Raw genomic sequence first — 57,671 nt, 5'->3', positions numbered from 1 at the left:
ATTCGGTACGTTGGAAGCCGGATCTGCTTTAAAAGCATGAATCATATCAGGGAACTTCATCGCATCACGAATAAAGAAAATCTTTAGATTGTTACCTACAAGATCCCAGTTACCATCTTCCGTATACATTTTCACTGCAAAGCCGCGCGGGTCTCGTGCAGTCTCAGGCGAATCCTTTGCACCTGCCACGGTAGAAAAACGCACCATAAGTGGCGTTTGTTTACCGGCACCAGAAAAGACTTTGGCGCGGGTATATTTTTCTACAGGCTCATCTCCCACCTTACCGTAAGTTTCAAAATAACCGAAAGCACCTGAACCACGTGCATGTACTACACGTTCAGGAACTTCTTCACGGTCGAAGTGTGAAATTTTTTCAATGAAGTGGTAATTTTCTAAAGTTGCTGGTCCACGGTTACCCACTGTACGGATATTCTGGTTGTCTCTTACAGGGTGTCCTTGACGTGTTGTTAGAATTTCACGTTCCCCATCTTCTTTTTTTGCAACATGTTTGTCTTTATTATCTGCCATAATATAACCTCCTAAAAATACTTCACTTATAAACACTAATAAAAAATACTACAACACTATGCTTTATACCCGATTTCCTCCGTATATATTCAAAGAAATGAAAATTATCCAGAGTATAACCTGTACTGTTAATTCATGGGGCACTTTAAAACAGGCTATTGAAGTATTAGGAGGGTTGAAATAGAAGCTAAAAATTTAGAGTTTTTATGATAAACAGAACAGTGAGGGGTTTAGGAGTAAGGGATTCTTGGAAAAAAGTTATGCGTGCATGTTAATGATTTTAAAAATAAAGAAATCCCTTAAAACAAAAGCATAAGCTCTTAATTTAAGGGATTATAAAGTTTTGTTACGCTAAAGGAAGAATTGCCTTAAGTCACTATTCATTTACTTACAATAATTACCTTGGCCCATTTCGATCTAAAATGGCGGATGTGTTATCTTCATGTAGGTTGTTCAAAGTTGTTGTTGTACTATCCCTTGCATATACATGTTCTTTACCTAAAGGAATATCCGTAGTTTGAACTTCTGATGCCTGTACTAACAATGCTTCGCTATCGTTTTGTGACATGCCAAATGCTTCACTTATTAGTTCAGCTCCTGTTTTTCCATGATTCGCCTTCGAAACGTTCTTCCCCATATTCCCACCTCCTATATATAGAATGTGTGTATGTTCATTATATATGTAAAATATCTAGGAGGTTTCATTTGCCAATCAATATAAAGCAGACTTAACTTCAAAATTATTCTGTTTCATTTTTAAAATGAGAGATATCACCAATCATCTTAAAATTAAACTGTTCCCCATCCCATTGAAAAATTGTAAGACTTGTTCCATGTATAAAAGGAGGGTCCCACATTTTATCAGTTGAAATGTCCATAGTAAATGACAAGATGGCCTTTATGACTACTGCATGTGTAACAATTAATATATTTCCGTCACTGTTGCTGGAAATAACTTTACTTAAAACCTCTTCAACTCTCCTTTTAAAAGTAATTAGCCCTTCTCCGTAGTGAGGTTTATGGTTATACATCTGAGGTATATGCCAAAAATTATGATATTCATTTTTATAATTGTCTACAGCTTCAATTTCATCTTTAGTTTTGCCTTCCCAATCGCCAAAATTCATCTCTTTTAAATTTTCGATAGTATAAATAGGAACATCCTTATCTGATTTTATGTAATTGGCAGTTTGAAGAGCTCTCTCCAGTGGGCTTGTATATATTGCGGAAAAATCAATATTTCTTAAACGATTTCCTAACATAATAGCATGTTCAATTCCCTTGTCTGTAAGCTGTGAATTTTTTGAACCCTGTAAACGATTTTCTATATTCCATTGAGTCTCCCCATGACGAGTAAGGTAGATATTTAGCATATGTGTCTCCTTTAATTAATACTTCCATTGACTTTTTATATAAGCATACCCCACACCTTGGATAGATGGTTTAACTTAATAGCTGGACTAGCAGCAAAATTTTGTAACCGAAAGAAAACAGTATGTGAAAATTATTTATTACACTAAAATCAAGCAAGGCACTCTACGAAATTATATCGTTGGGTACCTTAATTTTCAGCTTTAAGAGACCGTTCATTACTAATTTTCACTTATGATGGCTATAATTAGTTTTCAGGGGATTCAACCTCCTAGCCTAAATAGGGCTATTTTAAGCGATTCTCATCTGAAAAAACTTCTTTCGCAATTAATTCATAGGATTGGATTCGATCTTCAGGTAAATATGTGATTGTATTGATCATCACTTCATCTGCTTCGTATCTTGTTTTCAACTCATATAATTTCTGCTTCACTTCCTGAGGATTACCAATAATTATTTTTTGTCTAACTTTTTCCAATGTTTCTTTATCTTTTTCAGTGAGTTTATATTGCTGAGCAACACTTATAGAGGGAACCCCTTGTTGGCTTTCCCCTTTTTCCATTTTTAAAGACCAAATGAGAAAGCTTAATGCAACTTCTTCGGCTTTTTCCGTTGTCTCTGCACAAATAACGTTAACAGTTAGGATGACTTGTGGTTTTTGTCCTTCTTTTCTTGGTTTAAAGCGATTAATATATTCCTTGATAATAGCAGCTCCATCTTCATCGCTCATAAAATAACCGAAAGTATACGGCACACCATTTTCCGCTGCGAGTATAGCACTTTTCTTTCCAGTCCCAAGGAGCCAAGGGATTGGCGGATTTTCAGGTATAGGAGAAGCCGATAACTTTGAATATTCGCTATCAGTTGGAAAATCATCATCTAAAAAATGAAGGAGGTCTCTCAGTAACGAAGGAAAGTTCCCGACATTTTTTATAAAGTTACCGGACAAAGCAGTCATCGCTTCAGCGGATCCACCTGGCGCTCGTCCAATTCCTAAATCAATACGATTTGGAAAAAGTGTCGCTAACGTATTAAAGATTTCAGCAACTTTAAACGGTCGATAATGAGGCAATAAAACAGCGCCAGATCCTATCCGAATTCGATTCGTGTTTGCCCCTATGTAGCCTAACATCACTTCAGGTGCAGGGCATGCCAGTCCAGATAAATCATGATGTTCGGCAATCCAGTATCTTGTATATCCCAGTGCTTCCCCTGCATGCGCTAATTTCATTGACCAATTTAATGCATCCTGAGGAGTTTGATTTGATGGGATTGGTGATTGATCCAATATGCTTAATCTCATGATATTTCAGTCCTTTTCTTCCACTAACGTCAATTTATACTGTCCTACCTGATCTTTTTCATACAAATTTGTAATAGAAGTGGAATAGTTATAAATCGTCCCTCTAAACATTATCTCTCTTTCAGGAATCTTAACGTCAAATGTTCCTTTGTAAAGTAACATTGCGATGTCATGATATTCTTCACTTGTCACGTCAAAAATGACTGAGACTTTATAGAGCTCATTTACTTTTTCTTCTTCATAGCTATTTAATTGAATTACTCTTTCATCTAACATTATTTTACTGACCAAAAAATCACCCCTTATTAAAATATCTATATAACGTATAATCTATTCGTTGCAAAAATCTACAAATTTTTTAGCCTGTATTAAGGACATTCCTGTTTGTTCTCTCACAAACTTCACTGCTTTAACTTCACCGACTGACTTTATTTTCTCTTTTACTAAGGCAATCAGTTCCTCGTTATAGATTTTAGTATAGTCCATTTTTTTCGCTCCCTTATGTATTTTTAGAGTTACTAATTCCATTATACTTAAAAATTTAACATAAATATCTTTTAATTCCGACAATATTCTCTATCGTGACTAGCTACCAAATCAAACATATGCAATAATGTATAAATAGTAAAAATAATTAGAAAAAATAGATTATTCTATTTTCCTTGATGGAGGGATTGTTTTGTCAACAATTAAAACAGCGATGATTGTCGGTGGGGGTATTGGTGGACTCGTTACAGCACTTAAACTTCACCGTACAGGCATATCTGTAAAAGTATTTGAAAGTGTAGAAACAATTAAAGCACTGGGAGTCGGCATTAATCTATTACCCCATTCGGTTCGCGTGCTAACAGACTTAGGTTTAGCAGAGGAACTAGAACAGACAGGCTTACCGACAGCCGAGTTAATGTATGTGAATAAATTTGGGCAAAAAATTTGGCAAGAAGACCGCGGCATCAACGCTGGTTACAAATGGCCACAATATTCGATTCACCGTGGACGCTTACAAATGCTCCTGTTAAAGACCGTAAAGGATCAATTAGGTGAAGAAGCCGTTTTAACAGGTCACCATTTAACATCTTTTGAAAATGAGAAGGATGGCGTCGCTGCTCATTTTGAAAATAAAAAAACAGGTGAATCATTAGGTACATATCGTGCAGATATTATGATTGCAGCAGATGGCATTCATTCCGTTGTACGAAAATTCTTCTATCCAAACGAAGGACTGCCAAAATATAGCGGACGCATCTTATGGCGTGGGATTACAGAAGCAACACCTTATTTAACAGGTCGTTCAATGATTATGGCTGGTTACCAGGACCAAAAATTTGTTGCCTACCCCATTTGTCCAGATACAGCTGCTCAAGGAAGTTCTTTAGTCAATTGGATTGCGGAATTAAATGTCGAGACAATGCCTGATCGCGCAGATTGGAACAAAGAAATTGATAAAGAGAAATTTGCGCCTGCCTTTAAAAACTGGGACTTTGGCTGGCTGAATGTACCAAAAATTATTGAAGAAGCAGAAGCTGTTTATGAATTCCCGATGGTTGACCGTGATCCACTTCCACAATGGACATTTGGACGTATCACCTTACTGGGCGATGCGGCACATCCAATGTATCCAATCGGTTCAAATGGTGCATCTCAAGCCATTTTAGATGCGGATGCCCTTGGACAAGTGATTGCGGAACAACAAGATCAAGATGCGGTGACTACATTAAAAGTATATGAAGCACTGCGACGAGAAGCAACAGCGAATATTGTTTTAACGAATCGCCAAAACGGTCCAGAAGTGGTGATGCAGATTGTAGAAGACCGTGCACCAAACGGCTTTGCTAACTTAGATGATATAATTTCAGACACAGAACTTGAAGAAATTGCAGTTCGCTATAAGAAGATTGCTGGTTTTGACCGCGAAACATTAAATGCCAAATAGAAGAACTAAATTTTTTTGCGCGTCACACTTTAGCGCACAAACGCGTTGAAGCGTTTGTGCACTAAAGTACTTTCTAAAAAAGAGGTGTTAATCAATGAGTGCTTTACATATAAACGAAGTGATTGATAGGAGTCGCTTTAGCGCCTTCCATCTCTCCATTATCTTTTGGTGCTTTTTTATTATTCTTATGGATGGATACGATGTAGTCATCTATGGATCGGTTATCCCATCTTTAATAGAAGAATGGGGGATTTCAACTGTTACTGCGGGGGCCATTGGGAGTTATTCAGCCGCTGGGACAGCAGTAGGAGCAATTATTTTTGGACTTTTAGCCGATAAAATCGGCAGAAAAAAAGTAATTATCATTTGTACCGTAATGTTTAGTCTCTTCACAGCAATATCTCCTTTTGCAGGAGGTCCTGTCCTATTTGCAATCCTTCGCGTTATTGCGGGTCTTGGACTAGGAGGCGTTATGCCGAACGTCATTGCGCTATCTACGGAGTATGCTCCTAAAAAAATTAGAGGGGCCATTGTTTCATTTATTTTCTGTGGTTATTCGATCGGGGCGATTGCAGCAGCTTTATTCAGTAAGTCTCTATTACCGACAGTGGGCTGGAAACCAATTTTCTGGATTGCCGCTCTTCCACTTTTAGCATTGCCATTTTTAGCAAAACAGCTTCCAGAATCGGCAAACTTCCTTTTAGCGAAAGGAAAAGAAGCAGAAGTAAAGAAAATCCTTGGGAAACTCAACCCTGAAATGTCATTTTCTCAAGGCGTAGTACTAGCAAAACCAGCAGCAAAAGCACCAGGCTCTCCACTTGTGAAGCTTTTTGAAAATAAATTAGCACTTAGTACGGTCATGTTTTGGATATCTTGTTTTTCTTGTTTCGTCCTTATCTACGCGATGAACGTATGGCTGCCAAAACTAATGGTTGAAGCTGGCTATAGTTTAAGTAATAGTCTTTTATTTGTTGTTGCTTTAAATATGGGAGCTATTGTAGGTACGATTGCGTTCGGGCGTTTAACGGATAAATTTGGCTTTAAAAAAGTAATGGTACCACTCTATTTCGGAGGGGCACTTGCACTAGCTGCGGTTGGATTAACAAACAACACAGTACTTGCGTATGTATTAATTGGGATTATTGGCGCAGCATCAATTGGTGTGCAAAATATTAGCAATGCCTTTGTATCACAGTTCTATCGACCAGAAATTCGTTCAACCGGTGTGGGAGCGGCCATGGCATTTGGACGAGTTGGCGGTATTTTCGCACCAACATTTGTAGGCATTCTCTTAACAATGAACCTGTCTGCTCAAATGAACTTTACACTTCTTGGCACAGCCGCTCTTTTAGGAGGAATCGCTATTTTATTTGTTCAGGAAAAACATGCTTTTTATCGCCCAGGTGGGGCTATGGAAGCAGAAAGTTCTTCTCAATCATCAACGGCTGAAATTACCCATTCCGTTTAATTTCAGATAAATTCACATGCACCAATGGCTATCTGATTTTTTCAGATGGCTTTTTGCAGTCTTTATTCAATGACGGTTTGCAGTTCTAATTTCTCTTATTTCATCGTACACTTGCCATGATGCATATCTTTAATAGGAGGTAAAGATTTGTCTGAACCATTTGAATTCAAGGTATCTGCAGACAAAATTCCTCAACCGATACGTGAAGACGGAGCAGGTGCTACTGATACTGGGCCACGTGATATTTTACGCGCATTAGAAAACCCAAATATGCTTGTACCGCCGGAAACGGATGCGGGAACGGTGCCAAATCTACGCTTTTCTTTTTCTGATACAAATATGACCTTAAAATTTGGTGGCTGGTCGAGACAAATATCGATGCGTGAGCTGCCGGTGGCTACGACGATCGCTGGTGTTAATATGCGTTTAACTCCCGGTGGCGTAAGAGAGCTACATTGGCATAAAGAGCTAGAATTTTGTTTTATGACTGTAGGTAGAGCAAGAATTACAGCGGTCGATCAAAACGGAAAAACTTTATTGCCGATGTAGGAGTGGGTGATTTATGGTACTTCCCTCCAGGTATTCCCCATTCCATTCAAGGACTTGAAGAGGGCTGTGAATTTTTATTAATGTTTGATAATGGAATGTTTTCAGATTTAGATACGTTCACAATTTCCGACTGGTTTGCCCATACCCCAAAAGATGTTCTATCTTCTAACTTTGGGGTACCAGAGAGCGCCTTTCGAAATATTCCAAAGCAGGAAAAATACATTTATCAAGGTGAGGTTCCTGGTCCTATTGAGGAAGTGGCAATTCCAGATCCATTCGGCACAAGAAATTTCACACATAGTTTGCTTGGTCAAGAGCCAATTCTTTCACCGGGAGGATCAGTTCGTATTGCAGATTCAACAAATTTCCCAGTGGCACAGGAAATTTCAGTGGCGCTCGTTGAAATTCTACCAGGGGCAATGAGGGAACTACACTGGCATCCAAATAATGATGAATTCCAGTATTTCTTATCTGGTCAAGGTCGTATGACAGCATACGCCGCTAACGGAGTAGCACGGACTTTCGATGTGAGGTCAGGAGATGTAGGCTATATCCCTTTTTGCTATGGACATTATATTCAAAACACAGGCAATGAATCCCTTTGGTATTTAGAAGTATTTAAAAGTCCTAACTATGCGGATATTTCATTAACACAATGGATGGCGCTAGTTCCTAAACAAATCGTAAGTAGCAATTTAAATGTAGGACCAGAATTAATGGACTCGTTACGTAAAGAGAAATGGGCTGTTGTTAAATTCCCTGGGTATACTTATCAAGATTTTAAGTAGTTCATACACAAAGACGGTTTAGAAATATCTCTAAACCGTCTTTTTCTAGTTACATCTATTTTATTTCAATCGCCAAACGCAAATTCGAGATAACTCCAATAAGCAATACTAACGAACAAACCATTTTTTCAAAAGGCGTTCCAAACAATTGTTGTATAAATCCAAAGGACCAAAGTACAACAAAAAACCAACATATAAAGGTTATTCCTCTTTTGTATTTATTTAATTTAATTCTCCCGACAATCAATGTAAAAACTACTCCAATAATAGAAATAACGATATTTATAACAGTTATTGGTAGCTGTTCAGCGAATGATTCAGACCTTCCGCCATTAACCCATGTGAATGGAATAATTTTGCTTAAAATAAGAAGGTGGATTAAAATCGTCAAAGAGTAAAAAATAATCCCCATAAATACAGCAGTTTTCATATTAATTTTCCTGAGTTTTTCTAAAATAAATTCACCTCAATTTCTTCCTGCTTTCATTTTATTAATCCAGTAATATACTATGCCTATAAATAATTATTTTATTTTTTAGTAAGACATTAAACGAATCGGTTCATTTAGTGCCTTTTGAGTAAACATAGCGTCAATTTGGAGCGAATCTTATTAATGCTACAACAGATAAAGCAGAAAATATAAAAAAAGAGTAATACAGACCAGCTGTTTACTCTCTAAATGAAGAAATTAATATTATTTTTAAACATTCACAAGCTTCATCTCGAATTTAACTCAATTGCTCATAAGCCTCTTCAAATTCACGGTTAAACATATCTTTAAATTCCAATGATTTGAAAAACGGAACATCCAATCGAGAGTTTACTATGAGTAAAATTACTTTTAATGAACATCAACGCATAGGAAAATTGAAACAAATTCAAATGATTGCTTTGATATTGAAAGTGCCTCCTATTATTAAGCCTTTTTCTTAAGTAATCCAATCGAAACAGCTGCTACTGCTGAACCTATCAAAATAGCTGCTAAGTAAAGTGCTGCTTTCCCAAGACCACCGTCTACAAGACCCATTACGAAAATACCACCATGCGGCGCGCGTAATGCGATGTCAAACATGATTGTTAATGCCCCCGCGATTGCAGAACCAAGTACAAATGAAGGAATCACACGAACAGGGTCTGCTGCCGCAAATGGAATGGCACCCTCGGATATAAAGCATGCTCCAAGAACATAAGCCGTTTTCCCTGCCTCACGCTCTTGCTTCGTGAAACGGTTTTTAAAGAATGTTGTTGCTAAACCTACTGCTAATGGAGGGACCATACCGCCTGCCATTACTGCAGCCATAATGTTATAGTTACCGCTTGCCAGCATCGCAATTCCAAATGTATATGCGGCTTTATTGAGTGGACCACCCATATCAACTGCCATCATCCCACCTAATAATAAACCGAGAAGAATTGTATTCGTACCACTTAACCCTTCTAGGAAACTAGTAAGCCCCGTGTATAACTTTGTAAGCTGAGGGTTTACTAGCATCATCGCAATACCTGTTAATCCAATACCAAACACCGGCAGAAATAAAACTGGTTTTAATCCTTCAAGCTGTGAAGGTAATTTTTCGAATACCTTTTTAAGACCCAATACAATATAACCTGCTAAGAAACCAGCAAGTAAACCACCTATAAAGCCCGAGTTAGCCCCTGCATCATTTGTCACGGTAATGGCCAACAAACCCCCAACCATACCAGGTGCAAAACCTGGACGATCGGCAATACTCATTGCGATAAATCCGGCTAATACTGGCACCATTAAGAAGAATGCGTTACCGCCACCGATTGTGTTAAGCATTGCTGCAAATTCATTGTACGAAGGGTCGTTCGGATTTGATGAGTTAATGCCCCAGAAGAATGAAAGTGCAATTAAAATACCGCCACCTACTACAAATGGAAGCATGTTCGATACGCCATTCATCAAGTGTTTATAAAATTCGAAACCGCCCTTTCCCTCTGATTGCTCATCTGAAACGTCTCTGCCACCTTCATGCGTATATACCGGCACATCGCCAGAAATTGCACGGTCGATTAATGCATCTACCTCGTAAATGGCTTTACCTACTTTTGTTTGGATGACTTTTTTACCATTAAAACGTGCCATTTCAACTTTTGTGTCGGCTGCTACGATAATTACGTCTGCATCTGCAATTTCTTCTGCTGTTAGACGATTTTTTACACCGCCCGAACCATTTGTTTCCACCTTCATTGCAACATTTTTTTGTGCTGCTGTTGTTTGAAGCTTTTCTGCCGCCATAAATGTATGTGCGATACCTGTCGGGCATGCTGTTACAGCTAAAATACGCTTGCCTATTGTAGTTTCTATTGGCGTCGTTGCTTCTACTGGAGCATCTTCTGCCACCTCGACACCTTCTTTACCTTCAATTGCTGCCAAAATTTCTTCTTTTGACGAAGCTGTCATCATTTTTTCGTTGAATTGTGGGTCCATTAAAAATGTTGCAAGTTTTGATAACGTTTCTAAATGATCATTATTTGCACCTTCATTTGCCGCAATCATGAAAAACAATTTTGCTGGCTGACCATCCAGTGAATCATAATCAACCCCTGCTAATTGGCGCCCAAATGCAATCGCTGGTGCAGAAACTGCTTCTGACTTTGCATGTGGAATGGCTATGCCTTCCCCAATACCTGTTGAACTCTGTGCTTCTCGCGCTTGTAAATCCGCAACATATACTGCTTTGTCGCTAACTTTGCCGGCATCTACTAGTACTTGTGCTAATTCTTCAATGATTTGATCCTTTGTCGCTGCTTGTATGTTTAATTTAATCGTGCTTGCGGTTAATAAGTTTGTAATTCGCATAAAACTATCCCCCTAAAGTTTTTTAACAATCACCTGTTTTACTAGAGCTAAGACATCTTGCTGCTTGCATAAATCTAGTTGAAAGGCTGTTGCACTCCCCGCTGCAACGCCATGCCTGAACGCCTGCTGCCAGTCCCCCGTTTTACAATACATCGCGATTGTAGCCGCTACGACTGAATCACCCGCACCTACAGTATTTACAACCTTGCCCCTTGGTGCAGCTGCATAATACACATCCTCGGCACTAACTAATAAAGCTCCATCGCCCCCAAGTGATACGATGACATGGTGTACACCTAATTCAATGAGCTGCTTCGCATAAGGAATCGCTTCGTCTACCGTTAATAAAGTAGTATTAAAAAGGTCGCCAAGCTCTTCTAAATTTGGCTTCACCAATACAGGTCGATACGGGACGATTTCATGCAACACCTGACCTGCAATATCTGCAACAAGCTGGATACCTTTGCTGGAAAGTACATTAAGTAACGCCGTTAAATCAAAGCCAGCTGGCACTGTGCCTGATAGGACAAACCAGTCATTTTCTTCTAATAACTCTACCTTCTTCAATAATTGCGCGTACATGTCACTAGTAATTGTTGGTGAAGGACCATTAAGCTCGGTCTCTACATCCGATTTAATTTTCACATTGATACGCGTAATTTCATTTGTCTCTATGAAATCGGTCCTAATGTTCTGCTCCTGCAAAATTTGCTTTAAGTAAGCACCTGTAAAACCTCCAACAAAGCCCAATGCCGTTGCTTCACTTTGAAGTCTACTTAATACACGTGCAACATTAATGCCCTTGCCGCCCGGTAAAAAATTCACTTCAGTTGTTCGATTTAATTTCCCTGTTTCGAATTGATCGACATAAGGTGTGTAATCAATAGCTGGTGCAAACGTACAAGTATAAATCATGCGCGTAACACCTCCGTTTTTCTATCGATGTAATCGTATTCTTCATCTGTTAATCCTGCTGTAATTAAAATCGCTTCCTGTAAATCTCCAAATTTCGCAAATTGGCTCAGTCCAAATTTCGAGCGATCGGCAACAACATACGCCTGCTTTGACTGCTTAATCGCGAGTTGCTTTAATGTCGCTTCCTCTAAGTCTGCTGTTGTATAGCCTTGCACCTCTGAAAATCCATTAGCTCCAATAAAGGCCCGGTCAAAATAATATTCTTGAAGCTGAGAAATTGCCTTAGATCCAATGATAGCTTGCGTTTTCGCCTTCACCTGACCGCCAATGATAACGGTTTCAATATTTTGTTCGATTAAAAGTGGCACATGCATTAAACCATTAGTCACAACTTTAACCTGTTTATTCGCGATATGAGGTATAAGATGTAATATCGTAGAACCTGCATCTAAATAAATACATTCACCGTAACGAATATGCTGTGCTGCAAGCTGCATAATTTGCTGTTTTTCAGCTAGCGATTCAACAGACTTCTCAAGTAAGCTTTTTTCACCAAGCATCGGGTTTCGCAAAGTAGCTCCCCCGTGAAAACGATCAATGAATTGCTTCTTATCAAGCTCAGTTAAGTCACGACGTATTGATGATTCCGATGAATGAGTAAAATCAACAAGTTGTTGTAAGGTAGCTGTACCATATTGCCGCAAATACGCTAAAATTTGCTGTTGACGTTCTGTAAAAATAATCGTATTCACCTTCTCACTAAACACCATAAATATGTAAAATATGGAGTTTTTATTGGTTTTAAGTTGATTTTAAACGAAAAATTCTGTAAAATCAATCACATATCATTCACAAACATTCAAATTGTTAATGTTATACCAACAAAACAATCAAATTCATTCAAATATGGAGGTTTTTATTATGTCACAAAAAACATTTACAATCAAAAGCAACGAAGGTTTACACGCACGTCCAGCTAGTGCATTGGTAAAGGTTGCATCCGGTTTCTCTTCTGAAATTTACTTACAATACGGTGAGAAAAACGTGAACTTAAAATCAATTTTAGGCGTTATGTCACTTGGCGTACCAGCAGGCGGAAATATTACAATTACAGCAACTGGTTCTGATGAAGAAGTAGCTCTACAACAATTAGACGCAATTTTAACAGAGCAAGGACTGATTTAATGAAAATCCAAGGAATTGCCGCTGCAAGTGGAATTTCGATTGCAAAAATCGTAAAATTTGAGTCTGTTGCATTACTTGACCAAACAGAAATTGGCACAACTGTTCAGGAGTTAGCTAAGCTAACGCAAGCAATAGACGATTCAAAAATCGATTTACAGCAGCTTGAAGCCCAAACAGCTGAACGTTTAGGAGCATCTGAGGCAGAAGTTTTCGGTGCACATTTACTTGTATTACAGGACCCTGAATATATTGGTGCGATTGAAGCACTTATTCAAGAGGGAAGCGGTGCTACACAGGCGATTGAAGCGGTTCAAAATCAATTTATGGCGCTTTTCTTAGCACTTGATGATGAGTATATGAAGGAACGTGCAGCGGATGTAAACGACGTTTCTCAACGATTAATGCGTAAAGTTACAGGTACAAATGAAAGCGTTTCCGATTATATAGAACCCACTATATTAGTGGCCCATGATCTAACACCTTCAGATACAGCAAAATTGAATGCAGAATTCACACGTGGATTTATCACGGAAAAGGGTGGTAAAACTTCGCACTCTGCCATTTTCGCACGCTCATTGCAAATTCCGGCTATCGTCGGTGCTACTGGCATCATATCTGAAGTGCAAAATGGTGATATCGCGATTATGAATGGTGAGACAGGGGAAATTTTCATTAACCCAACGGCCGAGCAACTTGAACATTATGAGGCGCTTAGCAAAGCACAACTTGAAAAACGCCAAGGTTTACAGGCTTTATTGCACGAAAATACAGTAACGAAAGATGGGCATCATGTCGAACTTGCTGCAAATATTGGGAGCTTAGACGATGCTAAGAAAGCACTTGAGCAAGGTGCAGAAGGCGTTGGCTTATTTCGAACAGAATTTCTGTATTTAGAGCGAGACACTGCGCCTACTGAACAAGAACAGTTCGAAATTTATCGTGATGTTTTAACTGTTATGGGTGAACGCCCAGTCGTGGTACGCACACTTGATATCGGTGGCGACAAAGCGATCCCTTATTTAAATATGCCAAAAGAGGACAATCCATTTTTAGGCTTACGTGCAATTCGTTTATGCTTCGCAAACGAAGAACTATTCCGTACACAGCTTCGAGCATTACTACGTGCGAGTAGCTTTGGTAACTTAAAAATTATGTTTCCGATGATTTCGTCGATCGATGAATTCCGACAAGCTAGGCAGTGGCTGGATGAGGAAAAAGAAGCATTAATTGAACAGGATGTAGAAGTAAGTGACTTCGAAATCGGCATCATGGTTGAAATTCCGAGTGCAGCAATTTTATCACCTGTTTTTGCTAAAGAAGTTGACTTCTTCTCAATCGGCACAAATGACTTAATCCAATACACATTGGCAGCTGATCGAATGAATGAAACCATTTCACATTTATATGAACCATTCCACCCTGCAATTGTATCGCTTGTGAAACTTGTAATTGATAGCGCCCATGCACAGGGGAAATGGGTTGGCATGTGCGGTGAAATGGCCGGAGACTTTGCCGCGATTCCTTTACTTGTAGCACTTGGTCTCGATGAATTTTCAATGAGTGCCCCATCGGTTTTAGCTGCGCGCAAGCAAATTAACAGTTTATCGAAGGATGCGCTACAAGAAAAATTACAGCAAACATACCAGCAATCTACCGCAGAAGGCATACGCGCTATTTGGCATTAAACAAATCAAACCCATCTCGGTACATTTGTGTACCTGGATGGGTTTTCAATTTCATGAACAATTAGTGTGGTTTTCGAATGAAAATACTGGACCCCTACTCAGGATATTTCGAGCTTATGATTTCTTGACGAATCATATCATTAAGGTTTTTAGCTTGGGGACTTTACTTTCTATCTGCCGGTGTCAGGTACTTCATTCCTAATATACGTTTCATCTCTTCGCTCACCCAGTTGCGTAAAGCAATGTTTCCATAACTTCTTGTTTCATCGTATCCCCTAAACAATATAAAATAGTAGGTCATATAATCATCAGATTTTTGCTTTTCAATTTTACATCCTTTCTTATATAAAAAGTCCCTTAACTTTTTAAATTCATGAAAGGTTTCATTTATTTTGGAATCGTACCACTCTTCCAGTACGTCCCTCATTTTTAATTCGGAAATGCAATCTCTATCACGCTCGAGTGTTTTTAAAAATAGTTCCAGTACAATGTACCGGTGAATGTCATCGCTAAGTTTCATGAATTCTTTATGCATATAGACCACTCGCTTTACTGATTGATGGATATACCGCTATTTCTATCCTATACAAGAACACTTGTTTGTATGCGTTAATTATTGAATTTATCCATCTGGAGGAAAAACTTTCAATCGAATAATTGAGTATTTTTCATCGCTGTTTAAGCCATTCTAACTTTTGTTAAGGAGGTGAACAGCTATGGAAAATAATAAACTTAATATTAAACGTCAGCGAAATAACAACAACAACAACAACAACAACAACAACAATAATAATGAATTTGAATTCGGTGAAGATTTCAACTTCGAAAATTTAAATTATCAAAATCAAAATAATCGCAACAATAATAACAACAATAACTTCAATAAGAATAACAAAAATAATAACAAGAATAAGTAATAATACGGACTCCCTTTAGTGGAGATTGTATTATTATAACGATCCCCCAACATATATATATTAACTAAGCAGCCCTTTACCTCCCCACTGGTAAAGGGCTGCTTAATTATTGAAATAAAAATCATTTTTATAGTTGTACGAGTCCCTCTATCTGAATAAGATGCACAGACATCATTTTAAGGAGGACGATTATTGAACTCAATAGCTGCTTACATTTTTTTAGGTGTATCTTTAGCTGCGCCTATCGGTCCTGTCGACGCAGCGCAGCTTGATACAGGGATTAATAGCCTTCCACAAATAAATGGTTTTATGTGCTGTTGAGATGATGAAAGCACTTCTAATAAGGGAATAAGTTGGTCATTCCTAAAACCCCATTTTTGTATAAATAGAACGAGTATGGAGAAGAATGAATTATACTTAATGTTTTGGAGGGGTTTAAAGCATATACGGTTTAACAAGTTCCGTTTGGGGAGAAGAACATGCTATAAAAGTGGCTCGTCGCATTGAAGCAGGTACAACGATGATTAACACTGCCGCAATACAAGGGTTAGATGTTCGTTTCCCATTTGGCGGAGTGAAACAATCAGGCATAGGTCGCGAATACGGATTAGATGGCATCAAATCTTACACAGAAACTCATGTCATCAACCTGCCAAATTACTTAGAATTACCTTATATTCCTGAATAAAAGTATTTCAAAAGAAAAGAGCATTAATCCCCAATTGGTTAATGCTCTTATTTTTGTCTATTCACTTATCTGTGCCCTGTGCTTTCAGGATCTGATATGGGACATTTAATTTTAAGCACCCTGGCTTAACCCATTACCGCTACCCTTCACTTCTTCGCCTGCTTCTTTGACTTTCCCTACAGACTTAGCTTCATCACCAATTTCTTCTGCAATTTTGCGTATGCAGGGTATGGAACATCAACGAAATATGGGGTTGATTTTATTAATGGTGATGGATGAGGATGTGATAAGCCTGCACAGCCATTTTCAGAGAGGTATTAGCGAATTTTCCATTTTTGCTGGAAATCCAAAAGGTTATTTCCATTTTTATCAATTTATTACGAATATCTACAAATCTCTATCCAAAATTATTTGATTTTTATTATATTTTTATATAACAGTTTTCACTACATAATGTTTGTTTATCTATATTTTATTTGCATATTTACACTTTTAATCGATACTTATACTGAATTTTCTAAATATTGTGTTTACAAACGTAGTCTTCCATTACTATAATTTGAGTTATCAGAAATATTGGAGGAAGATATATGTATACACTTCTTGGTTCGATTACTCTATTAATTGTAGGGTATATCATATATGGAAAGTTTATTGAAAAGGTGTTTATTGTTAATGATGCAACGCCGACCCCAGCTTATACAAAAGCTGATAATTTAGATTATATGCCCATGCCTGCCTGGAAGGGCTGGATGATTCAATTATTAAATATCGCAGGGCTTGGACCTATTTACGGTGCCATTGCAGGTGCACTGTATGGACCCGTTGCCATGATTTGGATCGTATTTGGTTGTATTTTTGCCGGTGCCGTTCATGACTATTTTGCAGGGATGTTATCATTACGTCATGGAGGCGCACAATTCCCAGCACTTGTTCAACGTTATTTAGGTAAAGTAATGCGTGTCTTCACTGATATCGTTTCAGTAGTATTAATGGTTTTAGTAGCAGCTGCCTTTACTGCAGGACCTGCTGCTGTTCTTTCGTCAAAATTAGGAATTACATTTATGACAGCACTTATTGCGATTTTCATCTACTTCTTATTAGCAGCAATTTTACCGATCAATCAAATTATCGGTCGTATTTATCCAATATTTGGTGCAGTTTTAATCATTATGGCTGGTGCGGTATTAGTATCACTAGTCACTTCAGGTATTGCGATTCCTGAAGTATCTTTAACTAATATGCATCCGAATGATTTACCGGTTTGGCCATTATTAATGATCACGATTTCTTGTGGCGCAATCTCTGGCTTCCACTCTACACAAAGCCCGATAATTTCAAGAACAATCAAGAAAGAATCGGAAGGTCGTAAAGTCTTCTACGGTGCCATGATTGGTGAAGGTGTCATTGCATTAATTTGGTGTGCGGCTGGTATGAGTTTCTATGGCGGTACAGAAGGATTATTACCAAAAATCTCCGAAATTGGTGCAGGTGGTGTAGTAGACGAAATTTCAATTGCATTACTTGGTACATTTGGTAGTATTTTAGCAATATTGGGGATTGTAATTTTACCAATTACAACAGGTGATACTTCACTACGTTCAGCACGCATGATTGTGTTAGACTTTTTAGGCTCTCGTTTTTCAAAAAATAGTACAACACCAATTTTAGCAACAGTTGCAGTTGCAGCACCCGCATTTTTCCTATCAACAATTGATTATCAATTCTTATGGCGTTATGTAGGGATGACGAATCAAATGGTTGCAACAGTTATGCTTTGGGTTGCAACATCGTATTTATTGAAATCAGGCAAGTTCCACTGGATTGCAGGTTTACCAGCCCTATTCATGACCTCTGTAGTATTTGTATACTTAATGGTAGCGCCAGAAGGATTTGCGCTTGCTTATGAAACAGGTGTCGTCATTGGTTTAAGCTTTACAGTCCTAGTTTCTTTCATTTATATTTATCAAATCTTTAAGCATAAAGCTTTTACAAATCCGGTATTTTTAACAGAGAAATAAGTGATTCAGACTTTTGCTAACTATAAAATCTCGCATTTTTATAATTCCTAAAAATGCGAGATTTTTGTTTTGAGTATGCTTTCGATTTTATACTAAATGAATTCAAAATCTAAATTAATTTTACGTTAATCATTTAAAATTTCACGGAAGCTAACCACCTTGGCTTTACCCATTACTGCCACCCTTCACTTCTTCGCCGGCTTCTTTCACTTTCCCACCGATGTCTTTTAAATCCGTTGTAGCTTCTTTGGCATGTGAAAGAATTTCACTAGACTCGTCCTTTACCATAGTAACTGGGAGAATAATATTCTCGTTTACTTTTTCATAAAGATTTTGAGCATCGCTTATAGCGTCCTTCAAAACGGAAGAAGCGGATTTCAGTCGCTCTTGCAAGTCATCCTTTACTTCTGAAGGATTGTTTTTAACTTGGCTGTACATATCCATTGTCGAATCCTTCATATTTTTGGTTGTCTCAGTTACTTTATTTCTTGTATTTGAGTCAAGCATTGAAAGCGCACCACCAATAACTGCCCCGATTACCATTCCTCTTAAAAGCTTACCATTATTATCATTTTCTGTTGTTGTCGATAAATTGTTATACGAAGTTTGTGTCATAATGAATGCTCCTTTTTGTTTGAATTTGTTAACTTATACGTTAGTTGCCCGATATTTTTCCTATTCAAACAATTAAAGCTCATTCTTTTTTCAGCTATTTAAACAATCCTTAACAAATTAGAAGCTCCTTTTTCATTCTTCAACATTCTTTTATTCACTAAATCTACTTCTTAGATGGCATTAATAAAACCTGTATCTTCCTCTACTACTGCATCTGAAAAGTTTGCATATGTAAACGCCTGTGGGGGATTGAAAATTAAGCTGTTAGCGTCAGATCCAACACACATCACATTGATCATTTGTAGGTAACGCTTGCTTTTCTTTCATTCGGGCGTTCATGATTACGTAGGGCTCTTTAGTAATTCTCATTCGAGTCATCATTTTAGAGAGAGTCAACGGCCGGCTCTGTTGTATTTGATTTTTTTAACGACCAAATATAAGTTAGTGCAAAACAACTTAATAAAATGAACGTTCCAAAGATATACGGGGCTTCCATTTTCCAATCATATAAAATACCTGCACATATTGGACCAATCATATTTCCTAAACTCATATAAGCATTATTTACCCCTGCAGCAAATCCTTGTCCATCCCCTGCCATTTTACTTATTATGGTGTTCACAGCTGGACGAATCAACGTAGCAGCAATAGCATTTAAACTGGCAACAGTTAAAATGATGAAATATCCACTTACATAAATCAACAAATATAACGTCACTGCAGCTAACATTAAATTAACCATAATAATTTTAACTTCACCAAAACGTGCAAAAAGCTTATTGATAATAAACAACTGAATAATTACACCAGCGACCCCACTAACGACTAGAATCGTTGAAATTAAAAACGGTGAATAATTAAATTTATCATTCAAGAAAAGGGACATTGTCGCTTGAATGTTAGCAATTCCAAAACTAAATGTGAACACAACAACCAAAAACACAAAATACGGTAGTTTTACTGAAAGTATCATTTGTTTAAATATATTATCTCGTGGGCTTTGCGTTAGAGATGAAACCCTTTCCTTTTGCTGTGGCAGCATGTAGAATGTTAAAATCGCTGTAATAAATGCAATCATCCCTGCGAAATAAAACGGTAAGTCTAAGTTAATTTCTGCTAAGCCACCGCCAATACCCGGGCCAATTGTAAAGCCTAAACTAATTGCAGCACCAACCAAGCTCATCCCTTTTCCCCGATCTTCTAGAGGAGTTATATCCCCCACATATGCTAAAATCGTTGGCATGATGAAAGCCGCACCGATACCGCTCATAAACCGTGAAACAAATAAAACCCAGAGCTCGTCCGTATAACCAAATAATACTTGTGCTATGCCGTAAATAATGAGCCCTGTAATAATAATATTTTTGCGACTATAGCGATCTGAATAATTCCCAATAATAGGAGAAAAAATAAACTGTGATAAAGAAAATGTGGCTATTAAAAAACCATAAATCTGACCCCGTGCGCCAAATACTTCTAAATAAGCAGGCATTACAGGAACAATCATGCCGATGCCACCCATTGTAATAAACATATTAAACATTAGTAAATAGAGGATCGGTTTATAATTACTATTCGTCATAGCATCATTCCTTATTGACGTATTAGAAAAATAGATAAGTTGTAAACATACTCAGAAAGCTCATTGAGTATATCTACAACTTACTTCGTAGCGTATTTTTTATCGACTTCATGGAAATGATTGATGCTTTTACGCTATCCCAATACTTTTGTTGGATAATCAAATAAATGTTTTCCATATACATCAATAGCATCTTCATATAGCGATGTAACATGTGTCCCAATTGCAATTAAGTCACGTGTAATCATTTCAACCGGATGTCCTTTAATTAGAGCAAAGGCACCTAAAGTTAAGGTACATTTAATGGAGATATCAATACAAATTTGAATAATTTCTGCACGAATCGCTTTAAATTCACTTGGATGCACATATCTGTCCGATTCAAGCATCTCAATGTACGTTTTCATTAAGCTTTTCGCTGAATGCAGCTTAATCATTAGAGTCGCTAAAACTCGTTGGCTTCGTGGACTGGCTCCTTCATTTTCCCCTGACATTCTGACACGACCTTGTGTAGCTTTTTTAAATTCATCTAAAGCACGTTCTGCGGCACCAATAGACATTGCAGGGAACCCAACGAAGAATGCCGGATGGAACGGTGCGTTATAATATAAATAATCTTCATCATAATCTTCAAAATCCGGTTCGCGTTTATGACCCATCTCTTGTAAATCAATAACTAAATCATCTGGTACAAAAACCTTGTCGACAATAATCGTATGACTACCGGAACCTCTTAACCCCATTGAATCCCAGTTTTCAATAATTTGGATATCCTTAGTATTTACTACAAAGCCGGCCATTGTTTTTTCAGTCGAGCCTTCTTTTTGTAATAAAGCTCCAACGCCAACCCAACCCGCATATTTAATGCCACTTACGAAATTATATTTCCCGCTAACGAGATATCCACCTTTCACTTTTTCGATTTGACCGATTGGGGCAAATATATCCGCAAGTAGACCTCCAGACTGTACAATTTCTTTTTGACGATGTTCAGGTAAATAAGCTACCCATGCATTGTGTAACGAAAAGAAATAAGTAATCCATGCAGCCGATAAATTATAGTATCCCACTTCCTTCACCATATCTGCAAAAGTTGTGAAATCAATTTGAGGACCGCCATGACGTTTTGGTAAAATTAATTTGGAAATTTCCTCTTCACGAATTAGATTAATAATAGTTTCTGAAATAGTTGCGTTACAATCAGCTTGCAGTGCCTCAGCTTCAGCCGCTTCCCCTATTCTTTTAGCACTTTCAATTAAAGTTTGACGAATATCCTTACTTTGAATTTCTACATTCATATTCATTACTCCTTTGCTCAATTTTAGTTGAAACCCTTATCCTTCTCACTAAATTTACTTTTCAAATTACAAGAGGGAGTTGTCCGAATTCCAACTTGATATACCTGCCAGGATTATTGATGATTAAAAATAGTATAGGAGTAGTTACTTATTCCACACTTGTTAATAAACGACCAGCTGTCAATGTAGATTCGTCATCTTTCGGATTTGATAAGCCCGACTGTTCGCCCCAGTATGTGAAGCCAACTGCCATTTCATCAAATGACCATTTAACCGGCTCCCAATCCGGCTCGAAAATCAGATAGCCATTAGAGAATATTTCCAGACGTACACCGCTCCCCGGATCTTTTACATAAATATACATTGCTTGGGAAATACCGTGTTTGCCAGGTCCAACAAATTTAATTTCATGCTCACACAATATATCTGCCGCACGTAAAACATCTTGCGAATTATCTAACCAATATGACAAGTGATGCAGTTCATGGGGTGTTTTTGCTCCAGGTGTTGACATAACAGCAACGTCATGCACTAAAGGTGTTACACTCATCCAGCCTGAAATTTGCTTATCATCAGGTGATACCAGATACTCGCGCATTTTAAATCCAAGCTTTTCTGCCAAGAAATCAGTTACAATTTTTGAGTCCATGGACGTAGCTAAATTCACATGATCGATACGACGTGGAGAAATACCTCGTGCCCAAGCTTTGTATGTTTGATTTTTCAACACGGCTTTTCGATGTAACTCTGGTTCCGGCTTCTCCATCTCAAAGTAAATTTCGAAATTGTGACCACTTGGAAGTTGAAAACGGATTGCATCACCTTGACCTGTTTCAGTTCCTGCTGCTACTTCTTCTACTTCGACCCCTGCCTCTCTTAAAAGAATGGCGAAGTTGTTTACATCTTCTTTTCTTTTTGCCTTCCAGCCGATATGATCTATACAAGATTCCTCACCAGCTGTAATAGATAATGTATGGTGTTCGAAATCACCCCAAGCTCTTAAATAATGAACACCATCCACTTCAATAGTTTCTTCTAAACCTACAATATCTTTAAAAAACCATAACGATTTTTCTAAATCTGTGGACACTAGTGCTACATGACCTAGCTTTGCAATTTCTGGTGCATAGTTGAATTTCATCGAATTCCTCCCGTTAATTTATATTTCTATATATTTACTGATAGCGCTTTCATAAATTCCTATACTTCCTCTAAAACCGTGTTCTGCTGTACATTTAACTCAGGTACTTCAACCGACATTGGTTTTAATTTCAATAAACCAAGACTAATTAATGCAATGACAATAAATAATGCAAGGTTAATAATGCCTAATGTTTGAATACCGGCAGCTACACTTTCCATGTTCGCTGTTGACAGCAGCTCAGTGAATTGAACATTTGCCTGCGCTAAAATAGTATCCAATGCCATTGGAATTTCACCTGTAGTTTTTGCTTCGATTAACTGTACCGTTTGCTCGGCATTCAATCCCAATTCCGTTGCAGATGCCGTAATAGCACTATCAAATCCGCGGGAAGTTGATAACCCGTAGATTGTTAATCCTAACGTTGAACCAATTGGTAATCCCAGATCTTTAAATAGTGTGAATGTACCTGTACTGACACCTTTCTTATCTTCTGGTGTATAGTTGATAACGATTTTCATTAACGAAGCATTTAACAGGCTTGAACATATACCAACAAAAGCCATTACTGTTAAAATTGTCATTAATGAAGAGGTCATATCGACACGTAAATAAAGAACAATACCAATAAACCCAGAGATAATTGATAGATATACAAGGTATATTGGATTAAAGCGATCCAATAAGTAACCTATGAGAGGGGATATTACCATAGCTGTTGTAAATAATACAGTTGTAATCATCCCTACCTGCAGTGCAGAAACATTCGGGTTATCTGCTGCCAAGAATGTTAACGACATTAATATGCTTAACATCATAAAATTTTGTACTGCAATCAAAATTGAAGGAATATAGACGCCCTTCATTTTGAGTAATTTTAAATCGACCGTAGGATTTTTTTCTTTCTTTTGCATTTGCAGGAATACCAAAAGCACAATTACAAATGTGACGGCTCCTCCAATTAGCCAACTCACGCCAAAATTTGTATAAATCAAAGGAAGGCCAACAAGCAGTGTAATAGCCGTCATAAAGATAGTTACACCTTTATAATCAAGCTCAGATTTTTTACCTCTTTCACTCTTTGGTACAAATAAACTTATGAGAAGTAAACCGATCAATGATAAGAATGCGCTTACAGCATATACCGATCGCCAGCCCCATGTTTCGATTAGAGCCCCTGAAATTGCGCCTCCTGTGCCGGTTGCAATATATGAGAAGAGCATAAATAGACCAATGGCCTTACCTCTTTTTTCTGTTGGAAACAACTCAGGTATATAGGCAAAAACATTCGGGAAAATTAATGCATAACCAACACCTTGAAATAAAGCCCCTACTAGATAAAATGATACGTGCGGTGTAAAAACTTTAAGAGTTTGTGCGAGGACAAAAATGATTAGACCCGCAACAATTACTTTCTTCCTCCCTATTTGATCGCCCAAACGACCAAATAATGGTGACAAAGCAATTGCAGCAGCACTAGCCAATAAAGTTAAAACACCACTATTTGCAACACTAATTCCAAAATCGGCACTAATATAAGGTATCGCTGGTGTACTAAAAGCGTTTGCTTCCAGAGCAACAAATATCCCGAGCAACAGGACTATATAGATAAACCATGAATTTTTCCTCATCAATTCACCTCTTATTTAGTTAATTGTACTTCTGAAGCTTGACTAAAGAATTGATTAACTAACTGGATGAAACGGTCGAACTTTTCAATTTGTACCCAATGACCACATTCTTTTAATAACACAAGTTCTGCATTTGGAAGATGTTCAAGTACCGATAGGCTAGAGCTGTGTGGTACAAAACGATCTTCGTAACCATGAATTAATAGCACTTGTTGCTTGATGCGGCGCAGTGCACTTGGTGGAATCGTTAACTCATGTGGTAATGTTGCGAATAATGTAGGATATAGTTCACGAGTTTCCGGTTGCATAATATTTTCATAACGCATTTTCACAATTTCCTCTAATTGGTCGCCAACAACGGACTCATCATACATAAACCAAGTAATTAAATTTCTAAATGCCTGAATTGTTGGATCTCTAAAGAATTGTGTCATACGAACAATTTCTGGTGTTGGTCCACTATTCGGTGCTCCACCACCGCTTCCCATTAAAACGACTTTATCAAATCGGCTTTCATCATACATCAACGCATTTAACGACACTACTCCCCCCATTGAATTCCCTACTAAGTGAGCCTTTTCAATATTGTTATAATCCATAATTTCAAGTACCTGTCTTACGCGAGCAGTAGTCCATTCCCAAAATGTGATCTTTGTGTCTTCCGGTAAATCTGTTTTACCGAACCCAATCATGTCGGGTGCAATTACATGATACGTTTCACTTAATTTATTCAGGACGCGACTCCAGTTTGACTCGGAATTTGCGCCTGGACCTGAGCCATGTAAGAATATAATAGTCTCACTATTTCCGACACCACCTTCACAGTAAAAACTATTAAAACTACCCGTATTCACTTTTTTCGTTTCATAACTACCCATCTTTTAAAACCCCCTAAATTTTTTTAACGCCGTCACGTTATTAACTTTAGATTAACTATTTTTTTTTACTAATTTAAGAGTATTTTTCATTTTTATTTTTAAATTTTCTGATAATTTTCATTGTACTATTTCAAGCATCCATTAAAATATAACTAACGACGTTTTGTAATTAAGAGGGGGAGCATGATATTGGTCATTAACACATCAAATATATCAACTGATTTAATTATTACATCACAAGGTTTTGGAGTATTAAGGAAGGCTTTAATCGAAAATATAGGAGTAAAAAGAGCAAATTCCTTTTTATTTCATTTCGGAAGAGATTTGGGTGTTTCTAAAGCGGAAGAATTAATGCGCAACTATTCATCTGTCGACGATTTAATAACACTTGCTTCTGAAGTCCACCGAAATCTTGGTCATATATCCGGTATTGAAGCACTTGGTAAAATTACGAAGTTAACTGATGGCACACTGGAGTTTGAAGAAGTATTTGGAAAATGGTTCGATTCATTTGAAGCAAAATTGCATCTCGAGCATTTTGGGTTATCTTCACAATGTGCTTGTTTTACGCTTAGTGGATTTGCTAGCGGCTACTTATCAACGATTTACAATGAAGAGGTTTATGCAATCGAAACAAAATGTCAATCGATGGGTTATCCTGATTGCAGCTTCGAAATCAATTCGAAACGATATTGGATGGAAAAAGAGCCTGACAATGAAATTCTCAAACAAAATCCTACAATTTTCGAGGAGCTCTCTTTAACTTATGATAATTTACTTCATCAAAAAAGAACGTTAAATAAAGTATTAACTTATCACAGTCAATTAACAGATTGTGTTGTGAAAGAAGATAGCTTAAATCATGTATTGTCAACAGCATATGACTTGCTCAACATCCCCATCATTATCAAAAATATTCACAACAAACTCGTAGCGGTAAGAGGCATCACAGAAGAAGAATATGCGAGAATAAATACGTCTCCCAAAAATAAAACAACACTTAACAGGCATAATGAAACAATTTATAAAAAAATTGGACCCTTTTATGAAATGACGACCCCGATTAACTTAGACCAAAAAAAATTTGCAACTTGTTCTTTTATTTATAAAGAAAATCAGGCAGTCGATGATAACGATTATTTATTTTTAGAACGGCTAGCTTCTGTAGCGACTCTTTGCTTCATGAAAGAAAAAATTAGTTTCGAAACGACTGAACGGCTGAAAATATCCGTCTTAGATCAATTAATTAATCAGCAACACGCTTCCCTAAATGAATTCGCTTCGCATCTTAATTATATTTCGAACAATATTGAAGGACCATATTATATCCTTAAAATAAAATTTGTTGACCCTAAAAATCAGTATTTACTAATTGATTCGTATGATCAATTGTTACAGTTCTCCCAAGCATTCAAATTCTTTTATATTGATGCGTTACTTACGCTTATACAAAACGATATTGTAGTGCTGATTTACAATGGAAAACCAATTGATTTATTAACTAACGAGTTAATAAAGGTTCTTAACCAAATTCAAAAAAATAACCCTACCCTACAATATAAAATAGGTATTAGCATACAATCTTTATCTTTAACGAACCTCCCACATTATGTGAAACAAGCAAACCATGCTGTTAATTTGCCGCGTAAGAAAACTATCATTACGTATGAAGAACTTGGTATATTGGGTAACTTTTTAAGTAATACAGATCTCGATACAATTAAACAAATAGCTATGGAGGAACTGAAGGACTTATTAAAAGAAGGCAATGACGAACTTCTCTATACCCTCTATAGATATTTAATCAATGGGAAACACCTTGAAAAAACAATGCAGGATCTATCACTATCAATGGGTGGACTTCAGTACCGAATCAGGAAAATAGAAGATATAACAGCTAAAAATTTAAAAGAATTTTCAACAGCTTCGTATTTATTATTATTAATTGAATCCTTAATTACACTTGGAGAATTAAAATGGTGAGCAGTAAGTTGGGTCTGGATGGTCGTGCAAATCTTGTTTTTTCAAAATCATATATCCAATAACACGTTTATCTACAAAAGCACAATTCTTTTTTCAAGAATTGTGCTGCTTAGTATGTAATTATTTCAAAGCTCGTTTATGTAATTTAAACTTATGTATTATCGAACAGTACCTCGCCATTTTTGTAAATGTCCTTCTACCGCATAAGTGTTATTAACAAGATCCAATACTTCTGAACTCATTGTTACCTCTTTTGCTGCCACTACTATTTGATCGGTTACAGGTACTTCTACTTTTTGATTGTTTTTCTTTTCTGCAATAGTATTACCTATCATTGCTTTGATTGTGTGTGCTTCTAAACTGTTTACATTCATGTGACGTTAGTTCCTCTCGATTACTATCTTTTTCATAATATTCCTATTTTTAAATTATAGTCTACTATAAGACTTTTCTCTCAGTTATTTCTGTGTATATTTTCTCACTTATGTATACTTTTCAAATAATCCATTAATCGTTTAGGTTATATATACTATCTCGCGAAATTTATATTACCAATTTTACTTAATATTTTAATCCAAAAGAAATGATATACAGCAGTATCTTAGACGGGGCCTGATCCGCTCTTAAAATTTAGCCAATTAATATAATGTATAAAACTCGTATTGTTCACTAACTTTATATACTTCCTCATATACCCTCCCCTTTCATTCCAGTTATATAAACAGTATAAAAATAATCACTTTGGTAAATGCTTATCTAAAGTTGGAGTGATTAAGAGGAATGTAGACAAGGAGAGCTTGCTATTCGAGCAATGAGTGACTATGAAAAACTTGTTCAATATCAAACGTATGTTGTTGGTTATTTTATTATTAAATCTAATTGATGGCATTTGTACGGCTTGGGGACTCAGTAATGAATGGATTGAAGAAGCGAACCCGTTGATGAGTTCGTTTTCGCCCTTAACAATCCTTGGAATAAAAGTCGCCTTATCTGGTGCCATGTTGTTACTGTGGAAATCAAATTTCCCTACAAGATTAACGAATGTTTGGCGAGTAGTTCTTACTTTCGTCATGTTCTTATATACTGGGATATTTGTTATGCACATGACATGGATTTCATTGTTGTAGTAAAATTCAGAATTAGTTGAGTACTTAAAATGAAATCGTCTTCTAATAAAAAAAAGTGCTGCAAACCCTTAATACTAAGGAATTTGCAGCACTTTTTATTCATTGTTCTTTCTTTAAACTTTCTTGTGCCATTTTAATAAGCTCCTTAACCATGCTACCACCAATTTTCCCGCCTACTTTACCAGCTTCAAAAGAAGTAAGTTTGCCGTTATATCCTTCTTTTAGAGGGATACCTAATTCCTTAGCTACCTCTAGCGCTGTCACTTCAGGGTTGCTAGAACCGGTTACTTTCGCTTTTAATAAATCCAGCTCTTGTTTAGCTTCGGGTACAAGAATTTTATTTCGATTCTTCTTTGCCATAAGATTGCTCCTTTTAAGCTAGCATAGGCATATAAAAGCAAAAAATACTGGCAGATAATGTTAAGGATTACTTCACTTTATAAAGGAATTCTCAAATTCTTCAATCGGACATGGTTTGCCAAAGTAAAAGCCTTGAATATATCGGCAATTTTCTCCTAGAAGGAAATCCAATTCTTCTTTTGTTTCAACACCTTCAGCGATCACTTCTAACTTTAATAGTTGCGCCATTTTTATCATGGCTGATGTAATAGTGGCGTTTTCTGGATTGTGGGAAATATCTCGAATAAACGATTGATCTATCTTAACCCCATCTATTTTAAATATCTTCAAATAGTTGAATGATGAATAACCCGTTCCAAAGTCATCGATATAAATTTTAACGCCCATTTCTTTTAAATCCAACAGTGTTTTCTGAACATTTTCTTCATTGAGCATGATCGAGTTTTCGGTAATTTCGATTTCTAACCACTTGCCTTCTAACTCGTATTGTTCTAATAATTCACTGATTTCTTCAGCAAACCCTTGCTGTAAAAATCGCTTAGAACTAATATTTACACTTATCGGAACAAGCGGCAACCCGGCATTTCTCCATGCAACTAATTGTTCACTGACTCTTTTCTTCATCCATTTTCCGATTGCTATTATTAATCCTGTTTCTTCAGCAATCGGAATGAATAGTCCTGGCGAAATTAAACCATGTTCCGGATGATTCCATCGTACAAGCGCTTCTGCACTCACTATTTTCCCTGTTAATGCGTCTACTCTCGGTTGGAGATAGGCAACAAATTCTTCGTTCATAATTGCTTTCCTTAAATCTCGCTCCATCACGAATGACTGATAATTCGCCTGGTTCATCGATGAATCATAAATTTGATACATATTTCGACCAAACTCTTTCGCCTTGTAAAGTGCAACATCCACCCTTTTCATCAATTCAGTTACATTGGCATCATTGGAAGGATAAAAGTCAATTCCAATACTCGCGGTTAAAAGTAATTCAGATCCTTGCACATAAAAAGGATATTTTAAGCTTTCTAATATGTTTTGGGCGATTTCAATTACTTCATCTCTCGTTTCAAAGTTCGGGCAGAGAAGCATTAATTCATCGCCACCCATTCGGGCTACATGATACTTATCTTTATAAGGATTGGTGTTCAATCTTACTGCGATTTGCTGTAATAATTCATCACCTACAGCATGCCCTAACGTATCATTAATCGATTTAAATCGGTCCAAATCTAAAGATAATATCGCCATTTTCTTTTTATTTTCTTCTGCCTGTTTTAAAGAATCCTGAATTTTTTTTTCCATCCATCGACGATTTGGTAAACCTGTTAATTCATCATGATGGGCTAAAAATGCATTGCGTTCTTGCACAAGTTTTTCTTCTGTAATATCTTTCCCGATTGAATAGATCACGTCTATTTCATTATCCATAACCATTGGTACTAATGTTACATTTAAAAATCTTCGTTGCCCGTTATTCTTAACTTCAAACTCAAAAAATTGAACTTCTCCTTGTAATGCCTTTGCTAAGTAGGCTGCAATAACTGGGCGTTCTTCTTCAACAGTAACATCGATAATACTCATTTTTCCAAACACGGTTTCCTCTATTCCGAGTAGTTCCAATGTTTTCGCATTCATATGTACAATGGTACCTTCTTTATCCAGCATTGTAATATATTCATGACTGTAATTGATTAAAGACTGGTATCGTTCTTCATTTACTTTTAATTGCTTTTGAACTTCTCTAAATTGCGAAAAATCGTGAACCGTTCCAACGATTTCTGTTACTTCCCCGTTATGTCGGATGGGTTCGATATCGACGAAAATAAGTTTGCCGCCTAACTCTATCTCATACTGTACTTTCTTACCTTTGAGCGCTTTTGTATACATTTTTTCTTTTATTTTTGCAATGTCTTGGTCAAATACATCAAAAGGTGATTTGGATAAAATCAGCTCTGCACCCGCGCCAATTTCAGCCATCAGTTTTCCTTCTGACAGGATATATTTCAACGTACCATCCTGTTCTTTTCTTACTTTAAAAATACCATTTTGAAGGTTTTGAAATGTCCGAATAAAATTCAGTTTAAACTGTGATTCCATCTGTTTATTTTCTGTGACATCCGTTTGAAAACTAACGAAATAATACGGCTGCCCTTCCTCATCAAGGATTGGCACAATGATTTCAAATACCCAGAAAACAGTGCCATCCTTTGCTCTATGTTGAATTTCACCGCGCCAAGTATAACCGCTCCTAATCGTTTCCCATAGTTGAATGAAAAACTCTTCAGAATGAAATCCAGAATTGACTATTCGATGGTTTTGTCCTATGATTTCTTCCTTTTCAAATTTTGAAAGTCGGCAAAAATTACTATTCACATAAAGTATTGTGCCGTCATAATCTGTAATCGTTATATTTGTTGATTCATTCATAGCATTTAAAATATCATCCAGCATTTTGTGTACAATGTTTGATTCCTTGTTTTTGGAATCAAAAGAGGAAATGAAAAAATCGCTAATTTCCTCCCTAATATTTGATATTTTTTTTGTATTAACACTCATATCATCACCTATTTTTTCGCAATATTTCTAATTTAAAATATTATTCTTTATTATTTTACTTAATTTAACCTATTAATGCATTAAACAATTTAGTAATTTATCATATTAAACATTACAAAAAAAAAACTGTACCTCAATTGTCAAATGTTCCTAACAATTGGGGTACAATCCATATGCACTCTATATTATGGCACTGTTAATTGATTATTTTTTCTTTCCAGTTTTCTCGTAATTGATATTTTAATATTTTCCCTGATACATTTCGAGGTAAAGATTCTACATATATAAAATGACGCGGCAGCTTATAACCCGCTAAATGACTGCGGCAATAGGCTATAATATCTTCTTCATCGATCTCAATCTCTTCCTTTTTAACAATCACAGCTGTTACTACCTCTCCCCATTTCGGGTCAGGTAAACCGATAATTGCACATTCTACAATTCCAGGGTAACCGTTTAAGATTTGTTCCACTTCAACCGAATAAACATTTTCACCGCCTGAGATAATCATGTCCTTCTTTCGGTCTACAAGTGTAATATACCCTTCGTCATCTATCGTCGCCAAATCACCCGTTAAAAGCCAACCATCTCGAAATGTTTGCGCTGTTTCCTCCGGTTTTTTATAGTATTCTTTCATAACTGATTCTCCGCGCATAATGAATTCTCCCACTTCACCAGGCAATACATCTTCCATATAACCATTTACTACACGAACGTCCAGAAAAGTCATCGCTTTTCCACTCGCACCAAGCTTTGTCTTATGTTCTTCAGGCGTTAAATAAACCCCTCCTGGTCCACCTTCCGTTAAACCACAGGCATTATAGAACTGGTCTGAACCTAAATACTCTACAGCTTTTTCAATCATACTTGGTGACATCGGTGCCGCTCCGTACACATAACCCCGAACTGTTGATAAATCATACGAACCTTTTGGAACCATGAAAAAGGCGTTGTACATAGCAGGTACACCGAAGAATAGCGTTACTTTATGCTGTTCTATCATCTTTAGCGATTCTACAGGATGGAAGTCGCGCATCATGACAACTGTTGCACCGGCAAAGAAGCAAGATGTAAGAACCATATTCAATCCTGCCGAATGGAATGCTGGCGCAACTAATAAATAAACGTCATCATGGTTTAATTTCATCATGACCGTTTGCGCACTATTTAAATTTGTGACGTTACCATGTGTAAGCAGTGCCCCTTTTGGCTTGCCTGTTGTACCTGATGTATACAAAATTTGTGCAGCATCTTCAGCAGTAATTGGCACATCCGGATTTTCGGTCTGTGAAGTATAGATATCTTTTATAGAGACAATTCCTGCTTCAGCATCCCCAACACTGTATATGACCGGTGTTGCAGTAATATCGGCAATGGCGTTCTTAACTAATTCTGTTTGATCCACATCTGTAATAATAGCGATTGAATCAGATTGCTCCACAATATAATTAAGTTCTTTAGCCGTTAAACGAAAGTTAATTGGAACAATGACACCGCCTGCTTTCATAACGGCATACGCGCAAATGACAAACCAATGGGAATTTTTCAAAAACAGACTGACTTTATCACCTTTTTTTAAACCTTGATTAATGAACCCGTTACTATATCGATTAATTTCATCGTTTAATTCTTTATAGGTGTACGTGTAATCCCCAAATACTAATGCTTTTTGATTTGGCATTCTACTTGCGTGCGATAAAATCGGTTTGATTAAATCCAAATACTCATCCTCCTAATACTTTCTTTGGAATAATATATTCTCCCGATTTTTATTTATAACTTATATTCTATAATATTTTTCGAAGGTACTTTCATCTCAATGTTCTAGTATAATTCGCTGCATTTGATGCTAATATAATCTCGCAAAAATAGGAAAACGAGCGCTGACTCTTTTTACAAAAGTCGCGCTCGTTTTTGGATTACTTTTCAATAGAAGATAATCAATATTTCTATGGTTTTAAATAGTTTTATTTCTTAATAAACATTTGTGTCCAGTAGTTACCATCTTCAACGTAGCCTAAACCAATATGCGTAAATTTCGCATCCATAATGTTTGCTCGGTGGCCTGAACTATTCATCCATGCATCCATTACTTGCGCAGCCGATTTTTGACCTTTTGCAATGTTTTCACCTGCTGCTGTATAGCTGATACCGAATTTTTTCATCATATCAAATGGTGAGCCGTATGTAGGGCTTGTATGGCTGAAGTAATTTTTGTCGTGCATATCTTGTGATTTATATTTCGCAACACGCGCTAGCTCCCAATCCATTTTAAGTGGCGCTAACCCTTGCTGTGCGCGTTCTTTGTTTACTAGACTTACTACTTGCTCTTCTACTGCTTGTTGTTCATTTTCTGAAATAGTAATTTTATCTCCGACATAGATCATATCCGGATTTTTTAATGTAGGGTTTAAAGCAATTAATTCGCTTAGTCCGATTTGATTTTTAGAGGCAATCTTCCAAAGCGTGTCCCCACTTTTTACTGTATAAGTAGCTGCAGATGCAGTAGCTGGTAGCGCAAATAGCATCATACTAAAGAACAACACGATACTTTTTTTCAACATTATTAAATCAATCCTTTCTAGATGTCTGTTACAAGCTTACTAGAGAATTGTGGTGATTTCATTAGGGAATGAATGGCGCTTCTTTTGCAATTCCATAACAAACATTACAAATGTGACAATTCCACTGTAATTAACCTCTGTTAAATAAAAAAACGACATGCTGCGCATGCCGGTTTTTCAATGGATTACTAATGTTCCGGTTCCATTGACTTGTAAATACTTACATTCACAATGGAGCCGATTCGCTCAACCTTTACATAAATACCTAGCCAGACAATTATATAACAGTCTGTACCATCACAAGATTTTTCCGTTATTTTATGCTCGAAATCAATATCGACGATCCCTTCCTTCTGTCCGGACGCAGTGGCACGGAACACATTAGTTCCTGGATCTCTAGTAACTGTCACCATTTGCTCAGCATTTTTTGTTCTGGTTGTATGTTTGCCTATATTGTATTTGGCCCCCATATCAATTAAATCAGAAAGTTGTTCTTTAACAACTTTGATATCATAATTGAAGCTGGTCTGGTTCGGTTTAGCTTCGATTCCATACCTCACTTCTTCTCCATCTTTAAAATAAACGGTTGCAATAAACTGACCTTGCTGTTTAATATCAAAACAAACCGAATAGCCATATTGGCAATCTTCGAACTTTAGACTTGAAGACACATGTTTACCATCCATTGTATAAAGAGTTATTTTTTCGACATCTTGACTTGACCGATTTCGTGATTCATCAAAAACTGATAACTCTACTGGAGTAGCATGGGAGGTATCTTTTTCCTCCAACGTCGGTTTCAATTCGCCGTTCTCTTTTTTTATATGAACATAATATTTTTTATTGACAGTTTTGTTTGCCTTTAATCCCCGGACAATTAGCGTACCCGTACCTTCTTTCAATGGTACTATCTGAATTTTATCTTCAGTTTTGCCCGAAGTTAGTACTTTACCTTTCACCAGTATCCCGTGAAATACGGCAGAATCAATTTTTTCATCTTCTATCCATTCTATCTCTTCCAAATCGATTTCAGCTGGCCCTATTGTCACCATTGGCGGTTTCAAATCTTCCGTAGCTTTCAGCATTTTTGCAGCTTGTCCCCTTGTGATAAAAGCATTTGGACTGAATTTGTCAGGGGACGTCCCTCCAACAATGCCGAATTTATAAAGGATTAAAATATTATCGGCATGCGATCGTAAATAGTAATACGGTATAACATCTTTGAATGGGTTGACCATATCATGCCCCGATATATTATAGCGTGGCAGATCGAACGCTTTGACAAGTATTGAAGCCATCTGTCCCCGTTTGATAGGATCGTTCGGCCCATATCGTCCATCGCCGTAGCCGCTGATTATCCCATGTTCAGCCATTGCTGCAATCGACTTATAGTAACCGTTTGAAGTTGTGACATCTTCAAAACCCGGATTCTTTACGTTGGAAGTGTCCAAGTTGATCATCTTCGTAATGATAGCGGCTGCCTGTCCTCTTGTAATCGTGTTGCCGGGTTTAAACGTACCATCGGGATACCCTCCAATAATGTTTCGTTCTGCCAATTCATAAACAGCTTCGGCGTAATATTTTGATGACGGTACATCTGAAAATTGCTTAGTTGATGCGGCAAATGTGCTGGCTAAAACGAGGTTACACGCTATAAATAGTACCGTGAATATGGTCGTTAATCGTTTCTTCATTCTCTCGCTTCCTTTCGTTTCGTAAATTTTATTATCCATTTCCCTGATTTATAGGGTTTCACTCGCTTCTACTGGTAACCTGACTGTTTTTTGCGTAATTTTGGCAGCGAGCAATTTCATCTTATTTTTTTACAGAGTCTTCCCCCAATCAGTAATATGCTGTACTGACGAAAAAAATGGAAATTAGTTTCACTTTTTCAAATTTTTAAATTGCAGGAAAATCATATCCAATTAGATTGTATGGAAAAAAGCGCTGATTCCTTTTACAAAAACCGCGCTCGCTTAATTTGGTATTTGCTATACCCCATAGCATCATTATTTTCATCAAAATAAAGGATAAATGCCTACTAGTTATTTATAGAACAAAAGCGCTAAAGCGCCCGTTCAACTCCGACAGTCATTGGGTGGCCGGACGCAAAAGTAAAGGCTTCACCACTTTTGCACGAAAGGGACCTAATGATGCGAGGAGTTGGCGCTTTAGCCTAGACGTAGACAGTCGTTTCGTTCAAAGTGTTCCACCATGCCCAAATCTAAAATTTCCTTAACAACAAAAAACTGTATGAGCAGCTAATTCGCTACCCATACAGTTTTATGCTGACTATTCATTTGAAGAGCTCATGTTGCAAGAGTACCATGCAATATCCAAACGAATACCTACCCACCCGACTATTTAAAAGCCTGAGCTGCCTTAACCGCTTTGCCCCAGCCTGTGTATAAAGCTTCGCGCTCTTCTTCGGCCATCTCAGGCTCAAATTTGTGGTCTAAATTCCAGTAGTTCGAGATGTCATCTAATGTTTCCCAATAGCCTACAGCTAAACCTGCCAAGTATGCTGCGCCTAAAGCCGTTGTTTCGTTGACAACCGGGCGATCCACCGGCGCATTTAATAGGTCTGACTGGAACTGCATTAAAAAGTTATTTTTCACTGCGCCGCCGTCTACACGTAGCGTACTTAACGGAATTCCTGAATCCGCTTCCATTGCACTTAATACGTCGCGTGTTTGATATGCAAGCGACTCAAGTGTAGCACGTACGAAATGCTCTTTTTCTGTACCGCGCGTTAAACCGAATACTGCACCTCGCACATCCGAATCCCAGTAAGGAGTACCTAATCCAACGAATGCCGGCACAACATACACACCTTCTGAAGATGTTACACGAGCTGCATATGCTTCACTTTCCTCAGCTTTACGGAACATACGCAAGCCGTCGCGCAGCCATTGGATAGCAGAGCCCGCTACGAAAATACTTCCCTCGAGGGCATACGTTACTTTGCCGTCTAGTCCCCATGCAATTGTCGTTAATAAACCATGATCAGATTTTACTGCCTTTTCACCTGTGTTCATTAACATAAAGCAACCAGTGCCATATGTATTTTTCACCATTCCTTGCTCAAAGCAAGCTTGCCCGAATAATGCTGCTTGTTGGTCGCCCGCGATACCTGCGATTGGAATTTCCTGACCGAAAAGATTATCCGCATCTGTATGACCGTAAACTTCTGAAGATGATCGCACTTCTGGAAGCATCGAAGCTGGAACTGTTAAAATATCAAGAAGCTCTTCATCCCACTTCAAATCGTAAATATTGAACATTAATGTTCGGGATGCGTTTGAATAATCCGTTACGTGCACTTTACCGTTCGTTAATTTCCAAATGATCCAAGTATCGATTGTACCGAATAAAAGATCCCCATTTTCCGCTTTTTCGCGAGCGCCTTCTACATTATCTAAAATCCATTTCACTTTTGTCCCTGAGAAGTACGCATCAATAAGCAAGCCTGTTTTATCTCGGAACATATCATTTAAACCTCGCGCTTTTAAATCTTCACAAATTTCAGCTGTTTGTCGCGATTGCCAGACAATTGCATTGTAAATCGGATGACCTGTATGTTTATCCCATACAACCGTCGTTTCGCGCTGGTTTGTAATACCAATCCCTGCAATTTGACTTGCGAGTATATTTTTCTCCGATAACACAGCCGCGATACATGAAAGCACGGAAGACCAAATTTGTTCCGGGTTATGCTCTACCCAACCTGATTCCGGGAAATATTGCGGGAACTCTTGCTGTGCTGTATGAAATACCGTACCATTTTTATCAAATAAAATTGCACGAGAACTTGTTGTACCTTGGTCTAGCGCCATCATATATTTTTCTGTCATCCTCAAATCCTCCTACTCTTCTACTCTTCTACTCTTCTACAGTCGATACTGTCATTTGTGCAGCTACGAACACCGCCGCTACTACTACACTGAAAATCCAGAATAATGTTGCATCTGCTCCATTCCAGATGAAGCTGAAAAATACTGCTCCGTAAACACCGCCGATAATCGGGGCAACTACAGGTACCCATGCATACCACCAAGCTGAATCTCCTTTACCTGGAATCGGTAAAAGCGCGTGTGCAATACGTGGACCTAAGTCACGGGCCGGGTTAATTGCATAACCAGTTGGACCACCCAATGCCATACCAATTACAACAATTAAAATACCGACTAAAAATGGATTTAATCCTGAAGTAATTTCGTTTGTCCCTAACGCTAAAATCCCTAATACTAATGCGAATGTGCCGACCATCTCAGCAATCATGTTCGATGGAATATGCTTTACTGCTGGAGTTGTTGCGAATACGCCAAGTTTTGCCCCTTTGTCTTTTGTACCTTTCCAATGCGGTAAATAAACAAAGTATACTAACACAGCACCTAAAAACGCTCCAATTAGTTGAGCAACGATAAACATTGGCACATCTGCCCATGCAAAGTTGCCAATTGTTGCAAGAGCAATTGTTAATGCCGGGTTTAAGTGTGCCCCGCTAATACCTCCTACTGCATAAGCTGCCATCGCTACGGCAAAGCCCCATGCAAAAGTGATTACGACCCAACCGCCACCTTGACCTTTTGATTTGTGCAATGAAACACCTGCTACAACGCCGCCACCGAATAATATTAGCAGCATCGTGCCGACTAACTCGGCTGTAAATGTTGACATTCCATAACCTCCTTAGCTCATGTATATTCCGTTAATAAAATACTTAGAAGAAAAAAAGTCCGCAAGTAACAATTGTTTCACGTATTTACGTAAAACAATGATACATGCGGACTCCTTTACTCAACCACGTATTTATTGACTTAGTAATCATAATAGTTTGAAATTATTCATTAGTCAACAACTTTTTGGAAACGTTTCCACAATTCTTTATTGGAGGTAGTAATGGCAATTGCCCCTGCATCAAATGCCTGCTTAATTTGCTCATCCGTTCGAATTAAGCCCCCTGTAATAACAGGAATACCTGTTTGCGTAGATACTTCCTCAATCATTTCCGGGATAACACCTGGAAGTAATTCAATAAAGTCCGGAGCCGTTTGTTCAAGGAGCGAATAACTTTTTTCAAGCGCAATTGTATCAATTAAAAAGACACGTTGAATCGCCAATATACCACGGGATTTCGCTTTTAAAATCATATTGGAGCGTGTAGAAATAATGCCTGCCGGGCGAATATCGTTACATAAATAATCCGCGGCAAAATTATCAGTCTTCAGGCCGTGTATTAAATCCGCATGAATAATTAATTTTTTTCCATGACGATCGGCCTCTTGTTTTAGCGAGCGTAGATGGCTTAAATGCACTTCAAGCAATACGATATATTCGAATTCACTTTTTACTACTTTATCAAACTGTTTAATTGTTCGGGCAGCAGGAATAATTTTCTGATCATTAAACGGCATAACATCCTCCTAAATTTAGAAATCTGTTTATATTAATATGGCTCATCGGGTGCGTTAATTCAAATCTCCCACGCATTCGATGAGCCAAAATTATATCACAATATTATTTTACATTATTTTGCGGTTGTTGCACGCTTAATTTCAATGTTTAACAGTTCTGTAAACTCCGCTAATTGGGCATCTGTCCAATTTAACTCCCGAGCCATATGTGTAATGACTGTATCCTTATGTGCCAATACCGATGCGATATTAAAGAACATATTACCAGTACGGCGCACAAAGAAATCGACAGGTGTCGTTACAAGCTCATGCTCGATGCCATATTGGAGTTGTGCAAATAAAGCTTTAGGCATTGTGTCGTTTGCTTTCGCCACGTAGCTAAATACTTTTTCAACATTCGAGCCGTAATGCTGAGCCAAATACGCCGCTTCTTCTTTTGTTAGGCCCGCTTTCACACCTAACTCTGTCTTTTTTGAAATAAACGTTTGGATATGTTTTGAGCCGCCTACTTCACCACCAGAAATCGCGATGTTTTTTGTAATACAAGGTTTGCTCTCTACACCAAATTCTGCTTTTAGGCTCGCTGAAATTTTATTTACAACTGCTTCCGCCATTTTACGATAGCCTGTTAATTTACCGCCCGCAATTGTAACTAAGCCTGAAGCCGATTCCCAAACTTCATCATGACGGGAAATTTCTGATGGTCCTTTTCCTTCTTCATGAATTAACGGACGTACACCAGCCCAGCTTGATTCAATATCCGCATCCGTCACTTTTACATTTGGGAACATATAGTGAATGGCGTTCATAATGTAATCGCGATCGGATTGTTCGATATCCATATTACGCGGATCACCTTCATAAAACGTATCAGTCGTACCAACATACGTTTTACCGTTACGCGGAATCGCAAAAACCATACGGCCATCCGGTGTATCAAAATAAACCGCCTGCTTTAGCGGGAACTTCGATTCATCAAATACGATGTGCACACCTTTTGATAAGATTAAGTGTTTTCCGCTTGTTTTACCTTCAATGCTACGTACATCATCGACCCATGGGCCCGCTGCATTCACAACTTTTTTCGCCTGTATCTGAATTATTTCGTCAGATAGTAGATCTGTCGCTTCAATGCCGATAATTTTTTTCGCATCATTATATAAAAAGCCTGAAGCTTTCGTGTAGTTCGCTAAAACGGCACCTTTTTCAATCGCGACTTTTGCAACTTCAATTGTTAATCGTGCATCATCAGTCCGGTATTCAACATAAACACCGCCGCCTAATAAATCGGCTTGCTTAACTAACGGTTCTTTTTCCAATGTTTGCGCACTATTTAACATGTAACGGCGTTCTGACTTTTTTACCCCCGCCAGGAAATCGTACACACGTAAACCAACAGATGTAGAGAATTTACCAAATGTACCACCTTTATGGAACGGTAATAACATCCATACCGGTGTCGTTACATGCGGTCCATTTTCATAAACGATTGCCCGTTCTTTTCCCAATTCGGCTACTTCTTTAATTTCAAATTGTTTTAAATAGCGTAAACCGCCATGCACTAATTTTGTTGAGCGACTTGACGTACCTGCCGCAAAATCCTGCATTTCAACTAATGCCACGGATAAACCGCGTGTAATGGCATCAAGTGCGATTCCCACACCTGTAATACCGCCTCCGATAACTAAAACGTCATATTCTTTGCTCTGTAAATCATTAATGATAACTGATCGTTGTAAAGCTGATGCTGTTGACATAATAATTCCTCCTTAATGTAGACAAAAAAGAGAGACCTTAAAGCATCACACAAATATCGCTTTGTGCGTTCTTTAAGGTCTCTCTTTAACTCAAACCGGTCTATTAACTTGACCTTATCTTAACGCCACACAAGAAAAAATGCAAGACATTTACATCATTAGTTCTGTTTTCGCTCATTTAGAATTCGGTAAGTCTAATAATAAAACTACATTTATTTTTATTAACCAAAAAACAGGTCAAAAATATTTGAGGCTGAAGATGATTTTTTATTATAGAACTCTGAATATCCACAGTTATTGCAGTAAACGACTATAAACTGATTGTGCTGAACATCAAACATTTTGGATAACCCTGTACCAGTCATCGCCACTTCTTTCTTGCTCGCATCCTTACTTCCACATTTTATACAGCCTTTTTCAGACATATATTTTCCCCTCTCCAACTAAACGATTTGTTATACTTTCATACGGAATCGAGTTGAAAAAAGTTTCAGTAATTACGATTCAACACAATAAATGGAATCCACGCTATCCTTAAAAACGCCTTTCTAATCGTTGTCATGATAAATATCGAATTCAAATCTCCCATTTACTTGATTGGCAAATTCAATTGCCTTTTTATTCATAACAAGCTCACGAGTCTGCTGACAATTAAAACAAATAACCGTAACTAATTTACATTTCAAATTGTAATTATCTTTATACTTTTTAATAATATCTATTGAGTTATATAGTGTATTTATAATGGTATGAATTTGTTCCTCTGGATGGTTTGTCATTTTATAATCTAGCCCATACTCCCATGCAGTTTCAAATCTTATATGTTTTGTTTTACCTCGAATACATTCCTCACCTTTTCTGTAAGCTTCTGTTGGAATGATTCCTATTTCTCTAGTGAATTCCTCCAAAGGAAAGTCCTCTCCAAATAAAGTGAAGTATGCCCTCGTTTCTGAACAATAATCTTCTATTATAAAACACCTCAATTTTATACTCTTATAAATTTCAAAGGACATTTTTTATTGACTTACTTTTAAAAGCTTCTCCAACTGATAATCCTCAATCAATTCAATATTTCTTCTATTATCAATATAGTTCTTTATTTGCTGTATTATATTAGGCAGCAGCAAGATTGAATCCAATTTTTCTATAGGAATCCATTTCACCGCCGTTTGATTAGGATCTGGATATTCGGGTAATTTGGGGATCGAACCATTCTTTAAAGTACATTCAAAAATAAGGTGTAGTCCATGTTTGGCATTCTCATCATAATCACCGGATTGCTTATGTGGGGGAAACTCATAAATTAATGCTAATGGTCCAACTTCAACTTCTGCAGTAGTTTCTTCAAACACTTCTCTTGCGACACCCTCTATTATTGTCTCCCCGGGTTCAAGTCCCCCACCCGGTAAATTGTAATGTATCCCATTATCATCATACTCCACTAAAAGTACCGAATTATTTTCGATGATCAATGCTGTACATCGTATTCTTACATGTGACATTTCCCCACCTCATTTTCTTCTATATATTTAGATAGTCACTTGTTTTTCCATAAGGTACATTTTAGCCATTGTGTAGGCATGCGCTGTGAACAGTTGTGTGTTAATCTGTTTTGACCTAATTAAACTGGTCATTTCATTAAAATCCATTATTTTAATAGTAAGAATTTCAGTATCGTCTAAATCTTGTTCAAATTCCTTAAAAGCATCTAGCAAGAGAAAAGTAATTACCTTGTTATTTTGCGTTGCCGGGTTAACCATGAATTCCCCCAAAAGAATAGGCTTGCTTTCTGAAATAAAACCGGTCTCTTCCCTTACTTCCCGGATTATTGCTTCCTCGTATGTTTCATTTTCTTCTATTTTCCCAGCAGGGACTTCAAGGTAAAATTCATTGCCAGCATAACGGTACTGTTCAACAAGGACCATCTCGTTTTCCTTAGTTATAACGACGGCGTTTACCCAATCAGAATATTCGTTTACATAATAATCATCTATCACAATACCATTTGGAAGCTCGCATTCGTCTTTTCGAATATTGCCGAAAGGACTTTTATGTACATACTCTGATTTTAAAGTTTTCCATTTATTCATAATTACCTCCAACCTTTCCGCCATATTTTAATCAACAATTAAAGATTAACATAATTATCCAAATGTTACTTGTTTATAAGAAAAGCTTTCTTTTTCCAAAGAGTAAAAAGACATAGGTTAGCCTGAACTAACCCATGTCTTTTCTGATTAATTTAATTTAACTATTTATAGTAAATGAAGCTCATTTATACGATAAAAGCAAAGTATAAAAGGAATAACAGGCAAAGCACATACATAATCGGATGCACTTCTTTAGCACGCTTTTGTGCGATTAGGCAAATTGGATAAAGTACAAAGCCTAACCCAATCCCAATAACTACACTAGAAGTTAGTGGCATCATAATAATTATTAAAAATGCCGGAATAACGATTTCTAACTTTGTCCAGTTAATTCGACGGATTTCCATAGCCATCAATGCACCGACAATAATTAATGCCGCGGATGTTACTTCCACAGAAATAACGCTAACAAGTGGTGAGAAGAATAATGCAATGACGAAACATGCTGCAATAACTACTGACGTAAAGCCGGTTTTTCCTCCAACAGCAATACCAGCAGAAGACTCAACGCTTGTTGCAGGTGTTGATGTACCTAATACAGCTCCAATTACACCGGCAGCTGAATCGGCAAGTAACCCTTTTCCGATATTCGGAATTTTATTGTCTTTCATCATGCCTGCTTGGCTTGTTAGTCCAATTAATGCACCTGCTGTGTCAAAGAAAGCGACAATAAGGAACGTGAAAATAACTGTCAGGATTTCCGCTGTAAAAATTTCATCTAAATGACCAAACACAACACCAAATGTTGGTTCAAGGCTAGGAATACTACCAACGATTGAAGATGGTACTTCAATTTTACCAAACAGCATACCTACAATTGTTGTAATGACCATAGCGTAGAAAATACCGCCGTTAATACCTTTTACTAACATAATGATTGTAAGGAAAATACCTAGAATTGCTAATAACGTCATCGGTGAAGTTAAATCGCCAATCGCCACAAATGTATCTGGATTACCAACAATAATGCCACCGTTTTTTAATCCGACAAACGTGATGAAAAATCCAATCCCTGAAGCAATCGCGAACTTTAAATCACTTGGAATAATGTTAATAATTTTTTCGCGAATTTTAAATAAACTTAAAATCAAAAAGATGATGCCGGCAACAAAAACACCTGTTAAAGTAACTTGCCAATCAATCCCCATTCCAATACAAACTGTAAAAGTAAAGAATGAGTTTAATCCCATACTCGGTGCAATTGCGATCGGGAAGTTCGCAAGTATGCCCATTAGCAATGTACCGATAATTGCAGTAAGTGCAGTTGCAGTAAATACAGCTCCATGATCCATGCCAGATTGACTAAGGATAATGGGATTGACGATCAAAATGTAAGCAATTGATAAGAAGGTCGTAATCCCAGCAAGTGTTTCCGTTTTATACGAAGTACCCCGTTCTGCAAATTTGAAAAAGTTTTTCATGTTGTAATCTCCTAGTTGCTGTAATGTTAGCAATTAATTTATTATCCTAGAATAAAAAAAACTTTGACCACGAATGGCCAAAGCTTCTCTACAAAATGGAATAAAAATAGAATTTAATTCCCATTCCTTGTAGTCAGCTATTATCGGTAGCTGGTAGAAACTTTCAAGCCATCTTCTTGAATTTATACAAGGCATATTAGATTTTCTAAAAACAATAGTAGAATAATATCAAGTTAAATTTAAATCGTCAATAGAATCAATAACAATATTTTTTTGTTTTAATAATATATAAATATTCGAAAAAGAGCAAAAAATCAGTACTCATATTAAACTTCTCAGTAAGACGATTATTTTATTCGTAATACCATGATTATGCATGAACTTAAATAAGTGAAGAATTTAAGTCGATTAAATCATTCAATTTAAAAGACTCGATTCCAATCGGGAAAATCAAGCCTCTCATAATTATTTGAAGGTAGTTAACTCTTTTGAAACTTCATTTAAAAACTGATCATCAAACCTGTAAATGTGTTTGCCTTCTGTATTACTAATTGTGATTGCATCATCGATCATTCCGCCGCTTAAGGATATTTGTTTGAAAGCTCTAATATCCTTATCTAACAACTGTATATCGCTTAGTGAATTTACTAATGATTCTTTTAACTTATTTGATGAAGTTTCATTTTTCGCTTTATCTACTACTGCTTCCATCAGCTTTAACAGATTCCCTTCATCTAGATTGTTCGGCTCTGTTGCAGCCATCATTAATGCTACGATCCCTTCTCCATTTAAATGATTCATGCCTTTTTTAAATTCCATTGTCCCTTGAGTTATCCCTCTTACAGTAATTTCATCCTGCAAACGATACTCTACCCCACCAATCGAATCAATGAGCGAAGAAAAACTTCTCAATTCAATTACTGTATGATAGTCAATCGGTATATCAAAAAGATTGGAGACAAATGTTCTCACTTTTTTAGCGCCCCCAAAATTATACGCAAATAACAGTTTTTCGTTTAAAGTAGTCCCCTCATCATTAAGAGCGACGATGGGGACATATGTATCATAAGGAATCGATACTACTTTCACCATTTTTTTGTCTGTACTGTATGAAAGTAAAAGGTTGAGGTAAATTCGGTCATCCATTTTTTCAGACTTAACCGTAATTAAAGTTGTTAACACTTTTGCCTCTTCTGTTCCTGTGGTGCCTGCAACTGTTGGATTCGTTTCTTCATTTAAGCTAATGCTGTTTATTTCTTCATTTATAGTTCCTGGAAGCATTGATGGAAGGAATAAAAATAAACAGAGACCAACAATTAATAAAGCCGTTGTAACTGGAATCATTTTGCTTGGCAGAAGCAATGATTTTTTTTGTATTTTACTTTTCTGTAAGCTATGGATTTTTTCGAATACTTCATTCCGGTCCTCTTTCGTAAAATTCAATTCCTGATCTGAAATATCATTGAATTTCCCTCTGAATCGTCTATCTTCCATTTAGTTCCGCCTCCTTTATCATCGGCTCTAACCGTTGTTTCGCTCTTCTTAGTCGAGTTTTCACAGTATTCACAGAGATATCCAAAACACCGGCAATTTCTTCTGTGTTCAATGAATTGTAGTAATAAAGATAAACAACTTCCCGATAGATTTTCGGAAGTGAAAGAATGATATCTTTTATTTCTTCATCCTTATATTTATCAATAACTGTTTTTTCTATTGAGGGTAATACAGCCTTTGTTGTTTCATTAATAAAACTTTTAACCTGTACCATTTTGTAATGCCAGCTTTTTAAATAATCCTTGCATTCATTGATCGTTATACGATAGAGCCATGTTTTGATTTGCGCTTCAAATCGATAGGAATCCAGATTGTTATAGCATTTAATAAACGTATTTTGAACAAGGTCCTTCGCCGTTTCTTTATCTCTCACATAGGAAAATGCAAGCCGCACCAGTTCAGTCCCATATTCAATCATTATTTTCTCTAATAAATAATCCCTTTCTTCACTGTCCAATGTACTGCCCCCCTTACAATTAAATTTCAATTCTGCTATTAGACGATTGTCAATTTAATACAGGTTCAAATTCCCAAAAATATTTTATTTATGTACAATTATAATTGAAATTAAAAAGGCCTGTATCTTTGATGATCGAGTAATCATAGATACAGGCCATATAATATTCTATTTCCTACTGTAATGGTAAAGAGATCATAATGCCTGAAGTTCTTCCACTGTGACAAAGCGATATCCTTCATTCGTAAGTTCTTTTAAAATCATTTCGACTACTTGCAAAGTCCCGCCGGTTTGATCATACATTGGATGCAGCAAAATAATCGAGCCAGGTTTAATGTTTTCCATTACATAACTGATTTTTTCATCTACACTTGTATAATACGTTTCCGGATCCAACGACCACATAATGGTTTCCCTATTATGCTTATTTAAATAATACGGTAAGCCTATGAATTTCTTCCCGTAAGGCGGGCGAAAGTCAATTTTCCCTTCATACCCGATACTTCGAATGAGCTCATCCGTTTTTTCTATTTCCTCTTCAATAAAAGATGGCGATTTTAATACCATTCTTTTATGTGAATACGTATGATTTCCAATTTGATGCCCTGCTTCAACTAATTTTACTGCTTCCTCAGGATGTTTCTCAATTTCATTTCCGATAAGGAAAAACGTAGCTTTCGCCTTGTATTCATCCAACAAAGGCAAAAGCTGATCCACATTCTTTGTCGGACCGTCATCAAAGGTTAAAGCAATAACCTTCTCACCTGTTTCCGCCTGGTAGGTTAACCCTCCAAATAACTGAAATGTTCTTAGTTTCGTAACCTGGAACAGCCCTGCACATATAAGAGCGATTAAAATAACAGCTATTATTAACTTCTTCTTTTTCATCAGTGGTTCCTTTCCTTAATAAGCTTCAAGCGGAAAATACGTTACTTTTGTATAACAAGCACTTACTACCATGCCAGCAAGCCAAAAAAGTCTGTCGAAAACATTGCGAGTAAAAACATCGAGATGACCACTAATTGTACAGCCGTAAAAATGTAATCATTTTTGTTTTTTGAATATCTCTTCTCCATAACGATTCTGACAAGTTCAGTTACCACAATAAAACCAAACATTAGAATATGCGTTTGTAAAAACCAAATGTGCTTTGAAGGATCGCGGTTAACATTAATGAAAAAACCGAATAACACAAAAACAATAAAAGTAATTCTGATGGCCCAATCAATTTTTTTATGTTGTTCATTTACATGGTTATAGGAGAAGAATTCTTTCTTTTCAACGTTAAACCATTTTCTTAAAAACTTATTAATAAAAAATAGTACAAGTCCAAAAATTGACGATATTAAAATCAAATTTGTTAAAACATTTTCCACGATTTTTCACCACCTAATTTTCACTTCACAACTGCGCAATGTTTTCGAATTCTTCTTTTAATAACCCATAGTAGGTCAAATCATAAAACTGTCCGAAGCGTGAAACAAGCTGCTTTAATATGCCTTCATAATAGTAATCTTTCAGTTTCCAATTTGTGCATAAACATCCCTACCTTCTCTTTGTGTATTACAAGATGTTATATTATTATCCCTTACCTCGAATTTATATAGTAAATAATGTGATCTGTCCATTCGTCAAATTCGTAAATAAATCCTTTTCTTATACATTCAAATTGCAGACCAACACTTTCTGCTAACTTAATAGAAGGAAAGTTATCCAAATTTATGTGTGCTTCGATCCGATGATAATTCAGTTTATCAAAAGCTAGTGTAATCGCAGCTTTTACAGCTTCCTTTCCATATCCTTGTAACCAAAATTGATTGTGGATGGTGTAACCAAATCTTGCCCATTGAAATTCATCCCTTAACATTGTGGAAAAATCAACTGAACCAATATGCGCAAGATCCTCTTTTCGGAAAACCCCAAATACATAAACTTTATCTTCTGAAGCAAGCCTTTGATGACGATCTACCAAATCTCCAAACCAATCTTTTGTACAAATGCTCATATCGATTTTACCTTCATCGTATTGATGCTGTGATGGCAATCTATTTTCAAATGCGGATAACCACGATGTGTAATCTTCTTTTTCAAGGGGTCTTATTACTAGTCTGTCCGTTTCTATGTAGTCATTGAATTTCCTCAAAAAAACACCTCAACTTCTAAATCATAATTTCGCTCTACTTATATGATTCTAATTTAATTTATATTTTGGGTTGTTTATTATTTCATTGATCACATCTGAGATATCATCAAGCGAAGTATTGCTTTTATCAAAAATGTGTTTTTCATTTAATCCTGTTTCTATGAACTCATCTACTAAAATCACACATCGTTCACCCATTCTGGCGCTTGGTAACCTCATATTATCCCTAGTCAATAAAGTCTTCTTATCAGTCCATAAAACTACGTAAATTACTTCCACATTTAAACTTTTAAGATTCTCGCTAATCCATTCTGCTTCTTTAGGGAAGGTTACATAATCAACGATGACGTCATTGCCATACTTAATAAAATTCTTTGTGAGACTTAATATGTTATCCCAAATCAACGACATTTCTTCCGAGCTTTCCCACGGCTTTTTTCTCCCGTTAATGTGCATATGGCTAATATAATCACCAGAAATATAAGCACTGTTCTTAAATGTTTTAGCCAGTTCTTTTGAAGTTGTTGATTTCCCTACCCCGGCCGGTCCTGAAATGATGTAGACCTTATGTGCTGCTATTTTACTCATTCGTTCAACTCCTTAAATTAGAAGTAATACTCAATAATGTTTCCCAATAAATCCATTTAAGTTATAATTTTCTTACTATTCTACTAGAATGAGGTGCAAAATGTTATCTTTATTTAAATACAATTGGCAAGTACGTGAAGATTGGTTCACTTGGTGTGAATCATTACCGGAAGAAGAATTTCATAAAGTGCGGGTTGGCGGTATGAAAAGTATACGAGAAACACTTACCCACATAATAGATTGTGAGTTGCTCTGGTTGAATTCATTAGTTGATGAAAAGGTAGTTTTTGAAAGGCGACAACTACTTACACAATTGAATGAGATCAAAGAATATTCGACTTTTGTCCAATTGTTTACTGAACAGTTCATTGAACAACTTCCTTCAGACTATGAAAATATTATTATAGAAGTACAGCGACGAGACGGTTCAATATTAGAATTTACGCAAAAAAAGATTTTCGCTCATATGATAACGCATGAGATACATCACATTGGGCAGCTATCCGTTTGGGCTAGAGAAATACAGCGAAAGCCGATTTCTTCGGATTTAATCATTAGAATTTTTGAGTAATCCATTAAGCATTGTCCCTTTGCCCTTAAATAAATGGAAAATTTATGTTAAAATTTTTACAGGATGTACTTTAGCGTATATAACAGTCATGTCAGTTCGTGGAAAACATAACAGGGGGTAATTAAGTGGATGCTTTGATGTTAGACGGATGGACTCCTTTATTATTGTTAGGATTATTCTTTGCATTTATGATGTTTTTTATTGCCCGTAAAGTTTCAAAAAATGTTTTACTTTTAACTTCTACTATAATGAGCCTACTTTGTATCGGATTAATACTTTTCAGCATATTTGTTGTTGGTGGTTGGGAAGGCATGGGTCTAGGCTTCTTTGCTTTTACTATTTTTATAGGCGTTTGGATAGGTACTATTTTTGGTATTATTTATCAAAACACGAAGTAAGGGCTTTAGTTGAATAAGCATATTAAACGCTCAGGGATATTTAAAAACTGAGCGTTATTTATATTCTCTACTGCCATATTACAGCTGACTTATATATGAATTTACATTACCAAATCTATAATTTCTTTTACCCACTCGATGTTCTCGTCAACTCCGTATTGCTCACATAATTTCTTGTGAATTTGAATAAATTCCGGAATGATATTTTTCATTACATTAAAAATTTCTTCTTGTTCTCTATTGCATTGCCACTGAATTAACAGTGATAATTGTCGTTCATTTAGTTTGCTTCTATCCCCTTCTAATTTTGCCCAATCCCCAAAGGCATTCGGTTGTATGCCTGCTTCCATATACCAACCAGTTATCATGGATAACCTTAAATTATCTATATTGTGAAGTGCATAATAGATTTCATTTCTCATTACTCTTCTGTACGCTTCATGCAGATAAGCAAAAAATTTTGTTCTCCAATGTTCTATTTCTTGAACAGATGGTCTATACGTTAAATCCGCTGATTCTGTTACTACATCATGGATCAAACCTGTTGGATCATGGACAATTTTTAATTTCTGAGTCCATATAGATGGCTTCATATCCACCTTTTTATAATAAAAACTGTCCACTTTTATAAATGACCTATAATGTGCCGTACTGTAATTTGCCCAATGAAAGTCTTCAAAGTAAAGAACATTTCCCCAATTACTGGCCCGTTGCTTTTTGTTCAACCTATACTCTTCATATACTTCTTCTTTCACAACTATACGGAGATCGATATCAGAATATAGATCCGTTTCCTCATTTCCGATGGACCCTCCGTAAAAAACGGCCAAAACATTCTCATCATTGATTAAATCAAGTTCAATTGCTTCCAGTAATTCCTGACGATGCTTCGGAAGACCAACATCTCGTTTTCTTATCTTAGTTTCTAATCCCACACATTCTAAAACAGCTCCTTCGTTTCTACGTCCTTTTATTAAAATTCGAAAATGGAATTCATTAATCCTCTTTTTATATATTGTAGTTTTTAAAGCAATCGAGGCATTAGCCACCATGCTACAATATAAATGCTCAATACTCCCCACGCTGCAGTTGCTATTATCCACCTAAGGATTATTGGAGTAGCGGAACTATCGTGAATTTTATCTTTCAAGCTCCTCATTTTAATTGCACATACAACCATTCCGGTGACGATGAGTACAATTGCGAGAATTGATAATGCATCCATAAATTTACCTCCAATCTCCCTTTGTTAAAGATTTGAAATTAGCTTTCATAAAAAATATCAGAGCCAGTCCTTCACGTATGCAACTACACCTAAAACTGCCCCTATAGCCCCACCAATAAAAACAGGAATAATGTAGTTGTAGCTGGATTTTTTCTTTCCCTCGTTTTGTAACTTATTATTTAGAGTCATATAAATTCCTCCTTTATGTATCTATACGAATATATATGGTAAATGTTTCAACTTTTTGTATTCATAAGCAATGTCAACGTTCAAAGTATGACGTCCTCCTGTCGAATTAAAGGATTTCATTGAATAATCTAGAAATAAAAGTTTAGATGTATTAAAAAAGTTAGGTGGTAATTGTGATGATAGAGAATTTAAAAGAGCATTTACAGCAGTTAGAGGAAAGTCATACTGGTTTAGAAGTTAGAAGGAGTAAAGAAAAGCTTGATGCAATTTTAGCAGATGACTTCTTTGAGATTGGCAGCTCCGGTTATATTTACGATAAAAAAGAGTGTCTTGAAACTGGTGTTGTTTTGACAGAAATGAAGCTGCACAACTACGAAATCTACCCGCTCGCTCATGACATTGTCTTAGCTACTTATTTTTTAGTCGATACAACGAGAGAAAGAAATACACTGCGTAGTTCGATATGGAAATTGATTGACGGGCATTGGCAGCTCTATTTCCACCAAGGTACGATCACGCCACTTCAATTAACTAGTTTTACTAGCAGTTCATCAACAGAGAATTTGAATGTATCCAAATAATGAGAAGATGGCTATGGGTAATCTCTATCGGTGTCATTGTTTTGGGCTGGTCTATTTTTGATATGTGGCAAGAGTCTAGCAGAGATGCCATAATAGGAACAGCTTTGAGTAGTAATATTGATACTATTTCAGTAAGAGATACCAAAACAAATGAAGAAATTTTAGTATTTACGGATTCGGATTCTGCTTTTACTCCAATGGTTGAAATCTACAGGTTCCCCTATGTACAGTTGGAACGGCCAGATAATAAGATATTTAAAGAAGAGCCACTGCTCGAAATCGAATACTTACAAGAAAACGAAGTCAAGTATGTAGTGAGGGTCCATCATTGGAAGACAGGTACATGTATTCTTTAGAAGATAACGATAAAGTTTATCTTTTTGGAGTGAAAGGCAATGATCAGCTAGTAAAAGTGAATGACGGCTTAAAAACGCTAATGGATATCATTACTTCTAAGTAAAAAACAGCGACAATCTCGTATAATTATTATTGTCGCTGTTTGTATTTTGTATAGTATCATTAATTATAATTGATGTTTTTTTATGCCTTTACTTTAGATTCAACAAATTGGCTGAAGAATGAAAGGATTTTTTGGTAAACCGCAATTTCATTTTCTTTTTTAGAGAATCCATGACCCTCATCTTCAAGAAGCATATATTCGACTTCACGGCCTTTATCTTTTAACGCCTGCACAATTTGATCCGATTCTTCCTTCACAACTCTTGGGTCATTTGCTCCTTGAATAACGAGCATTGGTTTTGTCATCGTCTCTAAATACGTAATCGGAGAATATTCGATAAACTTTTCTTTGTCTCTTTCAGGATTTCCTACCCACTGATCCATCATCGGTTTCCAGTCTTCCGGAACCGAATTAACAAAAGAAAACAAATCAGACGGCCCAAAGATATCGACTACAGCTTTGAAATAATCCGCATGTCGTCCGTGAAGCAACAATGCCATATAGCCACCATAGCTTCCACCCATCAATAAAATATTCCCTTTCTCTGCATAACCGTTGTCAATAAGCCAATCGAGACCTGCGACATTATCAAGACGCGGACCGTATCCCCAATCTCCGTCCACCATTTTCATGAAAGCTAATCCATAACCCGTTGACCCACGGAAATTTGGTGCAAAAATACTATAGCCATTATTTAAAAAGAATTGGAATGAAGCTCTAAAGAATTTTCGCTCTGCAGCTTGCGGACCACCGTGTGGCCAAAAGATGATTTCCCCATTATCATTTTCCTTATTAGCTTTGAAAAATAAAGATTCAATTTCTAGCCCATCAAAAGAAGCATACGAAATGACATCCGGCTCCACTAATTCGCTATGGTCGACACCCGGAACTGTATATTGTGTAAGAGAAGTCCATTCATTATTTGTAAATCGGTAAATATTATCCGGTTTAGTAGCAGTTCCGCCTAACATATATAAATTCCCTGACTTTGTCACAACTAACTTATCGATAGTACTACATGGCGTTTGTATTTTCACCCATTCATCTGAGCCCAAATCATACATGTATACAGTATCTTCTACACCCTTTTCACTAACTATATATAGGTGCTGCTTGTGTTGGTCATATTTCAGGGTAGTGAAGCTTTCATTCTCAATATCTTTCACTTTAGTAAATTCATTTGTCTCTAAATTATACGAGGCCAAGTATGTAAAATCTGCGTCGTAGTCCGTTAAAAAATAAATTAGATCATTTGTTGCGAAACAAGCGTCACTAACTGTGTGCTGACAATCGGTAGACGGTGTTAACAAAGTATTTTCGTTCCCCCGTTTTGCATACAACAGCGAATGCGTATTTGAATACCCCATCATATAAAGAAGGGTTTCTTCATTCGGGCTTAAACCAATTGATAATGTAGGAGTAGTTTTTCCTTCTAAAATCAATTCTTCCGCCCCTGTCTCCAGGTCATATTTATACGTATTCAAAAAAGAGGGATTTCCTTTTGATGAAGTGTAATAAAGCTTTTTCCCGTCTTCCGAAAGAATCATTCCTGTATTGCGCGTTCCTTCTTCATTAATAATCGGTTTTAATGTACCCCCATGAAGAGGTAAACCATAAAATTGTGTATTTTCATTGCCATCTTCATCAAAACCTGCCAAGATGAATCGTCCTTGTTTATCATACAGAAGCCCATGACAGCTCTGATTATTGAATGTCAGCTGTGTCGGGAATGTACTTGGCAGATTCATTGCCCATAAATTATACTTTCCGCTTAAATTTGTACTGAAAACAAGTTGATTTTCATCCGGACTCACAGCAAAATCTCTAATTGAAAATGTCCTTAAAAACTGCTCTGCCCCTGGTTTAGGAAATGAAACCATATTGAATACTCCTCCTTAATGTTTAAATTGTAAAAACTGTATTATTACTAAATTACCATAAATATACTTTTAATTGAAATAAAATAATTGAATATACGAAAAATTGTATACAATTATTAAACCATTCGTAAAATAGTATTACAAATTAACTGAATTCACATATATTCATTTATAGATTATAAAAAACAAAAAAAGAGTAATACAGAACACCACCTGTTTACTCTTTTGCTCATATAAATCTTTACAAAGGTATATTTGAAACCTTCAACCGCACATATACCATTATTTTTATTCATAACTACCATTTAGCCTGTAAAATGATTTTCTATAATTTTTTCATTAATGAGTGCAGTTTTCCCCTCTTTTTTTATTCCATTTAATATTATATCCATGTAGGTATTCACTAACTCTTCTTCTGACACTTCCCCATCCGGATCATACCAATTATACGAACGGTTAACCATGCCTAGAATTCCAAAAATGACAATATCACATCTAAGATCATCCCTGAATTCCCCTTTTTCTATTCCTTCACCTAAGAGTTTTTGAAGCTTAATTCGAAACTCTTTACGATAATCATTGATTAACTTTAATTGATTATCATCGAGATGCCGAAATTCACGATTAAATACTCTTGCACTCTTCCCATGTATTTTAATATTTTTTATAATTAAAGAGATTAAATTATTCATTTTTTCTTTATTACTAAGATATTCATCATTAAATATCACTTCTTGTTCAGCTAATAACTCTTTAATATAATTTAAGTGAATATCCATTAATAATTCTTGTTTACTTTTAAAGTAATAATAAAAGGTACCCTTCGTCACACCAATCGTATCAATAATATCTTGAATGGAAGTTTTGCTGAATCCCTTTTTATCAAAGAGGTCTATACTTTCTTTTAGAATTCTTCCGCGCATTTAATTTACTCCTCAAGTAATTATTTTTTTTACAATTTTAGTTCACTCCCTTTCGATTACTAAAGAGATTCCTTGGCCTCCACCGATACAAGCTGTAATAAGGGCGAATTTCCCAGCCGATCGTTTCAATTCATATACAGCTTTTGTTATTAAAATTGTGCCTGTTGCACCTAATGGATGCCCATGTGCAATTGCTCCGCCATTAACATTTAGTTTTTCCGGATCGATTCCCAATTCCCGGTCACAGGCGATAACCTGTGCAGCAAACGCCTCGTTCAATTCGATAATGTCCATATCGGATAAAGAAAGATTCAACTTCTCTAATAATTTTTTCGTTGCCGGTACGGGACCAATTCCCATGATATTAGGGTCTACTCCTGCAACGGTTGATCCTTTAATCGTGGCTAATGGTTGAATTCCTAATTCTTCAGCCTTCTCTCGAGACATAATGACCATTGCTGATGCCGCATCATTCAGTCCGGAACTACTGCCTGCTGTGACAGTTCCATCTCTTTGGAAAGCTGGAGATAGCTTTGCTAATGCAGCTAACGTTGTATTCGGACGCGGATGTTCATCTTTGTTAAAAAGAATCGGCTCACCTTTACGAACAGGAATACTAATTGGAACAATTTGTTCATCAAAACGCCCTTCATGAATTGCAGTTGCCATTCTTAGTTGACTTCTTAAGGAATACTCATCTTGTTCCTTTCTAGTAATATCGTATTTTTTTGCAAGGTTTTCTGCAGTAGTTCCCATGCCCGGGTTTCCGATTTCTTCAGGAGCAAGTAACGTTTTACGAGACCTTGGCGGGATTGAACTGTATGCTTGTTCTGGACGCTCATATTGATATGGTGCACGGCTCATGCTTTCAATCCCCCCGGCAACATATATATCACCTGCACCAGATTGTATTGCTTGGGCAGCTAATGCAGCTGCATTAATACCTGAACCACATTGCCTGTCTATTGTTAACCCCGGTATGTTGACAGATAAACCGCCCTGTAAAGCTGTCAATCTAGCAATATTGCCGCCACCACTTAAAACATTTCCTAAAATCACATCATCGATCATTTCAGGATTAAGATTCACTCTCTTGATTGCTTCTTTAATAACTTCTCCTCCATACAGATGAGCAGGAAGACTTGCTAATGCCCCACCTTGTTTTCCAATCGCCGTACGAACAGCTGATACAATGACAGCATCTCTTTTCATATATGGTCTCCTCATTATCAGTTTATATTTAAAGGATTTGCCCCTATCCTATTTGAAATCGAGACAAACCCTTTTTAATTAATAACGTTCAAATATTAATTTTCCCTTAACCACAGCTTTTTGATGCTGGTTTATAGCTTTCACATCAAAGATTAGTGATTGATCCACTATGTCAACTAAGTCAGCCTTTAAAGTAAGAACATCATTTAAAAACACCATTCCTGTAAATCGAATATTATAATCTTTTATATAGCCCTCATCATAATAAGCCGTAAACAGCTTGGAAAGGTTGCCCATCGTCCACATACCATGAGCAATAATTCCTGGTAGACCAGCTTTTTTAGCTTCTTCATCAATTGTATGAATCGGATTAAAATCACCGGAAGAACCTGAATACTTGATTAAATCCATTCTCGATACGGGTTCTAGTGTCGTTTCAAGAGATTCACCTTTTCTTATATCTGCTAAAACTGTCATACGTTTAAGGACCTCCTTACCGTTTCCGTGATGATTGTGATCGACTCTTCAGTGAAAATTAATCTCCCATCTCTGTCTTCACCATACCGTGTCATCTTCAGGAAGCCCATTTTTCCGGTGCTGCCTTCTTTTTCATAGTAATCTTCTATTTTCGAGTAGCAATAGACTTCCTCTCCAACCAAAAGGGGGCGTTCATAATGATAAATCTGTTCACCATGTATTAATCCTTTTAACGGTAATTTGAGTCCATCGATATAACCAGATCTAAGCACCCTTGGAAATGTAGGGGGAGCAATATTTGTGCCATATCGTGATTGTTTACCAATCTCTTCATCAGTATAGATTG

59 protein-coding genes, 2 pseudogenes and 1 riboswitch (2 of these 62 running past the window's edge) are annotated in these 57,671 nt (G+C 36.8%); of the genes and pseudogenes, 15 read left to right on the top strand and 46 right to left on the bottom strand.

Annotation, left to right across the window (positions count from 1 at the left end):
- The 6 genes from M3166_RS03865 to M3166_RS03840 form a co-directional block, all read right to left on the bottom strand.
- Positions 1 to 528, bottom strand: partial view of a catalase gene (locus M3166_RS03865; protein ID WP_251687492.1) — the beginning only. 1,122 nt of this gene lie to the left of the window's left edge; 528 of the gene's 1,650 nt are visible here — the first part of the coding sequence; the start codon lies at positions 526 to 528; the stop codon falls past the left edge of the window.
- A gap of 397 nt (positions 529 to 925) precedes the next feature.
- Positions 926 to 1,165 (bottom strand): cAMP-binding protein, encoded by a 240-nt coding sequence (locus M3166_RS03860; protein WP_251687491.1) that lies wholly within the window; start codon positions 1,163 to 1,165, stop codon positions 926 to 928.
- Between the two features lie 103 nt (positions 1,166 to 1,268).
- Entirely contained in the window at positions 1,269 to 1,901 is a 633-nt protein-coding gene (locus M3166_RS03855) for a histidine phosphatase family protein (protein ID WP_251687490.1), read from the bottom strand.
- Positions 1,902 to 2,185: 284 nt separating this feature from the next.
- Entirely contained in the window at positions 2,186 to 3,202 is a 1,017-nt protein-coding gene (locus tag M3166_RS03850) for an LLM class flavin-dependent oxidoreductase (RefSeq protein WP_251687489.1), read from the bottom strand.
- Positions 3,203 to 3,208: 6 nt separating this feature from the next.
- The gene (locus tag M3166_RS03845; RefSeq protein WP_251687488.1) at positions 3,209 to 3,493 is read right to left on the bottom strand and encodes a DUF3219 family protein; all 285 of its coding nucleotides are present in this window, start codon (positions 3,491 to 3,493) and stop codon (positions 3,209 to 3,211) included.
- Between the two features lie 39 nt (positions 3,494 to 3,532).
- Complete coding sequence (locus tag M3166_RS03840) at positions 3,533 to 3,688, bottom strand: hypothetical protein (protein WP_251687487.1); 156 nt, start codon at positions 3,686 to 3,688, stop codon at positions 3,533 to 3,535.
- 193 nt (positions 3,689 to 3,881) lie between these two features.
- Between M3166_RS03840 and M3166_RS03835 the strand changes: the two genes are divergently transcribed.
- From M3166_RS03835 to M3166_RS03825, 3 genes and pseudogenes are all read left to right on the top strand, one after another.
- Positions 3,882 to 5,135, top strand: a complete 1,254-nt coding sequence (locus M3166_RS03835) for a flavin-dependent oxidoreductase (protein WP_251687486.1) — start codon at positions 3,882 to 3,884, stop codon at positions 5,133 to 5,135.
- Between the two features lie 94 nt (positions 5,136 to 5,229).
- Positions 5,230 to 6,603: an MFS transporter gene (locus M3166_RS03830; protein ID WP_251687485.1), complete on the top strand. Its 1,374-nt coding sequence runs from the start codon at positions 5,230 to 5,232 to the stop codon at positions 6,601 to 6,603.
- Positions 6,604 to 6,750: 147 nt separating this feature from the next.
- Positions 6,751 to 7,940: pseudogene (locus tag M3166_RS03825) on the top strand (cupin domain-containing protein).
- Positions 7,941 to 7,995: 55 nt separating this feature from the next.
- On the opposite strand, the gene M3166_RS03820 reads toward M3166_RS03825, so the two are convergent.
- The 4 genes from M3166_RS03820 to M3166_RS03805 form a co-directional block, all read right to left on the bottom strand.
- A complete protein-coding gene (locus tag M3166_RS03820) occupies positions 7,996 to 8,370 on the bottom strand; it encodes a hypothetical protein (protein WP_251687484.1) in 375 nt (124 codons plus the stop codon).
- A gap of 486 nt (positions 8,371 to 8,856) precedes the next feature.
- Positions 8,857 to 10,767: a PTS fructose transporter subunit IIABC gene (locus M3166_RS03815; RefSeq protein WP_251687483.1), complete on the bottom strand. Its 1,911-nt coding sequence runs from the start codon at positions 10,765 to 10,767 to the stop codon at positions 8,857 to 8,859.
- Between the two features lie 12 nt (positions 10,768 to 10,779).
- Positions 10,780 to 11,682: a 1-phosphofructokinase gene (gene pfkB / locus M3166_RS03810; protein ID WP_251687482.1), complete on the bottom strand. Its 903-nt coding sequence runs from the start codon at positions 11,680 to 11,682 to the stop codon at positions 10,780 to 10,782.
- A complete protein-coding gene (locus M3166_RS03805) occupies positions 11,679 to 12,434 on the bottom strand; it encodes a DeoR/GlpR family DNA-binding transcription regulator (RefSeq protein WP_251687481.1) in 756 nt (251 codons plus the stop codon). The genes pfkB and M3166_RS03805 overlap by 4 nt, the downstream gene beginning before the upstream one ends.
- Before the next feature lie 169 nt (positions 12,435 to 12,603).
- Here M3166_RS03805 and M3166_RS03800 point away from each other — a divergent pair, with 169 nt between their 5' ends.
- Entirely contained in the window at positions 12,604 to 12,867 is a 264-nt protein-coding gene (locus M3166_RS03800) for an HPr family phosphocarrier protein (RefSeq protein WP_251687480.1), read from the top strand.
- Complete coding sequence (ptsP, locus tag M3166_RS03795) at positions 12,867 to 14,552, top strand: phosphoenolpyruvate--protein phosphotransferase (RefSeq protein WP_251687479.1); 1,686 nt, start codon at positions 12,867 to 12,869, stop codon at positions 14,550 to 14,552. The genes M3166_RS03800 and ptsP overlap by 1 nt, the downstream gene beginning before the upstream one ends.
- A gap of 163 nt (positions 14,553 to 14,715) precedes the next feature.
- Here the strand turns inward: ptsP and M3166_RS03790 are convergent, their stop codons facing one another.
- Positions 14,716 to 15,087, bottom strand: coding sequence for a hypothetical protein (locus M3166_RS03790; RefSeq protein WP_079527183.1), 372 nt, complete (start codon positions 15,085 to 15,087; stop codon positions 14,716 to 14,718).
- A gap of 181 nt (positions 15,088 to 15,268) precedes the next feature.
- Between M3166_RS03790 and M3166_RS03785 the strand changes: the two genes are divergently transcribed.
- The 4 genes and pseudogenes from M3166_RS03785 to M3166_RS03770 all read left to right on the top strand — a co-directional run bounded on the left by M3166_RS03785 (position 15,269) and on the right by M3166_RS03770 (position 18,178).
- Positions 15,269 to 15,469, top strand: a complete 201-nt coding sequence (locus tag M3166_RS03785; protein ID WP_251687478.1) for a histidinol-phosphatase — start codon at positions 15,269 to 15,271, stop codon at positions 15,467 to 15,469.
- Between the two features lie 192 nt (positions 15,470 to 15,661).
- Positions 15,662 to 15,790, top strand: coding sequence for a hypothetical protein (locus tag M3166_RS03780; RefSeq protein ID WP_435368074.1), 129 nt, complete (start codon positions 15,662 to 15,664; stop codon positions 15,788 to 15,790).
- Between the two features lie 118 nt (positions 15,791 to 15,908).
- Positions 15,909 to 16,157, top strand: a pseudogene (locus tag M3166_RS03775) (aldehyde dehydrogenase family protein); the annotation flags it as partial.
- Positions 16,158 to 16,747: 590 nt separating this feature from the next.
- Positions 16,748 to 18,178, top strand: a complete 1,431-nt coding sequence (locus M3166_RS03770; RefSeq protein WP_251687477.1) for a carbon starvation CstA family protein — start codon at positions 16,748 to 16,750, stop codon at positions 18,176 to 18,178.
- A gap of 165 nt (positions 18,179 to 18,343) precedes the next feature.
- On the opposite strand, the gene M3166_RS03765 is transcribed toward M3166_RS03770, so the two are convergent.
- The 7 genes from M3166_RS03765 to M3166_RS03740 form a co-directional block, all read right to left on the bottom strand.
- Complete coding sequence (locus M3166_RS03765) at positions 18,344 to 18,793, bottom strand: YtxH domain-containing protein (RefSeq protein WP_251687476.1); 450 nt, start codon at positions 18,791 to 18,793, stop codon at positions 18,344 to 18,346.
- Between the two features lie 170 nt (positions 18,794 to 18,963).
- Entirely contained in the window at positions 18,964 to 19,092 is a 129-nt protein-coding gene (locus tag M3166_RS19320) for a hypothetical protein (RefSeq protein ID WP_285848719.1), read from the bottom strand.
- Positions 19,093 to 19,175: 83 nt separating this feature from the next.
- Positions 19,176 to 20,375, bottom strand: a complete 1,200-nt coding sequence (locus M3166_RS03760) for an MFS transporter (protein ID WP_251687475.1) — start codon at positions 20,373 to 20,375, stop codon at positions 19,176 to 19,178.
- Positions 20,376 to 20,509: 134 nt separating this feature from the next.
- The gene (locus tag M3166_RS03755; protein ID WP_251687473.1) at positions 20,510 to 21,673 is read right to left on the bottom strand and encodes an acyl-CoA dehydrogenase family protein; all 1,164 of its coding nucleotides are present in this window, start codon (positions 21,671 to 21,673) and stop codon (positions 20,510 to 20,512) included.
- Positions 21,674 to 21,821: 148 nt separating this feature from the next.
- Positions 21,822 to 22,814 carry a VOC family protein gene (locus M3166_RS03750; protein ID WP_251687471.1) on the bottom strand — a complete coding sequence of 331 codons (993 nt, stop codon included), beginning with the start codon at positions 22,812 to 22,814 and terminating at the stop codon, positions 21,822 to 21,824.
- Between the two features lie 59 nt (positions 22,815 to 22,873).
- Positions 22,874 to 24,445, bottom strand: a complete 1,572-nt coding sequence (locus M3166_RS03745) for an MFS transporter (RefSeq protein WP_251687469.1) — start codon at positions 24,443 to 24,445, stop codon at positions 22,874 to 22,876.
- Between the two features lie 11 nt (positions 24,446 to 24,456).
- Complete coding sequence (locus M3166_RS03740) at positions 24,457 to 25,323, bottom strand: alpha/beta fold hydrolase (protein WP_251687467.1); 867 nt, start codon at positions 25,321 to 25,323, stop codon at positions 24,457 to 24,459.
- 189 nt (positions 25,324 to 25,512) lie between these two features.
- Here M3166_RS03740 and M3166_RS03735 point away from each other — a divergent pair, with 189 nt between their 5' ends.
- The gene (locus M3166_RS03735) at positions 25,513 to 27,306 is read left to right on the top strand and encodes a V4R domain-containing protein (RefSeq protein ID WP_251687464.1); all 1,794 of its coding nucleotides are present in this window, start codon (positions 25,513 to 25,515) and stop codon (positions 27,304 to 27,306) included.
- Positions 27,307 to 27,464: 158 nt separating this feature from the next.
- On the opposite strand, the gene M3166_RS03730 is transcribed toward M3166_RS03735, so the two are convergent.
- The gene (locus tag M3166_RS03730; RefSeq protein ID WP_251687462.1) at positions 27,465 to 27,680 is read right to left on the bottom strand and encodes a hypothetical protein; all 216 of its coding nucleotides are present in this window, start codon (positions 27,678 to 27,680) and stop codon (positions 27,465 to 27,467) included.
- Between the two features lie 447 nt (positions 27,681 to 28,127).
- Here M3166_RS03730 and M3166_RS19480 point away from each other — a divergent pair, with 447 nt between their 5' ends.
- Positions 28,128 to 28,433 (top strand): DUF5658 family protein, encoded by a 306-nt coding sequence (locus M3166_RS19480; protein ID WP_353056552.1) that lies wholly within the window; start codon positions 28,128 to 28,130, stop codon positions 28,431 to 28,433.
- A 99-nt stretch (positions 28,434 to 28,532) separates the two neighbouring features.
- Here M3166_RS19480 and M3166_RS03725 read toward each other — a convergent pair whose 3' ends face one another.
- From M3166_RS03725 to M3166_RS03630, 20 genes are all read right to left on the bottom strand, one after another.
- Entirely contained in the window at positions 28,533 to 28,793 is a 261-nt protein-coding gene (locus tag M3166_RS03725) for an alpha/beta-type small acid-soluble spore protein (RefSeq protein ID WP_251687460.1), read from the bottom strand.
- Positions 28,794 to 28,865: 72 nt separating this feature from the next.
- The gene (locus M3166_RS03720; protein WP_251687458.1) at positions 28,866 to 31,358 is read right to left on the bottom strand and encodes an EAL domain-containing protein; all 2,493 of its coding nucleotides are present in this window, start codon (positions 31,356 to 31,358) and stop codon (positions 28,866 to 28,868) included.
- A gap of 196 nt (positions 31,359 to 31,554) precedes the next feature.
- A complete protein-coding gene (locus M3166_RS03715) occupies positions 31,555 to 33,078 on the bottom strand; it encodes a class I adenylate-forming enzyme family protein (RefSeq protein WP_251687456.1) in 1,524 nt (507 codons plus the stop codon).
- Positions 33,079 to 33,325: 247 nt separating this feature from the next.
- On the bottom strand, positions 33,326 to 33,922 hold the full coding sequence (locus tag M3166_RS03710) for a CAP domain-containing protein (RefSeq protein ID WP_251687454.1): 597 nt from the start codon (positions 33,920 to 33,922) through the stop codon (positions 33,326 to 33,328).
- 188 nt (positions 33,923 to 34,110) lie between these two features.
- Positions 34,111 to 35,616 carry an S-layer homology domain-containing protein gene (locus tag M3166_RS03705; RefSeq protein WP_251687452.1) on the bottom strand — a complete coding sequence of 502 codons (1,506 nt, stop codon included), beginning with the start codon at positions 35,614 to 35,616 and terminating at the stop codon, positions 34,111 to 34,113.
- Between the two features lie 666 nt (positions 35,617 to 36,282).
- Complete coding sequence (glpK, locus tag M3166_RS03700) at positions 36,283 to 37,776, bottom strand: glycerol kinase GlpK (RefSeq protein WP_251687449.1); 1,494 nt, start codon at positions 37,774 to 37,776, stop codon at positions 36,283 to 36,285.
- Between the two features lie 28 nt (positions 37,777 to 37,804).
- The gene (locus M3166_RS03695) at positions 37,805 to 38,602 is read right to left on the bottom strand and encodes an MIP/aquaporin family protein (protein ID WP_251687447.1); all 798 of its coding nucleotides are present in this window, start codon (positions 38,600 to 38,602) and stop codon (positions 37,805 to 37,807) included.
- Between the two features lie 170 nt (positions 38,603 to 38,772).
- On the bottom strand, positions 38,773 to 39,339 hold the full coding sequence (locus M3166_RS03690; RefSeq protein WP_251687445.1) for a glycerol-3-phosphate responsive antiterminator: 567 nt from the start codon (positions 39,337 to 39,339) through the stop codon (positions 38,773 to 38,775).
- 113 nt (positions 39,340 to 39,452) lie between these two features.
- Positions 39,453 to 41,096: a glycerol-3-phosphate dehydrogenase/oxidase gene (locus M3166_RS03685; RefSeq protein WP_251687443.1), complete on the bottom strand. Its 1,644-nt coding sequence runs from the start codon at positions 41,094 to 41,096 to the stop codon at positions 39,453 to 39,455.
- 221 nt (positions 41,097 to 41,317) lie between these two features.
- Entirely contained in the window at positions 41,318 to 41,521 is a 204-nt protein-coding gene (locus tag M3166_RS03680; RefSeq protein WP_008403962.1) for a zinc ribbon domain-containing protein, read from the bottom strand.
- Positions 41,522 to 41,644: 123 nt separating this feature from the next.
- Entirely contained in the window at positions 41,645 to 42,109 is a 465-nt protein-coding gene (locus M3166_RS03675) for a DUF4279 domain-containing protein (RefSeq protein WP_285848716.1), read from the bottom strand.
- A gap of 3 nt (positions 42,110 to 42,112) precedes the next feature.
- Positions 42,113 to 42,598: an NUDIX domain-containing protein gene (locus M3166_RS03670; protein ID WP_251687439.1), complete on the bottom strand. Its 486-nt coding sequence runs from the start codon at positions 42,596 to 42,598 to the stop codon at positions 42,113 to 42,115.
- A gap of 27 nt (positions 42,599 to 42,625) precedes the next feature.
- A complete protein-coding gene (locus M3166_RS03665) occupies positions 42,626 to 43,186 on the bottom strand; it encodes an NUDIX hydrolase (RefSeq protein ID WP_251687437.1) in 561 nt (186 codons plus the stop codon).
- A 185-nt stretch (positions 43,187 to 43,371) separates the two neighbouring features.
- The gene (locus M3166_RS03660; RefSeq protein WP_251687435.1) at positions 43,372 to 44,667 is read right to left on the bottom strand and encodes an NCS2 family permease; all 1,296 of its coding nucleotides are present in this window, start codon (positions 44,665 to 44,667) and stop codon (positions 43,372 to 43,374) included.
- Positions 44,668 to 44,777: 110 nt separating this feature from the next.
- Positions 44,778 to 44,877, bottom strand: a riboswitch (purine riboswitch).
- 255 nt (positions 44,878 to 45,132) lie between these two features.
- Complete coding sequence (locus tag M3166_RS03655) at positions 45,133 to 46,161, bottom strand: LCP family protein (protein ID WP_251687433.1); 1,029 nt, start codon at positions 46,159 to 46,161, stop codon at positions 45,133 to 45,135.
- Positions 46,151 to 46,678, bottom strand: coding sequence for a sigma-70 family RNA polymerase sigma factor (locus M3166_RS03650; protein ID WP_251687431.1), 528 nt, complete (start codon positions 46,676 to 46,678; stop codon positions 46,151 to 46,153). Before M3166_RS03650 ends, M3166_RS03655 begins: the two co-directional genes overlap by 11 nt.
- Before the next feature lie 195 nt (positions 46,679 to 46,873).
- The gene (locus M3166_RS03645; RefSeq protein WP_251687429.1) at positions 46,874 to 47,566 is read right to left on the bottom strand and encodes a polysaccharide deacetylase family protein; all 693 of its coding nucleotides are present in this window, start codon (positions 47,564 to 47,566) and stop codon (positions 46,874 to 46,876) included.
- Positions 47,567 to 47,631: 65 nt separating this feature from the next.
- A complete protein-coding gene (locus M3166_RS03640) occupies positions 47,632 to 48,054 on the bottom strand; it encodes a DUF4181 domain-containing protein (RefSeq protein ID WP_251687427.1) in 423 nt (140 codons plus the stop codon).
- Positions 48,055 to 48,266: 212 nt separating this feature from the next.
- Entirely contained in the window at positions 48,267 to 48,821 is a 555-nt protein-coding gene (locus tag M3166_RS03635; RefSeq protein WP_251687425.1) for a GNAT family N-acetyltransferase, read from the bottom strand.
- 48 nt (positions 48,822 to 48,869) lie between these two features.
- Positions 48,870 to 49,409: an AAA family ATPase gene (locus tag M3166_RS03630; RefSeq protein WP_251687423.1), complete on the bottom strand. Its 540-nt coding sequence runs from the start codon at positions 49,407 to 49,409 to the stop codon at positions 48,870 to 48,872.
- Positions 49,410 to 49,509: 100 nt separating this feature from the next.
- Here M3166_RS03630 and M3166_RS03625 point away from each other — a divergent pair, with 100 nt between their 5' ends.
- Positions 49,510 to 49,980, top strand: a complete 471-nt coding sequence (locus M3166_RS03625) for a DinB family protein (RefSeq protein ID WP_251687421.1) — start codon at positions 49,510 to 49,512, stop codon at positions 49,978 to 49,980.
- A gap of 125 nt (positions 49,981 to 50,105) precedes the next feature.
- Entirely contained in the window at positions 50,106 to 50,378 is a 273-nt protein-coding gene (locus M3166_RS03620) for a YesK-like family protein (RefSeq protein WP_251687418.1), read from the top strand.
- Positions 50,379 to 50,479: 101 nt separating this feature from the next.
- On the opposite strand, the gene M3166_RS03615 is transcribed toward M3166_RS03620, so the two are convergent.
- Both M3166_RS03615 and M3166_RS19315 read right to left on the bottom strand, forming a co-directional pair.
- Entirely contained in the window at positions 50,480 to 51,460 is a 981-nt protein-coding gene (locus M3166_RS03615; RefSeq protein WP_353056551.1) for an aminoglycoside 6-adenylyltransferase, read from the bottom strand.
- Positions 51,461 to 51,660: 200 nt separating this feature from the next.
- The gene (locus M3166_RS19315; protein ID WP_014823604.1) at positions 51,661 to 51,792 is read right to left on the bottom strand and encodes a hypothetical protein; all 132 of its coding nucleotides are present in this window, start codon (positions 51,790 to 51,792) and stop codon (positions 51,661 to 51,663) included.
- 176 nt (positions 51,793 to 51,968) lie between these two features.
- On the opposite strand from M3166_RS19315, the gene M3166_RS03610 reads away from it, so the two are divergent.
- Together M3166_RS03610 and M3166_RS03605 are read left to right on the top strand one after the other, a co-directional pair.
- Positions 51,969 to 52,373, top strand: coding sequence for a DUF4440 domain-containing protein (locus M3166_RS03610; RefSeq protein ID WP_008403984.1), 405 nt, complete (start codon positions 51,969 to 51,971; stop codon positions 52,371 to 52,373).
- Positions 52,373 to 52,729: a hypothetical protein gene (locus M3166_RS03605; RefSeq protein ID WP_251687416.1), complete on the top strand. Its 357-nt coding sequence runs from the start codon at positions 52,373 to 52,375 to the stop codon at positions 52,727 to 52,729. Before M3166_RS03610 ends, M3166_RS03605 begins: the two co-directional genes overlap by 1 nt.
- Before the next feature lie 184 nt (positions 52,730 to 52,913).
- Here the strand turns inward: M3166_RS03605 and M3166_RS03600 are convergent, their stop codons facing one another.
- The 5 genes from M3166_RS03600 to M3166_RS03580 all read right to left on the bottom strand — a co-directional run.
- Entirely contained in the window at positions 52,914 to 54,713 is a 1,800-nt protein-coding gene (locus tag M3166_RS03600; protein WP_251687414.1) for a S9 family peptidase, read from the bottom strand.
- 305 nt (positions 54,714 to 55,018) lie between these two features.
- Positions 55,019 to 55,636: a TetR/AcrR family transcriptional regulator gene (locus M3166_RS03595; RefSeq protein WP_251687412.1), complete on the bottom strand. Its 618-nt coding sequence runs from the start codon at positions 55,634 to 55,636 to the stop codon at positions 55,019 to 55,021.
- Positions 55,637 to 55,678: 42 nt separating this feature from the next.
- The gene (locus tag M3166_RS03590) at positions 55,679 to 56,848 is read right to left on the bottom strand and encodes a thiolase family protein (protein WP_008403992.1); all 1,170 of its coding nucleotides are present in this window, start codon (positions 56,846 to 56,848) and stop codon (positions 55,679 to 55,681) included.
- A gap of 78 nt (positions 56,849 to 56,926) precedes the next feature.
- Positions 56,927 to 57,325, bottom strand: a complete 399-nt coding sequence (locus M3166_RS03585) for a MaoC/PaaZ C-terminal domain-containing protein (protein WP_008403995.1) — start codon at positions 57,323 to 57,325, stop codon at positions 56,927 to 56,929.
- A protein-coding gene (locus tag M3166_RS03580) for a MaoC family dehydratase N-terminal domain-containing protein (protein ID WP_008403997.1) crosses the window boundary here: on the bottom strand, positions 57,322 to 57,671 show its 3' portion. 100 nt of this gene lie beyond the right edge of the window; only the last 350 of its 450 coding nucleotides appear in the window; the start codon falls outside the window, past its right edge; it ends in the stop codon at positions 57,322 to 57,324. Before M3166_RS03580 ends, M3166_RS03585 begins: the two co-directional genes overlap by 4 nt.

This window comes from Solibacillus isronensis, from assembly GCF_023715405.1.
In the GTDB taxonomy this organism is placed as follows: domain Bacteria; phylum Bacillota; class Bacilli; order Bacillales_A; family Planococcaceae; genus Solibacillus; species Solibacillus isronensis_B.
This window is presented reverse-complemented; position numbering and strand designations above follow the sequence as displayed.

Excerpts from the sequence above, each read along its gene's own strand:
- pfkB (WP_251687482.1), bottom strand. The coding sequence starts at position 11,682 with ATGATTTATACTTGTACGTTTGCACCAGCTATTGATTACACACCTTAT.
- M3166_RS03665 (WP_251687437.1), bottom strand. The coding sequence starts at position 43,186 with ATGAATAAATGGAAAACTTTAAAATCAGAGTATGTACATAAAAGTCCT.
- M3166_RS03850 (WP_251687489.1), bottom strand. The coding sequence starts at position 3,202 with ATGAGATTAAGCATATTGGATCAATCACCAATCCCATCAAATCAAACT.
- M3166_RS03675 (WP_285848716.1), bottom strand. The coding sequence starts at position 42,109 with ATGTCCTTTGAAATTTATAAGAGTATAAAATTGAGGTGTTTTATAATA.
- M3166_RS03740 (WP_251687467.1), bottom strand. The coding sequence starts at position 25,323 with ATGGGTAGTTATGAAACGAAAAAAGTGAATACGGGTAGTTTTAATAGT.
- M3166_RS03585 (WP_008403995.1), bottom strand. The coding sequence starts at position 57,325 with ATGACAGTTTTAGCAGATATAAGAAAAGGTGAATCTCTTGAAACGACA.
- ptsP (WP_251687479.1), top strand. The coding sequence starts at position 12,867 with ATGAAAATCCAAGGAATTGCCGCTGCAAGTGGAATTTCGATTGCAAAA.
- M3166_RS19480 (WP_353056552.1), top strand. The coding sequence starts at position 28,128 with ATGAAAAACTTGTTCAATATCAAACGTATGTTGTTGGTTATTTTATTA.
- M3166_RS03625 (WP_251687421.1), top strand. The coding sequence starts at position 49,510 with ATGTTATCTTTATTTAAATACAATTGGCAAGTACGTGAAGATTGGTTC.
- glpK (WP_251687449.1), bottom strand. The coding sequence starts at position 37,776 with ATGACAGAAAAATATATGATGGCGCTAGACCAAGGTACAACAAGTTCT.
- M3166_RS03645 (WP_251687429.1), bottom strand. The coding sequence starts at position 47,566 with ATGAAAAAGAAGAAGTTAATAATAGCTGTTATTTTAATCGCTCTTATA.
- M3166_RS03755 (WP_251687473.1), bottom strand. The coding sequence starts at position 21,673 with ATGAATGTAGAAATTCAAAGTAAGGATATTCGTCAAACTTTAATTGAA.
- M3166_RS03765 (WP_251687476.1), bottom strand. The coding sequence starts at position 18,793 with ATGACACAAACTTCGTATAACAATTTATCGACAACAACAGAAAATGAT.
- M3166_RS03590 (WP_008403992.1), bottom strand. The coding sequence starts at position 56,848 with ATGAAAAGAGATGCTGTCATTGTATCAGCTGTTCGTACGGCGATTGGA.
- M3166_RS03600 (WP_251687414.1), bottom strand. The coding sequence starts at position 54,713 with ATGGTTTCATTTCCTAAACCAGGGGCAGAGCAGTTTTTAAGGACATTT.
- M3166_RS03595 (WP_251687412.1), bottom strand. The coding sequence starts at position 55,636 with ATGCGCGGAAGAATTCTAAAAGAAAGTATAGACCTCTTTGATAAAAAG.
- M3166_RS03725 (WP_251687460.1), bottom strand. The coding sequence starts at position 28,793 with ATGGCAAAGAAGAATCGAAATAAAATTCTTGTACCCGAAGCTAAACAA.
- M3166_RS03680 (WP_008403962.1), bottom strand. The coding sequence starts at position 41,521 with ATGTCTGAAAAAGGCTGTATAAAATGTGGAAGTAAGGATGCGAGCAAG.
- M3166_RS03605 (WP_251687416.1), top strand. The coding sequence starts at position 52,373 with ATGAGAAGATGGCTATGGGTAATCTCTATCGGTGTCATTGTTTTGGGC.
- M3166_RS19320 (WP_285848719.1), bottom strand. The coding sequence starts at position 19,092 with ATGATCAATGTGATGTGTGTTGGATCTGACGCTAACAGCTTAATTTTC.
- M3166_RS03820 (WP_251687484.1), bottom strand. The coding sequence starts at position 8,370 with ATGAAAACTGCTGTATTTATGGGGATTATTTTTTACTCTTTGACGATT.
- M3166_RS03750 (WP_251687471.1), bottom strand. The coding sequence starts at position 22,814 with ATGAAATTCAACTATGCACCAGAAATTGCAAAGCTAGGTCATGTAGCA.
- M3166_RS03760 (WP_251687475.1), bottom strand. The coding sequence starts at position 20,375 with ATGACGAATAGTAATTATAAACCGATCCTCTATTTACTAATGTTTAAT.
- M3166_RS03860 (WP_251687491.1), bottom strand. The coding sequence starts at position 1,165 with ATGGGGAAGAACGTTTCGAAGGCGAATCATGGAAAAACAGGAGCTGAA.
- M3166_RS03705 (WP_251687452.1), bottom strand. The coding sequence starts at position 35,616 with ATGAAGAAACGATTAACGACCATATTCACGGTACTATTTATAGCGTGT.
- M3166_RS03855 (WP_251687490.1), bottom strand. The coding sequence starts at position 1,901 with ATGCTAAATATCTACCTTACTCGTCATGGGGAGACTCAATGGAATATA.
- M3166_RS03745 (WP_251687469.1), bottom strand. The coding sequence starts at position 24,445 with ATGAGGAAAAATTCATGGTTTATCTATATAGTCCTGTTGCTCGGGATA.
- M3166_RS19315 (WP_014823604.1), bottom strand. The coding sequence starts at position 51,792 with ATGACTCTAAATAATAAGTTACAAAACGAGGGAAAGAAAAAATCCAGC.
- M3166_RS03710 (WP_251687454.1), bottom strand. The coding sequence starts at position 33,922 with ATGTTGAAAAAAAGTATCGTGTTGTTCTTTAGTATGATGCTATTTGCG.
- M3166_RS03610 (WP_008403984.1), top strand. The coding sequence starts at position 51,969 with ATGATAGAGAATTTAAAAGAGCATTTACAGCAGTTAGAGGAAAGTCAT.
- M3166_RS03655 (WP_251687433.1), bottom strand. The coding sequence starts at position 46,161 with ATGGAAGATAGACGATTCAGAGGGAAATTCAATGATATTTCAGATCAG.
- M3166_RS03800 (WP_251687480.1), top strand. The coding sequence starts at position 12,604 with ATGTCACAAAAAACATTTACAATCAAAAGCAACGAAGGTTTACACGCA.
- M3166_RS03815 (WP_251687483.1), bottom strand. The coding sequence starts at position 10,767 with ATGCGAATTACAAACTTATTAACCGCAAGCACGATTAAATTAAACATA.
- M3166_RS03695 (WP_251687447.1), bottom strand. The coding sequence starts at position 38,602 with ATGTCAACATTTACAGCCGAGTTAGTCGGCACGATGCTGCTAATATTA.
- M3166_RS03685 (WP_251687443.1), bottom strand. The coding sequence starts at position 41,096 with ATGTCAACAGCATCAGCTTTACAACGATCAGTTATCATTAATGATTTA.
- M3166_RS03670 (WP_251687439.1), bottom strand. The coding sequence starts at position 42,598 with ATGTCACATGTAAGAATACGATGTACAGCATTGATCATCGAAAATAAT.
- M3166_RS03790 (WP_079527183.1), bottom strand. The coding sequence starts at position 15,087 with ATGCATAAAGAATTCATGAAACTTAGCGATGACATTCACCGGTACATT.
- M3166_RS03690 (WP_251687445.1), bottom strand. The coding sequence starts at position 39,339 with ATGCCGTTTAATGATCAGAAAATTATTCCTGCTGCCCGAACAATTAAA.
- M3166_RS03770 (WP_251687477.1), top strand. The coding sequence starts at position 16,748 with ATGTATACACTTCTTGGTTCGATTACTCTATTAATTGTAGGGTATATC.
- M3166_RS03660 (WP_251687435.1), bottom strand. The coding sequence starts at position 44,667 with ATGAAAAACTTTTTCAAATTTGCAGAACGGGGTACTTCGTATAAAACG.
- M3166_RS03785 (WP_251687478.1), top strand. The coding sequence starts at position 15,269 with ATGGAAAATAATAAACTTAATATTAAACGTCAGCGAAATAACAACAAC.
- M3166_RS03830 (WP_251687485.1), top strand. The coding sequence starts at position 5,230 with ATGAGTGCTTTACATATAAACGAAGTGATTGATAGGAGTCGCTTTAGC.
- M3166_RS03730 (WP_251687462.1), bottom strand. The coding sequence starts at position 27,680 with ATGAATGTAAACAGTTTAGAAGCACACACAATCAAAGCAATGATAGGT.
- M3166_RS03840 (WP_251687487.1), bottom strand. The coding sequence starts at position 3,688 with ATGGACTATACTAAAATCTATAACGAGGAACTGATTGCCTTAGTAAAA.
- M3166_RS03720 (WP_251687458.1), bottom strand. The coding sequence starts at position 31,358 with ATGAGTGTTAATACAAAAAAAATATCAAATATTAGGGAGGAAATTAGC.
- M3166_RS03630 (WP_251687423.1), bottom strand. The coding sequence starts at position 49,409 with ATGAGTAAAATAGCAGCACATAAGGTCTACATCATTTCAGGACCGGCC.